48 protein-coding genes, 1 tRNA gene and 2 riboswitches (2 of these 51 only partly in view) are annotated in these 57,111 nt (G+C 66.5%); of the genes, 22 read left to right on the forward strand and 27 right to left on the reverse strand.

Annotated elements, in window-relative coordinates; genetic code table 11:
• Positions 1-745 carry the 3' portion of an EAL domain-containing protein gene (locus tag ACIP90_RS14710; protein WP_400580154.1) on the forward strand. The gene continues 353 nt to the left of window position 1, outside the view, so 745 of the gene's 1,098 nt are visible here — the last part of the coding sequence; its start codon lies off the left edge, out of view; it ends in the stop codon at positions 743-745.
• 41 nt (positions 746-786) lie between these two features.
• Here the strand turns inward: ACIP90_RS14710 and ACIP90_RS14715 are convergent, their stop codons facing one another.
• The 3 genes from ACIP90_RS14715 to ACIP90_RS14725 are packed head-to-tail and all read right to left on the reverse strand — an operon-like array spanning position 787 to position 4,782.
• A complete protein-coding gene (locus tag ACIP90_RS14715) occupies positions 787-1,833 on the reverse strand; it encodes a PLP-dependent cysteine synthase family protein (protein ID WP_400580155.1) in 1,047 nt (348 codons plus the stop codon).
• Complete coding sequence (locus ACIP90_RS14720) at positions 1,830-3,482, reverse strand: aromatic amino acid ammonia-lyase (protein WP_400580156.1); 1,653 nt, start codon at positions 3,480-3,482, stop codon at positions 1,830-1,832. The genes ACIP90_RS14715 and ACIP90_RS14720 overlap by 4 nt, the downstream gene beginning before the upstream one ends.
• A 4-nt stretch (positions 3,483-3,486) precedes the next feature.
• On the reverse strand, positions 3,487-4,782 hold the full coding sequence (locus ACIP90_RS14725) for an NtaA/DmoA family FMN-dependent monooxygenase (RefSeq protein WP_400580157.1): 1,296 nt from the start codon (positions 4,780-4,782) through the stop codon (positions 3,487-3,489).
• 187 nt (positions 4,783-4,969) lie between these two features.
• Positions 4,970-5,083: riboswitch (SAM riboswitch) on the forward strand.
• 13 nt (positions 5,084-5,096) lie between these two features.
• Here ACIP90_RS14725 and ACIP90_RS14730 point away from each other — a divergent pair.
• The 3 genes from ACIP90_RS14730 to ACIP90_RS14740 are packed head-to-tail and all read left to right on the forward strand — an operon-like array spanning position 5,097 to position 7,021.
• Entirely contained in the window at positions 5,097-5,405 is a 309-nt protein-coding gene (locus tag ACIP90_RS14730) for a DUF1737 domain-containing protein (protein WP_400580158.1), read from the forward strand.
• A complete protein-coding gene (locus ACIP90_RS14735; protein WP_400580159.1) occupies positions 5,402-5,812 on the forward strand; it encodes a rhodanese-like domain-containing protein in 411 nt (136 codons plus the stop codon). Before ACIP90_RS14730 ends, ACIP90_RS14735 begins: the two co-directional genes overlap by 4 nt.
• Positions 5,813-7,021: an O-succinylhomoserine sulfhydrylase gene (locus ACIP90_RS14740; protein ID WP_400580160.1), complete on the forward strand. Its 1,209-nt coding sequence runs from the start codon at positions 5,813-5,815 to the stop codon at positions 7,019-7,021.
• Between the two features lie 66 nt (positions 7,022-7,087).
• On the opposite strand, the gene ACIP90_RS14745 is transcribed toward ACIP90_RS14740, so the two are convergent.
• Together ACIP90_RS14745 and ACIP90_RS14750 are read right to left on the reverse strand one after the other, a co-directional pair.
• Positions 7,088-9,295, reverse strand: coding sequence for a PKD domain-containing protein (locus tag ACIP90_RS14745; RefSeq protein ID WP_400580161.1), 2,208 nt, complete (start codon positions 9,293-9,295; stop codon positions 7,088-7,090).
• 189 nt (positions 9,296-9,484) lie between these two features.
• Positions 9,485-9,787, reverse strand: coding sequence for a DUF1905 domain-containing protein (locus ACIP90_RS14750; RefSeq protein ID WP_400580162.1), 303 nt, complete (start codon positions 9,785-9,787; stop codon positions 9,485-9,487).
• A gap of 72 nt (positions 9,788-9,859) precedes the next feature.
• Between ACIP90_RS14750 and ACIP90_RS14755 the strand changes: the two genes are divergently transcribed.
• Complete coding sequence (locus ACIP90_RS14755; RefSeq protein ID WP_400580163.1) at positions 9,860-12,451, forward strand: AMP-binding protein; 2,592 nt, start codon at positions 9,860-9,862, stop codon at positions 12,449-12,451.
• Between the two features lie 32 nt (positions 12,452-12,483).
• Here ACIP90_RS14755 and ACIP90_RS14760 read toward each other — a convergent pair whose 3' ends face one another.
• The 3 genes from ACIP90_RS14760 to ACIP90_RS14770 all read right to left on the reverse strand — a co-directional run bounded on the left by ACIP90_RS14760 (position 12,484) and on the right by ACIP90_RS14770 (position 16,159).
• Complete coding sequence (locus ACIP90_RS14760; RefSeq protein ID WP_400580164.1) at positions 12,484-13,137, reverse strand: aspartate/glutamate racemase family protein; 654 nt, start codon at positions 13,135-13,137, stop codon at positions 12,484-12,486.
• Between the two features lie 135 nt (positions 13,138-13,272).
• Positions 13,273-14,508, reverse strand: coding sequence for a glutamate--cysteine ligase (locus ACIP90_RS14765; protein WP_400580165.1), 1,236 nt, complete (start codon positions 14,506-14,508; stop codon positions 13,273-13,275).
• Between the two features lie 127 nt (positions 14,509-14,635).
• Positions 14,636-16,159, reverse strand: a complete 1,524-nt coding sequence (locus ACIP90_RS14770) for a UDP-N-acetylglucosamine 1-carboxyvinyltransferase (RefSeq protein WP_400580166.1) — start codon at positions 16,157-16,159, stop codon at positions 14,636-14,638.
• 263 nt (positions 16,160-16,422) lie between these two features.
• On the opposite strand from ACIP90_RS14770, the gene ACIP90_RS14775 reads away from it, so the two are divergent.
• The gene (locus ACIP90_RS14775) at positions 16,423-17,418 is read left to right on the forward strand and encodes a hypothetical protein (RefSeq protein WP_400580167.1); all 996 of its coding nucleotides are present in this window, start codon (positions 16,423-16,425) and stop codon (positions 17,416-17,418) included.
• Between the two features lie 37 nt (positions 17,419-17,455).
• Here ACIP90_RS14775 and ACIP90_RS14780 read toward each other — a convergent pair whose 3' ends face one another.
• Genes ACIP90_RS14780 through ACIP90_RS14790 form a run of 3 tightly spaced genes read right to left on the reverse strand, consistent with a single transcriptional unit; the run spans position 17,456 to position 20,540 of the window.
• A complete protein-coding gene (locus ACIP90_RS14780) occupies positions 17,456-18,259 on the reverse strand; it encodes an energy-coupling factor transporter transmembrane component T family protein (protein ID WP_400580168.1) in 804 nt (267 codons plus the stop codon).
• Entirely contained in the window at positions 18,256-19,920 is a 1,665-nt protein-coding gene (locus ACIP90_RS14785; RefSeq protein ID WP_400580169.1) for an ABC transporter ATP-binding protein, read from the reverse strand. The genes ACIP90_RS14780 and ACIP90_RS14785 overlap by 4 nt, the downstream gene beginning before the upstream one ends.
• Positions 19,920-20,540, reverse strand: a complete 621-nt coding sequence (locus ACIP90_RS14790; protein ID WP_400580170.1) for an ECF transporter S component — start codon at positions 20,538-20,540, stop codon at positions 19,920-19,922. The genes ACIP90_RS14785 and ACIP90_RS14790 overlap by 1 nt, the downstream gene beginning before the upstream one ends.
• Before the next feature lie 70 nt (positions 20,541-20,610).
• A riboswitch (TPP riboswitch) is annotated at positions 20,611-20,752 on the reverse strand.
• Positions 20,753-20,890: 138 nt separating this feature from the next.
• Between ACIP90_RS14790 and ACIP90_RS14795 the strand changes: the two genes are divergently transcribed.
• The 4 genes from ACIP90_RS14795 (at position 20,891) to ACIP90_RS14810 (ending at position 23,448) form a co-directional block, all read left to right on the forward strand.
• Complete coding sequence (locus ACIP90_RS14795; protein WP_400580171.1) at positions 20,891-21,442, forward strand: heme-degrading domain-containing protein; 552 nt, start codon at positions 20,891-20,893, stop codon at positions 21,440-21,442.
• A gap of 36 nt (positions 21,443-21,478) precedes the next feature.
• The gene (locus ACIP90_RS14800) at positions 21,479-21,742 is read left to right on the forward strand and encodes a DUF4235 domain-containing protein (RefSeq protein ID WP_400580172.1); all 264 of its coding nucleotides are present in this window, start codon (positions 21,479-21,481) and stop codon (positions 21,740-21,742) included.
• Positions 21,743-21,868: 126 nt separating this feature from the next.
• Positions 21,869-22,033 carry a hypothetical protein gene (locus ACIP90_RS14805; RefSeq protein WP_400580173.1) on the forward strand — a complete coding sequence of 55 codons (165 nt, stop codon included), beginning with the start codon at positions 21,869-21,871 and terminating at the stop codon, positions 22,031-22,033.
• Positions 22,034-22,215: 182 nt separating this feature from the next.
• Entirely contained in the window at positions 22,216-23,448 is a 1,233-nt protein-coding gene (locus ACIP90_RS14810) for a TerC family protein (RefSeq protein ID WP_400580205.1), read from the forward strand.
• Between the two features lie 24 nt (positions 23,449-23,472).
• Here the strand turns inward: ACIP90_RS14810 and ACIP90_RS14815 are convergent, their stop codons facing one another.
• The 9 genes from ACIP90_RS14815 to ACIP90_RS14855 all read right to left on the reverse strand — a co-directional run bounded on the left by ACIP90_RS14815 (position 23,473) and on the right by ACIP90_RS14855 (position 34,523).
• Positions 23,473-24,291: a universal stress protein gene (locus ACIP90_RS14815; protein ID WP_400580174.1), complete on the reverse strand. Its 819-nt coding sequence runs from the start codon at positions 24,289-24,291 to the stop codon at positions 23,473-23,475.
• A gap of 81 nt (positions 24,292-24,372) precedes the next feature.
• On the reverse strand, positions 24,373-27,201 hold the full coding sequence (locus ACIP90_RS14820) for a PEP/pyruvate-binding domain-containing protein (protein WP_400580175.1): 2,829 nt from the start codon (positions 27,199-27,201) through the stop codon (positions 24,373-24,375).
• A 9-nt stretch (positions 27,202-27,210) separates the two neighbouring features.
• Positions 27,211-27,918 carry a DNA alkylation repair protein gene (locus ACIP90_RS14825; protein WP_400580176.1) on the reverse strand — a complete coding sequence of 236 codons (708 nt, stop codon included), beginning with the start codon at positions 27,916-27,918 and terminating at the stop codon, positions 27,211-27,213.
• Positions 27,919-28,034: 116 nt separating this feature from the next.
• Positions 28,035-28,436: a monovalent cation/H(+) antiporter subunit G gene (gene mnhG, locus ACIP90_RS14830; RefSeq protein WP_400580177.1), complete on the reverse strand. Its 402-nt coding sequence runs from the start codon at positions 28,434-28,436 to the stop codon at positions 28,035-28,037.
• Positions 28,426-28,704, reverse strand: coding sequence for a monovalent cation/H+ antiporter complex subunit F (locus ACIP90_RS14835; RefSeq protein WP_205652715.1), 279 nt, complete (start codon positions 28,702-28,704; stop codon positions 28,426-28,428). Before ACIP90_RS14835 ends, mnhG begins: the two co-directional genes overlap by 11 nt.
• Complete coding sequence (locus ACIP90_RS14840; protein ID WP_400580178.1) at positions 28,701-29,246, reverse strand: Na+/H+ antiporter subunit E; 546 nt, start codon at positions 29,244-29,246, stop codon at positions 28,701-28,703. The genes ACIP90_RS14835 and ACIP90_RS14840 overlap by 4 nt, the downstream gene beginning before the upstream one ends.
• On the reverse strand, positions 29,243-30,895 hold the full coding sequence (locus ACIP90_RS14845) for a Na+/H+ antiporter subunit D (protein ID WP_400580179.1): 1,653 nt from the start codon (positions 30,893-30,895) through the stop codon (positions 29,243-29,245). Before ACIP90_RS14845 ends, ACIP90_RS14840 begins: the two co-directional genes overlap by 4 nt.
• Positions 30,892-31,467 (reverse strand): Na(+)/H(+) antiporter subunit C, encoded by a 576-nt coding sequence (locus tag ACIP90_RS14850; RefSeq protein WP_400580180.1) that lies wholly within the window; start codon positions 31,465-31,467, stop codon positions 30,892-30,894. The genes ACIP90_RS14845 and ACIP90_RS14850 overlap by 4 nt, the downstream gene beginning before the upstream one ends.
• Positions 31,464-34,523: a Na+/H+ antiporter subunit A gene (locus tag ACIP90_RS14855; protein WP_400580181.1), complete on the reverse strand. Its 3,060-nt coding sequence runs from the start codon at positions 34,521-34,523 to the stop codon at positions 31,464-31,466. Before ACIP90_RS14855 ends, ACIP90_RS14850 begins: the two co-directional genes overlap by 4 nt.
• 191 nt (positions 34,524-34,714) lie before the next feature.
• Between ACIP90_RS14855 and ACIP90_RS14860 the strand changes: the two genes are divergently transcribed.
• The 3 genes from ACIP90_RS14860 (at position 34,715) to ACIP90_RS14870 (ending at position 37,881) form a co-directional block, all read left to right on the forward strand.
• The gene (locus ACIP90_RS14860) at positions 34,715-36,130 is read left to right on the forward strand and encodes an MFS transporter (RefSeq protein WP_400580182.1); all 1,416 of its coding nucleotides are present in this window, start codon (positions 34,715-34,717) and stop codon (positions 36,128-36,130) included.
• A gap of 78 nt (positions 36,131-36,208) precedes the next feature.
• Positions 36,209-36,691: a cation:proton antiporter regulatory subunit gene (locus tag ACIP90_RS14865; protein WP_205652721.1), complete on the forward strand. Its 483-nt coding sequence runs from the start codon at positions 36,209-36,211 to the stop codon at positions 36,689-36,691.
• Between the two features lie 5 nt (positions 36,692-36,696).
• On the forward strand, positions 36,697-37,881 hold the full coding sequence (locus ACIP90_RS14870; RefSeq protein ID WP_400580183.1) for a cation:proton antiporter: 1,185 nt from the start codon (positions 36,697-36,699) through the stop codon (positions 37,879-37,881).
• A 9-nt stretch (positions 37,882-37,890) separates the two neighbouring features.
• Here the strand turns inward: ACIP90_RS14870 and dcd are convergent, their stop codons facing one another.
• A complete protein-coding gene (gene dcd / locus ACIP90_RS14875; RefSeq protein ID WP_205652723.1) occupies positions 37,891-38,466 on the reverse strand; it encodes a dCTP deaminase in 576 nt (191 codons plus the stop codon).
• Between the two features lie 195 nt (positions 38,467-38,661).
• On the opposite strand from dcd, the gene ACIP90_RS14880 reads away from it, so the two are divergent.
• From ACIP90_RS14880 to ACIP90_RS14890, 3 genes are all read left to right on the forward strand, one after another.
• Positions 38,662-38,735, forward strand: a tRNA-Gly gene (locus ACIP90_RS14880).
• Positions 38,736-38,846: 111 nt separating this feature from the next.
• Positions 38,847-38,993 carry a hypothetical protein gene (locus tag ACIP90_RS14885; protein ID WP_400580184.1) on the forward strand — a complete coding sequence of 49 codons (147 nt, stop codon included), beginning with the start codon at positions 38,847-38,849 and terminating at the stop codon, positions 38,991-38,993.
• A 242-nt stretch (positions 38,994-39,235) separates the two neighbouring features.
• Positions 39,236-39,490 carry a hypothetical protein gene (locus tag ACIP90_RS14890; RefSeq protein ID WP_400580185.1) on the forward strand — a complete coding sequence of 85 codons (255 nt, stop codon included), beginning with the start codon at positions 39,236-39,238 and terminating at the stop codon, positions 39,488-39,490.
• Positions 39,491-39,660: 170 nt separating this feature from the next.
• Here the strand turns inward: ACIP90_RS14890 and ACIP90_RS14895 are convergent, their stop codons facing one another.
• Together ACIP90_RS14895 and ACIP90_RS14900 are read right to left on the reverse strand one after the other, a co-directional pair.
• A complete protein-coding gene (locus ACIP90_RS14895) occupies positions 39,661-43,197 on the reverse strand; it encodes a bifunctional proline dehydrogenase/L-glutamate gamma-semialdehyde dehydrogenase (RefSeq protein ID WP_400580186.1) in 3,537 nt (1,178 codons plus the stop codon).
• Positions 43,198-43,478: 281 nt separating this feature from the next.
• Entirely contained in the window at positions 43,479-44,939 is a 1,461-nt protein-coding gene (locus ACIP90_RS14900) for an amino acid permease (RefSeq protein ID WP_400580187.1), read from the reverse strand.
• Between the two features lie 139 nt (positions 44,940-45,078).
• On the opposite strand from ACIP90_RS14900, the gene ACIP90_RS14905 reads away from it, so the two are divergent.
• The 4 genes from ACIP90_RS14905 (at position 45,079) to ACIP90_RS14920 (ending at position 48,705) form a co-directional block, all read left to right on the forward strand.
• Positions 45,079-46,011: a LysR family transcriptional regulator gene (locus ACIP90_RS14905; protein WP_400580188.1), complete on the forward strand. Its 933-nt coding sequence runs from the start codon at positions 45,079-45,081 to the stop codon at positions 46,009-46,011.
• A gap of 52 nt (positions 46,012-46,063) precedes the next feature.
• Entirely contained in the window at positions 46,064-46,492 is a 429-nt protein-coding gene (panD, locus tag ACIP90_RS14910) for an aspartate 1-decarboxylase (protein WP_400580189.1), read from the forward strand.
• A 121-nt stretch (positions 46,493-46,613) separates the two neighbouring features.
• Complete coding sequence (locus tag ACIP90_RS14915) at positions 46,614-47,540, forward strand: AEC family transporter (RefSeq protein ID WP_400580190.1); 927 nt, start codon at positions 46,614-46,616, stop codon at positions 47,538-47,540.
• A gap of 34 nt (positions 47,541-47,574) precedes the next feature.
• On the forward strand, positions 47,575-48,705 hold the full coding sequence (locus tag ACIP90_RS14920) for an FAD-dependent oxidoreductase (protein ID WP_400580191.1): 1,131 nt from the start codon (positions 47,575-47,577) through the stop codon (positions 48,703-48,705).
• Between the two features lie 58 nt (positions 48,706-48,763).
• Here ACIP90_RS14920 and ACIP90_RS14925 read toward each other — a convergent pair whose 3' ends face one another.
• Together ACIP90_RS14925 and ACIP90_RS14930 are read right to left on the reverse strand one after the other, a co-directional pair.
• Positions 48,764-51,409, reverse strand: a complete 2,646-nt coding sequence (locus tag ACIP90_RS14925; protein ID WP_400580192.1) for a trehalase-like domain-containing protein — start codon at positions 51,407-51,409, stop codon at positions 48,764-48,766.
• 145 nt (positions 51,410-51,554) lie between these two features.
• Positions 51,555-52,544, reverse strand: coding sequence for an LLM class flavin-dependent oxidoreductase (locus ACIP90_RS14930; RefSeq protein ID WP_400580193.1), 990 nt, complete (start codon positions 52,542-52,544; stop codon positions 51,555-51,557).
• A gap of 174 nt (positions 52,545-52,718) precedes the next feature.
• Between ACIP90_RS14930 and ACIP90_RS14935 the strand changes: the two genes are divergently transcribed.
• Both ACIP90_RS14935 and ACIP90_RS14940 read left to right on the forward strand, forming a co-directional pair.
• Positions 52,719-54,410: a helicase HerA-like domain-containing protein gene (locus ACIP90_RS14935; RefSeq protein WP_400580194.1), complete on the forward strand. Its 1,692-nt coding sequence runs from the start codon at positions 52,719-52,721 to the stop codon at positions 54,408-54,410.
• Between the two features lie 127 nt (positions 54,411-54,537).
• Positions 54,538-55,530, forward strand: a complete 993-nt coding sequence (locus ACIP90_RS14940; protein ID WP_400580195.1) for a hypothetical protein — start codon at positions 54,538-54,540, stop codon at positions 55,528-55,530.
• A 70-nt stretch (positions 55,531-55,600) separates the two neighbouring features.
• On the opposite strand, the gene ACIP90_RS14945 is transcribed toward ACIP90_RS14940, so the two are convergent.
• The gene (locus ACIP90_RS14945) at positions 55,601-56,482 is read right to left on the reverse strand and encodes an endonuclease domain-containing protein (RefSeq protein ID WP_400580196.1); all 882 of its coding nucleotides are present in this window, start codon (positions 56,480-56,482) and stop codon (positions 55,601-55,603) included.
• Between the two features lie 179 nt (positions 56,483-56,661).
• Positions 56,662-57,111 carry the final stretch of an NHL domain-containing thioredoxin family protein gene (locus ACIP90_RS14950; RefSeq protein WP_400580197.1) on the reverse strand. Its footprint extends 1,557 nt past the window's final position, so the window shows 450 of its 2,007 coding nt (coding positions 1,558-2,007); the start codon falls outside the window, past its right edge — the gene reads right to left on this strand; the stop codon is at positions 56,662-56,664.

Genomic DNA, 57,111 nt, shown 5'->3' on the forward strand with positions numbered 1-57,111 from the left:
CGAGGCTGTCCTCGGTGACAAGATGCTGATGACAGCCTTCCAGCCGGTCCGGCAGCTTCCGGACGGGCAGGTCATCGGCGTCGAGGCCCTGACGCGCTTCGTGAGCGACGACGGCGCCAGCGCCGACCACTGGTTCAACGAGGCGGAAGCGGTGGGCCTGGGAGCCGACCTCGAAATCGCAGCCCTCCTCCGGGCACTCACGGCGGCACATTCCGTGCCCGAGCCCCTCTTCATCGCCCTGAACCTCACGCCCGCCACCTGCCTGGATGCGCGCATTCACGGATTGCTGGAGCACTCGCAGCTTCCGATGGACCGGATCATCATCGAGCTCACAGGCCAGGTGGCCCCTGACCAGTATCCGACTCTGGGCGCGGCCCTGGCGCCGCTGCGCAGGCGGGGGCTCCGGATTGCAGTCGACGGCGCCGGCGCTGGCTTCACGTCTATGGACCAGATTCTTGAGCTGAGCCCCGATGTCATCAAGCTGGACCGCCGCTTCATCGAGAACATCGACCGTTCCGAAGGACAACGGCTCCGGGGCGCCGCCATGGCGGAGCTCGCACACTACATCGGTGCGGAACTCACGGCGGAAGGTATTGAAACGGTAGCGGAACTGAGCGCGGTGACAGAGCTTGGGCTGACTGCGGCCCAAGGGTACTTGTTGGGCCGGCCGTCCGTGCATCCGCTCGATTGGAACTCCTGGATCCGGTCCGAAAGCGAAACCGCGGCGAGCGGCCCCGCTTTCTGACCGGAAGGCTTCTTCCTGACCGGAGAAGCGCGCCAGCTGACCTAGTCCTCCGCCAGGTCCGCGGCCAGGCGGATGTGGTTGTCCGCCAACCACTCGGGGTTGAAGGCCTTGCTCAGGTAGTTGCGTCCGGTGTCCGGGGCGATGGCCACCACCACGGACCCGCGCGGGGCGGCCCGTGCCACGCGGAGGGCTGCCGCCACCGTCAGCCCCGACGACGGGCCGAGGGACAGCCCCTCCTCGTTGAGCAGCCGATGGGCGGTGGTGTACACCTCGTCGTTCGGGATCCGGAGGAACCGGTCCAGCAAGCCGGGGTCAAAGACCTTCGGCCAGTCCGGTTTGGGCCAGGAGTTGCCCACACCGTCCACCAGAATCTGGCCCGGATGCCCTCCGCTGTACACCGAGCCGTACGGATCGGCGCCGATCACCTCGACGTGCCCGGCTGACTTTTCCTTGAAGTACCGCCCGTTCCCGGTGATCGTCCCGCCGGTGCCGACCCCCGCCACGAAGTGCGTGATCCTCCCCGCCGTCTGCTCCCAGATTTCGGGGGCGGTCCCCTCGTAGTGGGCCATCGGGTTGGCCGGATTGTCGAACTGAAGGGGCCGCCACGCGCCCGGAATTTCCTGCGTGATGCGGGCTGCCACCGCCCTGGCATTCGCAGGGGAATCCGACGGCGCGCTCCAGTCCGTGAACACCACCTGTGCCCCGTACCGCCTCAGCGCCTCCAGCTTTTCGGAGGAAATGGAATCACCGGTCACCACCACCACGGGATGCCCGGTGAGCGCCCCGATCAGCGCCAGCCCGATGCCCGTGTTCCCGGAGGTGCTCTCCACGATCGTGCCGCCGGGCCGCAGCTCCCCGCTGCGTTCCGCCGCGCGCACCATGCTCAGCGCCGTGCGGTCCTTGATGGAGCCGCCGGGGTTTTCCGATTCCAGCTTGACGAATACGGTGCTGCCCAGGCCCTGGCTGAGCGCTTCCAAGGGAACGAGCGGCGTGTGGCCGACGCGGGCCAGGACGGCACCGGCGTCGGCCCCGAGGTCCACCACGGCCGCCGCCTGCCGCGGTTCGGGCCTGCCTGTCACCGTGCTCATGCTTCGCCTCCTGTTTCGTCCATCTCCCCCGGCGGCAGCCGGAGTTCCGCCAGCCCGGGCAGCAGGTCCCGCAGTGCCGCGCGTCCCCGCTCCACCAGAGCTGATGCCAGCAACTGCTCGGACAGGAGCCGGAAAAGACGGTCGACGACGGCGCCGGTCCCCTCGCCGAGCGGCCGCGCCTCCGCCGCGGATTCCCTTCCACCGACCTCCGCGGCCTGCGCTTCCGACAGCAGGTAGGCGGCCGTCAGCGATTCAATGGTGAGCAGCTTTGAGGCGGCCTCCACCGATTGCTGCAGCTGCTGGAGCGCGAGGGGCGCCAGCGTGGAGTGGTCCTCCACGTCGGCGGAGAGCGTCGGTGCCCCCAACGTTGCCGGCGCCGCCAGGAATTTCAGCTCAGCCAACAGGCCTGCTGCCGAATACCAGAGGAGGCCCGGCAGCTCCTCGGAAGCCAGCGGGGTGCCGCTACGGGCTGCCTCCAGGTTCAGCTGCCGGATGAGCCGCTGGGGCGGGTAGAGCTTGGCGATGCGCCGCTCGCTGCTGATGCCCACGTGGGCCAGCCCCAGCCGCAGTGCCTCGAAGGCGAGGGCCAGCTGCATGGGCTGGAAGTTGCCGCCGGATACCATCCGGCCGGTGGCCAGCTCCGTCAGCGGGTTGTCGCCGCGGCCGTTCAGCTCCACTTCCAGGGCGCTGGCCAGGGCAGTGACCTGGGCGCGGAACGCGCCGTGCGTCTGCGGCGCAGCGCGGAAGGACAGGGCGTCCTGCACCGACACCTCGCGCCGCGGGTCCTCCAACCAGCCGCCGCGCACCAGACGCCGGACGTTCGCGGCCGAGATCCGCTGGCCGTCCACCGCCTTGGCCGCCTGCACGGCCGGCGAAAACGGGCTGAGGTTCCCCCCGCCGTCGTACCGTCCGGTGGCCTCCAGCGACAGTGCGAGAGCGGTGTCCGCGAGGTCGGCCAGATGCATCAGCCGGGCCAGCGCCAGGGTGCCTGCGCCGATCGAGTATGAGTTGGCACTGACCAGCGCCAGGGCCTCGCCCGCGGCCAGCACGAGCGGGTCAAGGCCTGCCGCGGCGAGCGCCGCCGCGCCGGGAATGATGCTCCCGTCGGGTGCCAGTGCCTGTCCTTCACCGATGGCGACGGCGGCCACCGCTGCCAGCTGCGTCAGGTCTGAGGAACCGACGGAACCGTCGCGGGGGATGGCGGGAAGCACTCCCCGGTTGAGCAGTTCTGCATAGAACCGGGCTGCTTCAGGGCGGACGCCGGAGCCGCCGCGGGTGAAGCCGATCAGCCTCGCGAGGATCACGGCCCGGATTTCCTCCGGAGCGAGCAGGGCGCCGATGCCGCTGTGGTGGTAGCGGACCACCTGCACCTGATAGTCGAGGATGGATTCTTCCACCACCGCCGTGTCCCGCCCGGAGCCCAGCAGGGTGTTTAGCCCGTAGACCCGGTGGCCGGAGTCGATGGCCGACTGGACCACATCCCTGGAGAGGCCCATCAGCTCCATTGCGTCAGCGCTCAGGACGACTTCGACCGTGGGATCGGAGGCGACCCGCGCCACGTCGGCGGCCATAAGGTGTGCCGTGCCGATCAGGAAGGTGGCACGTTTTGCATCCGGCAGCAGGCTGTCCGGCCCCCGTGTCCCGGCCATGGCACTAGAAGTCCAGCAGGTTCCGGCGGAGGCCGCCGTCGCCGTAGCTTGTCCGCAGCAGTCCGCGGCGCCGTAGCACGGGTGCCAGTTTGTCCAGCACGCCGTGCACGGTGGCCGGGTCCACGAAGCCGGAGAAGAGGAAGCCGTCCCCGCCCACAGCGGCGCCTGTTTCCTCGAGGTGGTCGGCGATTTCCTCCGCCGTGCCGATGATGCTGTCCCCTGCCCCGCCGCTGCGGGCCCGCAGGATCTCGCGCAGCGTCGAGCCCGGCGGGGCAGCCTTGGAGAAGTGTTCCAGCGTGCCTTGGTTGCTGTTGGTGCTCAGTTCCGGCAACGGCTCGTCCAGGTCGAACTGCTTGAAGTCGATGACGGACAGATATGAGATCGAATTAAGCTGGCTGTCCACGTCCCGCTGCGTCAGCTCCCGCCGTGCAGCCCGCAGCTCCTCCGCCTCGGCTTTGGAGCCCACCACAGTGGGCTTGAGGACGAACAGCACCTTGACGTCGTCGGGGTTCCTGCCCGCCTTGGCGGCTTCGGCCCGGATGGAGTCGCGGTAGGCCTTCATGCCGTCGGAGCCGCGGGCCAGCGCAATGGCAACATCCGCGTTGCCTCCCGCGAAGGCCTTGCCGCGCGGCGATGCCCCGGCCTGCACCAGCACCGGCTCCTCCGGCAGGGGAGCCGTGTTCAGCGGGCCGCGGACCCGGAAGAATTCACCCTCGTGGTGGATGGGCCGCACCTTGGTGTGGTCGGCGAAGACGCCGGCCCCGGCGTCCTCCACGATGGCGTCCCGGTCCCAGCTGCGCCAGAGCTTCCGCACCACGTCGACGAATTCCTCCGCCTTCTCATAGCGGAGATCGTGCTCGATTTGCTGGTCCAGCCCGTAGTTCTGGGCGGCGAGGTCGCTGCCGGAGGTCACCACGTTCCAGCCGAGCTGGCCGTTGGAGAAGTGCTGCAGCGTGGCCAGCAGCCGGGCCGCCGTGAACGGCGGATAGAAGGAGGCGCTGACGGTGGGGACGATGCCGAGGTGCTCCGTGGCGGAGAGCAGGTACGGGACAAGGGCCAGCGGATCGTGCTTGGGCGCGAAGGAGGCCTGCGCCAGCGAGACTTCGGCGCTTCCACCATAGGTGTCCGGGACGGTGAGGGAGTCCTCGATGATGAACAGGTCCAGTCCGGCCCGCTCGAACTCGCGCACGGCGTGCTGGTAGAGCCCGGGTTTCTTCCAGTCGTAGCCGATCCCGTAACCGGGTGTACCCCAGCCCTGGACCCCGAACCCGTGGCCCACAAACCACCCAAAGTGCAGCATGGGGCCGACTCTATTGGCATTCGATTCGTTCACTGGTGCCTGGTTTCATCCGGCGTTACGGTGGTTCATCTCCCGTCATTATGCACCCGGTCGTGATCTTTGCAACCGACGCTGCAGGCCTCCAGCGTTACGGAACATGACGACGGCGGCGGTGCGCGCGGGCGTCGTCGGTGTTACTTTTTTGAGGAGTAATGAGAACCGGCGCCAAGCCCTGACTGGCCGGTCGGCAACCCTCCCTTTCGCGGCGGGGTGCCTCAGGTGAATACTCGGCAATCGACCACTCGAGCTGCAAGCGTGAGAGAAGGAGATCCGTCATGACGGACGCGCCCGCCGGTGCCACCCTGCCGGCCCCGCAGGACAAACCTGAGGAAAAACTGGCCTACCGCCTGATCACCGGACCGGACAACCGTGCCTTCTGCGAACGCATTTCGGATGCGCTGGCCGAAGGGTATGTGCTGCACGGCAACCCGGCAGCCGCGTTCAACGGCAGGGACGTGATCGTGGCGCAGGCCGTTGTCCTGCCCCTCGCCGTCGCAACAGCTGATGCCGCCGTGGCCACCGCCGTGGACCGGCTGGACTCGGACGAGAACCTCGACGCCGAAGCCTTCGAGGGGCACGCATGAGCTACGCCGGAGACCTCACCCCGCACGAAGCGTGGACCAAGCTGGAGGAGGGCGCCGTCCTGGTGGACGTCCGCACCGAGGGCGAATGGGCACACATCGGCATCCCCGACACCAAGGCCACCGAGAATGACCCGCTGTTCATCCAGTGGACCTTCCCAGGCGGCATCCCCAACCGGGCCTTCATCGACCAGCTCAAGGAGCAGGCTCCGGAGGACGACGGCACGGAGCTCGTCTTCCTGTGCCGCTCAGGCCAGCGCTCCATTGCTGCCGCCATCGCCGCGACCCAGGCCGGCTTCACCTCTTACAACGTCCTCGAAGGCTTCGAGGGAGAGCCCGACCGGTACGGTGAGCGCACCGTCAACGGCTGGAAAAACCGCGGTCTGCCGACAAACCTGGGAAAGAACTAAGTGACCTTCAATCAAGATGCCGCCGGCTGGAGTCCCGAAACCCAAGCCGTCCGCGGCGGGCTGGACCGCACCAATTTCCAGGAGACCACCGAGCCGATCTTCCTGAACTCCGGCTTCGTCTACGAGTCCGCGGCCGCTGCCGAGCGCGCCTTCACCGGTGAGGACGAACGCTTCGTCTACTCCCGCTACGGCAACCCGTCCGTGGCCACCTTCCAGGAGCGCCTCCGCCTGCTCGAAGGCACGGAAGCATGCTTCGCCGCGGCGTCGGGCATGTCCGCCGTGTTCACCGCCCTGGGCGCCCTGCTGGCGGCCGGGGACCGCGTGGTGGCCGCCCGCTCGCTCTTCGGCTCCTGCTTCGTGATCCTGAACGAAATCCTGCCGCGCTGGGGCGTGGAGACGGTCTTCGTGGACGGGCCGGACCTTGAGCAGTGGCGTACGGCCCTCTCGGTGCCCACCACTGCTGTCTTTTTCGAGTCGCCGTCCAATCCCATGCAGGAGATTGTGGACATCGCCGCCGTCAGTGACCTCGCCCACGCGGCCGGTGCGACCGTCGTCGTCGATAACGTGTTCGCCACTCCCCTGCTGCAGCGGTGCGGCGACCTCGGCGCCGACGTGATCGTCTACTCGGGCACAAAGCACATCGACGGCCAGGGCCGCGTGTTGGGCGGCGCCATCCTGGGCACCAAGGAATTCATCGACGGCCCGGTCAAGCAGCTGATGCGCCACACCGGGCCTAACCTGTCCGCGTTCAACGCCTGGGTGCTTACCAAGGGACTGGAAACCATGGCGCTGCGGGTGAATCACTCATCGGCCACCGCGCTGCGCCTCGCCGAATGGCTTCAGGACCAGCCGGCCATCAGCTGGGTCAAGTACCCGCTGCTGAAGTCCCACCCGCAGTACGAGCTTGCCGCCAAGCAGATGAAGGCCGGCGGCACCGTGCTCACACTGGAACTCGCGACGACGGCTGGCCAGTCGGCCAAGGAGGCCGCCTTTGCGTTGCTGGACGCCCTGAAGATCATCGACATCTCCAACAACCTCGGGGACGCCAAGACCCTCATCACCCACCCTGCCACCACCACGCATCGGGCCATGGGGCCGGAAGGCCGCGCAGCCATCGGGCTCAGCGACGGCGTGGTGCGGCTGTCCGTGGGCCTGGAGGATCCCGAGGACCTGATCGGCGACCTGGAGCAGGCGCTCAAGCAGATCTGAGGTCTTGGGGTTGGAAGGACTGCCGGTTGGGCTGTCCCGGTCCGGTCCCATGGTCCGGTCCCGTGGTCAGGCTGCCGGCCTCAGGGCAGTCCGCCACGCTCCGGCCGCCTTGGCCGCGCTGAACGTCCAGGTCGCGGTGCCGCTGGCGCCCGCCGTAGCCTGCGCCCGGTCCGCCTGCTCGGCGATCTGGCCGTTGGCGGCCTCCCACCGCTCCGTCCACCCAGTGGGCGCAGTCGCACCCGGCGTTGCAGTGTCGAAGCCGACGCCGCCAATCAACCGGGCACCGTTCCTGGAGGTCGTGACGCTGGGGACCGTGATGCTCGTGGCGGTGTACGTCGCGTTGACCGCCGTGGCCACCGCGCTGTCCAGGGGCGTTGTATTGCTGACGCCGTCGTAGGCTGTAATGCCGCCGCCCCACTTCACGGCCTTGCTCACCGTCCAGGTGTAGGTTGCCGGATCCGCCGACCCCACGACGCGGTAGTAGGCGAACACTCGTGCGCCGGATGTGGTGGTGCTGTTGATGCCCAGCCCGTTTACGATGGCGGTCCAGCCGGCCGGCACGGCCACCGTGGGGTTCAGGTCGGTGGTAAACGAGGCGACCAGGACATCCCCGGCCGTTCGGCCTTCCGGCGCGGCCAGGGCGACCGTGCTGGTTGCCGTTGTGGCGTTGGCCGTGGTTGAGCTGCGGACGGAGATCCCCGGGCTGGTACCGCCGGACGGGTTGACCGTGATCGTCCTGGTGGTCGACGACGAGCCTGCCGCGTTCGTGGCCGTCAGCCGTGCCGTATAGGTGCCGGATGCACTGTAGGTGTGTGACGGGTTCCGCGTGGTTGAGGTACTGCCGTCACCGAAATTCCAGGCCCAAGACGTCGGCAACCCCACGGACGTATCGGTGAAGCTCACTGTCAGGGGAACCGTGCCCGAGGTCGGCGTGGCGGTGAAGGATGCTGTCGGGGCAGCCGGATCCGGATTCCCGGAGCCGAGGCTGCGGTCGGAGAACCAGTAGCGCTTGGTGACGTTGTTGCTGGCCATCACGACGATCCCGGTGGCGGCGTTCACGCTCTGCTTGGTGCTGGTCACGTCGTTCATGTTGGCAGACGCTCCATCTTCGATGACCGGCGTGCCCCGGCCGGCCCCGAAGATGGGGTTGTCCATCGATGCGGTTTTTTCGTAGATGCTGCCGGCGACGCCGGAGAACGGGCAGCCGCTGACCGAGGTGGAGGGTGCGGTGTGAAAGGCGCGGATCAGGTTGTTGGCGGTGTCGAGCATGATCTGCGGACGGGAGACGCAGTCCCCGGTCCTGGCGATGGTCGTCTGGCTGAAGGATCCTGTGGCGGGCTTGAACACAACCAGCACCAGCTGGGCCAGGTTCGGATCGTTCGAACCGTCGTTGAGGCTGGTTTTCACTGCCGCATAGACGCGGCCGGAAGGGTCAGCCTGCAGCGCCTTGATGTTCAGGTGGTCATCGACCTTCTTGTTGCCTTTGATGGCTTCCTTCACCTGCCATGATGACGCCGCCCTCGCGCTTTCGCCGTCGTCGTGGGTGGCCCACCATGCGGTTCCAGTCGCCTGGTCGGTCCACATGATCCCGATTTCATCACCGTCGAACGCGACGATGGCGGACAGGTCATCGGGCGTCGGCCTTGGATCCGCCGCCCCGGGAACCACGAACGGCGCCCCCCAGCTCGTCCCGCCGGGGGCGGAGTTGTTGACATAAACCGTGCTGGTTGTGCCGGAGACCTGGGTCCAGCTGGCCCAGACTGCACCCGTGGAATCCTTGGCGATGGTAAGCGACTCACTGCTGTTGTTCGAGATGGTGGTGGGAAACCCGGTGCTGCGCGTGTAGGTCCCGTTGGAGTAGCTGTACCTGTAAAGGCGGGCCGGCTGTCCGGCGGCTGAGGCACCTGCGGTCACCACGTTGGAGGCGATGTACAGGTGCGTGCCGTCCCACAAGGTGTCCGAGGATGTGCTGGCCCGGCTGTCGCTGCGCACTCCGGTGTCCACCCACGTATCTGTCCCCCGGTCCAGCCTGTAGATGCTCCAACCGCTGCCGGTCTTCCACATGTTTGCCCACCAGGAACCGTCGTTCCACCACAGTTTGCTCTGCGGTTTGTCCGCCGTCGGCGGGTTGAGTACGCCGGAGTAGGCGATGCTCGGCGTGCCCACGCTGGCCGCCTGGGCCCCGCTGGCGCCGACCACGAGGCCGCCCGCGGCGATGATGCAGGCGACGATGGGCAAGGCGAGCAGTTGGCTAAGCCAGCGGGATTTTTTCATCTTTTGGCGCCGTTTCTCTGGTGGGTGAATTGCCCCATCGTGCGCCGGTGCCGTCTTGAAAAACCTTGGAAAACCTTGGAGCGGGCCGGCGTGCCGGCCATAAGCCCATCCGGTTTGGGGGTTGTTTCCGCTCCCGAGCCGGTGCAGGCGTGGTCACGCGTATCCCGCAGGCGGCGTCACGCGGCCTCGTCAGGCATCCTCGACAGTGAGTCGGACCTCCACCTCGTCCCCGGCGCTGATGCGTGCCGCGGTTCGCACGGCCTTCTTCACGGGGAGCAGGTAGGACCCGGTCTGCGTGTCGGGGAAGAGGGAGGTCTGCCACGTCTGGCCACCGACGTCGGCGGTCACCCTGACCGAGCCGAACCCCCTGCGGAGCAGGGCCGTCGCCTCACGGATCTCCTCCGCCACGTCCACGGGCAGCGTGACGAAGTGCCAGCCCGCTTCCCCGGGGTAGAGCCATACTTCAGAGCGAAACGTGTACGACGTGGTCACGGTCCGAGTATGGCACTTGTCACAACAGTAATTGGATTTAATTAGGTAAGGCTCAGCTAATAAGATCACCGAATGACCACTCAGCTTGATTTCGCGCGGGTGTCCTTTGCCGCGGAACTGGCAAACTTTGGAGACAACCCCGCCATCCTCTCCGCCCATGGAACCCTGACATACCGGGAGCTGGCGGAACGCGTCGCCGCAATGGCCCGCCGACTCGGGCCAAGCCGCCGGCTGGTGGCCCTGTCGGCCGCTAACGACCTTGACTCGCTCGTGGCCTACCTGGCCGCCCTCGTGGCCGGCCACCCTCTTATCCTTCTGCCTGAAGACAAGCCCGCATCCCTCGAGTCGCTCGTGGCGGCCTACGATCCCGACGTCGTCCTGCGGCCCGGCGACGGAGGCACTGTCATGGAGGAGCGCCGGCCGGGCACGCGGCACGAGCTGCACTCCGATCTCGCCCTGCTGCTCAGCACGTCGGGCTCCACCGGCTCACCCAAGCTCGTGCGGCTCTCCCACCAGAACTTGCAAGCCAACGCCGAGTCCATCGCCGAATATCTCCGCATAGGCTCCGGGGACCGGGCGATGACCACACTTCCGATGTCGTACTGCTACGGGCTGTCGGTGATCAACAGCCATCTGCTCCGGGGCGCCGGGCTCGTCCTCACCGACTTGTCAGTGGTTGACCCCTGCTTTTGGGATCTGTTCCGCCGCCGGGGCGCAACCTCCTTCGCGGCGGTTCCGTACACGTTTGAACTCCTGGAACGGGTCGGTTTCGCCGACATGGCGCTGCCTGGCCTGCGCTACGTCACGCAGGCCGGCGGCCGCCTCGCCCCAGACAAGGTGCGCAGCTACGCCGAAGTAGGACGCCGGAACGGCTGGGACCTGTTCGTCATGTACGGCCAGACGGAGGCTACGGCCCGGATGGCGTACCTGCCGCCGGAACTGGCAGCCACCGTCCCCGGCGCGATAGGCATCCCGGTGCCCGGCGGTGATTTCCGGATCGACCCTGTCCCCGGGCTGGCGGACGGCGAGCTGGTGTACACCGGACCAAACGTCATGCTGGGCTACGCAGAAAGCCCCGGTGACCTGGCGGCGGGCCGGACCGTCAGTGAACTGCGGACCGGGGACCTGGCTCGGAAGCACCCCGCCGGAGTGTACGAGGTGGTGGGCAGGCGCAGCAGGTTCGTGAAGATCGTGGGGCTGCGCGTGGATCTGGGCCAGGTCGAGAGAATCCTGGCCGACCTCGGAGTCCAGGCCGCCAGCGCAGGAACGGACGAAGGACTCGTGGTCGCCGTCGAAGGCGACCACGACACCCGGTTACTGGGCAAAGTACTCGCGCAGGGGCTGGGGCTGCCGCGGACAGCGCTGGACGTGCACGCCGTCGAACACCTCCCCCGGCTGGGTACCGGCAAGCTGGACTATCCCGCGGTCCTGGCCCTCCGGAAGATAGAGGTGCCGGACCCGACGTCGGCGGCGGCAATAAACGACCCGGGCAACGTCAGGACGATCTTCGCCGAGACGCTGGAATGTTCCGAGATCGGCGACGACGACACGTTCGTAAGCCTCGGCGGAGATTCGCTTTCCTACGTGGCGGCGTCCGTGAGGCTCGAGCAGGCGCTGGGCCACCTTCCCGCGGACTGGCATGTCACGCCGGTCCACGATCTGGAGCCCCGTCCGCCCAGCGCTGCGGGCCGTGCGGCGGGACGGAACATCCGGCGGTTCTTCGCGCCGCTCGAAACCGGCATCGTCCTCAGGGCCGTCGCGATTGTGTGCATCGTCGGCACGCACGTCGGCCTCTTCAGCTGGCAAGGCATGGCGCACGTGCTTATGGCGGTGGCGGGCTATAACTTTGCCCGGTTTCAGGTTTCCGGCGACCGCCTGCCCCGTTTGCGGAGGCAGCTCACCAGCCTTGCCAGGGTGGTGGTTCCGAGCATGGCCTTCATCGCGGTCGCCTACCTCGTCACAGACCGCTACAGCCTCGCCAACATTCTGCTGCTCAACGCCGTCATCGGCCCGGAGGCAGTGACCACCCAGTGGCATTTCTGGTTCATCGAGATACTGGTGTACATCCTGGTGGCGATGACAGCCCTGCTGGCCATTCCCTGGGCAAGCCGGGCCGAACGGAGGTTTCCGCTGCTCTTCCCCCTGGCGCTGACCGGCGCCGGACTGCTCACGCGCTTTGAGCTTGTCGATCCCGGTATTCCGAACACTGCGCCTGCGCTGTGGCTCTTCGGCCTGGGCTGGGCCATCGCGCGGACCCGGAACCTGGGCCAGCGGTGCGCGGTGTCTGCCCTTGCAGTCCTGACCGTCCCCGGTTTCTTCGAGAATGCGACCCGCGAGGGGACGCTACTCGCCGGCATTTTGCTCCTGGTCTGGCTGCGGAGCATCCCGGTGCCAAGGGGCCTGCGCCGGCTGACCGTCGTGCTGGCCAGCGCCTCACTCTACGCATATCTGGTCCACTGGCTAGTCTATCCGCCGCTTGCCCCGGTCAGTCCGGCCTTGTCTGTTGCTGCCTCGCTGGCCGCCGGCGTGGCGTATTGGGCGCTGTCCGTACGGATGATGGCCATGCTGAGCCGCTGGCGGATCGCCCGCCGGGGCTCCTCCGCCGGAGCCGGCGCCGAGGTCCGGGCTCCGGCCGCAAAGCCAGCCGCAAAGCCAGCCGCATAGGCGGGCCATCCAGCAGGCCGCTCAGCCGTGCCTCAGGCCGCGTGCAGTTCCCGTGCCGCCACGGCTGAGATGAGCATGGAGCCAGCTGCCATGACGGGGTCCACCACCGGTATGCCCAGCCTGCGCCGCAGCACATCTGCCATGCCGATGCTGGTCAGCCCGGTGCTTGCCTCGACGATGACATCCGCCCCTGCATCAACCAGCATGTGGGCCGCGGAAAGAGAATCAAAAATGCCTGTCGGCATCAGGAACCCCTCGGGCGTCTCCACACTCTCAGGACCGTCGATCAGCAGCATGCGGTCGCCGAGGGCCGCGGAAATCGGACCCGGCACCGACTGCCTGAGCCCCAGCACGCCCACCCGCCCACCGAACGAGAGTGCGGCCGCAGCGGCCGCGGACCCTGCCCCGATCACGGGGATGCCCACCACGGAGCGCACTTCGGCCAAGCCGGGATCCGCAGCGCAGCTGACGATAAGGGCGTCAACGTCGCCGGCCATCTCGAGGGCCAAATCCACAACCTTCGGGACCGCCGCCCGCAGGGACTCCTCGTTGAAGACACCGGACGGCTGGCCCTGGATGCAACGCGACGTCACATCGAAGCCGAAGGATTCCTGCAGCAGCTTTCCATGTGAATTGAGCAGACGCCGGTCTGACGTCGTCAAAGCCCGGATGACACCTACACGCATGATTCGCGCCTCCCCCCAATGGTTCCTGCAGTTCCAGCGTAGCCAACCGATATTTCCTGCGGTTTACGGAAAAATGACCATCGGAAACACCGGCGGCCCGCCGCCCGGGCGGCGGGACCATGACGGAGGGGAGGATCAGGGCTGGCGGACGCGGAGCAGCTCGGGCGCGGGTTCGGTGCGGGGAGCGGAGTTGCCAGATGTTCCCCGGGTGGTGGCACGCACGGCGTGGGCAACGACGGCACCCAGACCGCCGTCGTCGGGCGCTGCTTTTGCAAGCACCGTCTGCCGCACGCTGCGCTGCTCCTCAGCCCCGGTGCCGCGTTCAAGGATGGTAGCGATGCCGTTTCGCACGAACTCGAGTTCTCCCTGCTCGGCCAGTACAGGTTCAAGGTAGTCCACCAGGGAGGCCACGACGTCCGCGGCCGGCGCCGGGCGGAAGCTGCCAAAGTCCAGCAGGTCGCCGCGGACGCCGAAATTGCTCGCCTGCCAGGACGCCATCCGCAACAGCACTGTGGGGACAGGCGCGGGCTCGACGCCTTCGCGCCACTCCCGCCCCGCCGATTCCACGAGTGCCCGGACCAGCACAGCGATGAGCGCGGCATCCTCTGCGTGGAGGCAGACGTCGGCAACCCTGACCTCCACCGTGGGATGGTTGCGGGACAGCCGGGCGTCGAAATACATCATGCCTTCGTCCAGCATGACGCCGGTCTCCAGCAGCCGGATCACCACCCGGCGGTAGGCAGGAAGGCTGCCGAAAATGCCCGACGGCCCGGCCGTCGGCCACCGGTTCCAGGCTTGGGTCCGGTAGCTCGCAAAACCGGTTTCCAGCCCGTTCCAGAAGGGCGAGTTGGCGCTGAGCGCCGTCAGCACCGCCATTTTGTCCCGGATCCGGTCCAGGATTCCCACGCCTTCCTCTTGGGATTCGATATAGGTGTGGACGTGGAATCCGCAGGTCAGCTGCTCCTGGGCGGTCAGGCCGAACCGTTCGAGCATGCGGGCGTACCGCGGATCCGGTGTGGTGTGGCTGGCAAGGGCGAGCGGCGACGTAGCCAGCGCGGCGACTCGGGCGCCCTGTTTGCGGGCTGCCTCATCCGCCATGGCCCGGCCGGCCCGGATCTGGCGGAGGAGTTCCACGTGGTCCAGGCACGGGCGCGTCTGGGTCTCGATCTGCTCAAGCTTGAGCTCAAAGCTCAGGCCCATCCCGCTGTCGTCGAACTCGGTTTCCCCGTGCTGCTCAAATAGACGCGGCTTGTCCGGAGCATCATCGGCGGCCAGCTTCCGGCCAGCCAGCAGCGCATCGGCGAGTGCCAGTGGCTCCCCGGTCTTCGGATCCACAATCAGCAGCTCTTCCTCGACCCCAAACGTCCGCATGCGTACATTGTCCGTCAGACCGGCGAAAACGTCCCGGACATGACGAAGCGCGAACTGGCAGGTGATGCCCTCAAATTCCTCGTTTGAGGGCGTTAACTGCCAGTTCGCGCTGTGTTGGCCCTGGGTTTCAGTCCTGGAAGTACTCGATGCTGGCGCCGATGGTATTAAGGCGCTCGGCCAGGTCCTCATAGCCGCGCTCGATGACGTAGATGTTGCGCAGCTCGGATACACCCCGGGCCGCGAGCATGGCCAGCAGGATGCAGGCGGCCGGGCGCAGGGCCGGCGGGCAGCCCACCTCCGCGGCGCGCCACCGGGTGGGGCCGTTCACGTAGATCCGGTGCGGATCCAGCAGCTGCACGCGTGCCCCGAGCTTGTTCAGCTCGGTGAGGTAGATGGCCCGGTTCTCGTAGACCCAGTCGTGGATCATGGTCTGGCCCTCGGCGTTGGCTGCGATAACCGCGAAAAACGGCAGGTTGTCGATGTTCAAGCCGGGGAACGGCATCGGATGGATCTTGTCCTCCGGCGCGCGCAGCTCCGAGGGCTTGGTGGTCACGTCCACCAGCCGCGTGCGCCCGTTGCGGGCCATGTACTCGCCGGACACCTCCAGTTGCTGGCCCATCTGCTCCAGCGTGGCCAGCTCGATCTCCATGAATTCGATGGGCACGCGGCGGATGGTCACCTCAGAGTCGGTGACGATGCCGGCGGTGATGAGGCTCATTGCCTCGATCGGGTCCTCTGAAGGGAAGTATTCGATGTCGACGTCGATGGACGGCAGTCCGGTGATCTTCAGGGTAGTGGTGCCTACGCCGTCGATCGTCACACCCAGCCGCTGCAAGTAGAAGCAGAGGTCCTGCACCATGTAGTTGGGGCTCGCGTTGCGGATGACCGTGGTGCCGCAGCGGTGGGCCGCCGCCATGATGGCGTTTTCGGTGACGGTGTCGCCGCGTTCGGTCAGAACGAAGGAGCGGTCGAGGCCGTCGGAGGCAGGTGCCTGCACCGTGTAGAAGCCCGCGGTGGCCTCCACCGAGAGTCCGAACTGGCGCAGCGCCTGCATGTGCGGCTCCACGGTCCGGGTGCCCAGGTCGCAGCCGCCCGCATAAGGCAGCCGGTATTCATCGGCCTCGTCCAGCAGCGGGCCCAGCAGCATGATTACGCTGCGTGTGCGGCGCGCGGCCTCGACGTCCATGGACTCCAGGTCCAGGTCTGCGGGCCGGCGGAGGCGGAGATCGTTGTCGTTGAGCCAGGTGCACTCGACGCCGATGCTGGTGAGCACCTCCACGATCCTGTTGACTTCCTCGATGCGGGCCAGGCGGCGTAGCGTGGTGGTGCCACGGTTGATTAGGCTGGCGCAAAGAAGCGCGACGCCGGCATTCTTGCTGGTATTCACGTCAACGGAGCCGGAGAGTGTCCGGCCGCCTTCCACGCGGAGGTGGGTCATCTGGGATTTGCCGAGCTGGACGATGCTCTGGCCGAATATCGCCTCCAGGCGCTGGATCATTTTGAGGCTCAGATTCTGCTTGCCCTGCTCCATTCTGGCCACCGCACTTTGGCTGGTTCCGAGTTCGGCCGCGAGCTGTTCCTGGGTCCAGCCTTTCTGCCCGCGGGCGTCGCGGAGCATCATGCCAACCTGTTCAGCAGTCTCTTGAGTCATACCTAAAAATATCACAAATGAGGTATTTCGGCGAAGAAGGGACGGCTTTCGGGCAGTAAAGGCCGCACCATACCCGGCTCATGCGATAAATTTCAGCCCTCGCGCTCAGTGGCGGCGGTGCCGGTCCTCCGGCCAGCCCGGTTGTTGGCGCCCGCCCTGCCCAACACTCTGCCCGGCTCGCGCGAGGGCCTTGACCGGGAAACGACGCGGGAGCAAGCTAGCAGCTAGCGGTTGCGGCCAAAAGTGAGGAATGGGAGGCCGCCGTGTCCATTTTCAGTTCCGGGGTGCTCGGCAATAAGCGCCCGACCAGGCAAAAGGCCACCGCCCTGCTGTCCTTCGTGGTTGCGACCGCAGTGGGATTCGTTCCCGGCCCCCGCCTGGATGACGGCTCGCCGCCGGCCCCCCAGTCCTCCGTGACCCGGCCGTCCCCTTCCTCCACCGGGCCGTCCCCAATTGCCGGCCCGTCTCCTGCGGCGACTCCCGGCCCCACCTCCTCAGTGTCGGCTCCACCCCCTGCCCCGACCACGCAGGCGAAGCCGAGTGCCCCTCCGGGCGGCAGCACAACGCTGCTGGGCAACGACGTGTCCTGGCCGCAATGCAACACGGCGCTCCCTGAAATCACCGCCTTCGCCATCGTCGGCGTCAACAACGGGCTGGCCAACACCACCAATCCCTGCCTGCACGAGCAACTGGAGTGGGCTGAGACCGCGCTGGGGGGGACTGCCCAGCCTTCGGTCGCCCTGTACGTCAACACCGCCAACCCCGGCCACGCTGGATCCTGGTGGCCGAACAGCAACGACTACGGCGGCAAGAGCGTGACCAACCCCCATGGCACATGCACTGGAGCGGAAGACGCCGCCTGCGCCTACATGTACGGCTATGCCAAGGCATTCGACGACGCGTATCTCCGCACCGTCGCGGACCCGGAGGACTACCTGTGGTGGCTCGACGTGGAGACCGAAAACACGTGGTCCGGCGACAAGAACGCCAACAGAGCAGTTCTCGAAGGCATGACGGACTTCTTCCACAGCATCGGCGCGGACGTGGGCATCTACTCCGCCAGCCTGCAGTGGTGGCAGATCGTCGGCGCCGTCAGCGAAGGCAGCAGCCTCTACAGCCTGCCCAGCTGGCTGGCCGGTGCCCACACCGCGGAGGGAGCCAAGATCAACTGCTCCCTTCCCCCGCTGACCTCCGGCGGTCAAGTCACGCTCACCCAGTTCGTCTCGAAGGGCTTCGACTACAACCACTCCTGCATCTAGGAACGCCACAAAACGGCGAGGAGCGGGGACAGAAGCCCTACGGCCCCTCCAGCCACACCATGTTCCACGTGCCGGCCCATACCGCGGCCACCACGGCGCCGGCCGCGATTGCCATTCCCCCGAGCAGCACCCAGATGTCCAGGCGGCTGTAGGTTGATTCGCGGGCCCAGGTCCTGTCAGCGCCGCCGAAGCCGCGCGCTTCCATAGTGACGGCGAGACGGGTCGCGCGGCGGATGGCCTGGACCAGCAGCCCGAAACTTTGTCCCAGGGTGGCGTGCAGCCGCTGCCACGGGGTGCCGCGGGATCCCACGCCGCGGGCTCGCCGGGCCATTCCGATGGTCTGCCACTCCTCCGCCATCAGTCCCACGAGCCGCATGGCAGCCAGCGTCCCCAGGACGAAGCGGTGCGGCAGGCGGGCCTTCTGCGCCAGCGCATCGGCGAGGTCGGTGGGGTCGGTACAGCTCATGAGCAGCACCGCCGGCAGCGCAATCGCCAGGCCTCGGAGCAGGAAACCCAGCCCCAACTCGAGGGAGCCTTCGCTCATGGACCAGATGCCGACGTCGAGCAGTATCCTTCCGCTGTCCGGCGCGAGGATTGAGGTGCTCCAGCCGCCGACGGCGGCCGCGACGATCAGTGGCCAGCCGCGCTGCCAGAGCAGCGTGAAGGTCAGCCCTGCCAGCGGGAACAACAGCAGTTCGCAGGCCAGCGCGACGGAGGCGGACATCCAGTCGATGGACAGCGCGAGCACCAGGGTGATGAGGAAAACGGCAACGAGTTTGGCCAGCGGGTTGGCGCGCGTCAGCAGGGCGCGGTTCCCGGCGATCGTCAGGGGGGCCCTCATGATGTCGCCGCCTTCGGTGTCCCGACGCCGGGCACACGGAGTTCCGGTGCGCCCAGTTTGAGCTCGGTGCCGCCCAGCACCTGGGTGAATTCCTGGTCGTGCGTCACGGAGACTACGGCGGTTCCGGCATCGAGCAGTTCGGAGAGGAAGGAGGCGAGTTCCGCCCAGGTGTTGGCGTCCTGGCCGAACGTCGGCTCGTCGAGGACCAGGACCTGCGGATGGGCCGCCAGGACGGTGGCCACCGAGAGCCGCCGCTTCTCCCCGCCCGAGAGCGTGTACGGGTTGGCGTCCACAAGACCCGTCAGGCGCAGCCTTTCGAGCAGTTCGTCCACCCGCTCTTCCCCGTGGCCCATGTGCCGCGGGCCAAACTGCAGCTCGTCCAAGACCCTGCCGGTGACGAACTGGTGCTCGGGTTCCTGGAAGACCGTGCCGATCCTGGCGATCAGCTGCTCGGCCCGCCATCTGTAGGGATCGATCCCCGTTCCTCGGCTCAGCTCCACGGTGGCCGACACCTTGCCCTCGACGGGAGGGATCAGGCCGGCGAGCGTCAGCGCGAATGTGGATTTACCGGCGCCATTGGCCCCCGTAATGGTCAAGGCTTCACCGGCGCGGACCTGCGCCGTGATGTCCCGCTGGATGGGCAGCGGAGGAACGGACTTGAAGCCGGGTCTCCGCGGACGCTCCCGGGAGACGCCCACGCCCTCGGCCGCCAGGAGCAGTTGGCCGGGCACGCGGCCCAGTTGGCCGGGCACCAGGTCAGACTGTCCGGAAACGGGTTCCGGCTGGCCCTCGCCGCCCGGGAAGCCGCCGTGCAACCGGCGCCGGGTGGACGGAACGTACCCCGGCACCCAGACCCCGGCGGCGATCAGCATCTCGCGGGCCTGCACCAGGACCTGGTCGGGGGCGCCGTCGATCAGCACGGCAGGTTGCGTGGCGGATCCCGGCTGCAGCACGATGATCCGGTCCACGAGGTCTTTCCACACCGCGACCCTGTGCTCCACCACCACCAGCGTCGCGCCGGTCTTGTCGAGGCAGCGGCCCACTGCGTCGCGGACTTCCAGGACGCCTGCCGGATCCAGGTTGGCGGTGGGTTCGTCCAGCAGGATGAGCCCGGGGCGCATCGCCAGGATGCCCGCCAGCGCGAGGCGCTGCTTCTGTCCCCCGGACAGGGCCGACGTCGGGTGGTCCAGCGGAAGGTGCGCGAGCCCGACGTCGTCCAGGGCCTCGTGCACGCGGCTCCAGATCGCGTCGCGGGGCACGGAGAGGTTTTCGGCGCCGAAGGCGACGTCGTCGCCGAGGCGGGAGAGGACCACCTGCGTTTCGGGGTCCTGCTGCATGAGCCCGGCGCGGCCTCGCTGGGCGCGCGGCGGTTCGCCGTCGATCAGGAGGCTGCCGCTTTCGTCCGCGTCGTCGCTGCCGGAGGGACCGCCGTCGTCCGCTGTGCTGCTGCCCGCCGTGGTGTCACCGAGCACGCCGGCGAGGGCGTGGAGCAGGGTGGACTTGCCGGCGCCTGAAGGCCCCAGGAGCAGCACCCGCTCCCCCGGGCGGATGTCCAGGTCAAGGGCGTTGACCGCGGGTTTCGTGCGGCCGGCGTGGCGCCAGCCCCAGCCGCGGGCGGTGACCGCGGCGGGGCGGACACCGCCGTCGTGGTGTCCGGGCATCAGTTGAAGACGGGCTCCGTGGCTGCCTTGCGGGACGCGAACGAGCTCAGCACGCCGGTCTTGGCGAGGCCGCGCGTAGCGATCCAGGACAGCGCACCGGCGATGATGGCGCCCGAGATGGCGGTGAAGATGACGTAGGCCAGCTTGTCTCCGGCCGCGTAGGCGATGTTCCAGCCCCACGGAGCGAAGGAATCGTTCAGGCCGCAGAACAGCCCCGCACCCGCGCCGGCCAGCAGCGAAACGGGCAGGTTGAACTTCTTGTACCGGAACGCTGCGAAGACGAGTTCCGCACCGAGGCCCTGCAGGAGGCCGGAAATCAGCACCGTGGTGCCGTACTGGGATCCCATGATTAGTTCACCGGTGGCGGCCACGGTTTCGCAGAACAGTGCCGCGCCGGGCTTGCGGATGATGAGCATGCCGAGCACCGCCGGGATCATCCAGCCGCCGGCGTAGAGGCCGGTGAGCGGCGGATAGACCGCGTTGATGGGAGCGGAGATGAGGTTGGCGCCCTGGGACCACGCCCAGAAAATCACGCCGCCGGCGACGGCGATCAGTGCCGCCACAACGATGTCGGCCACGCGCCAGTTGTAACCGGTCTTCTTGATTGCTGCAGTTGTCATGATGGTCCTCCTGAGGATCAGGAGGGGAAAGCGCTCCCCGGCTGCGGGCGGTGGGTTGCCTGCTGCCGGACACTCTGAGAACTCGACTCCCTTGCGCCGGTACTAGCCGGATCAGGTTCGAGGGTCTGCGGCTGTCCGCACTCTCAGCGCCCTTCCGCGGTTCCCTGGCAATGCCAGTGAGGTCCGACGGCGGCGCTCCCCTGTCGTAATAAATCTGCCCTTATGGGCTGATCCAGTTTACACCGGGACCGCCTTGACAGCCCGGCGCTTCAGTCACATTCCGGGAAGTACGGCGGCGTCCGCCAGAGGAGGGGAGGAGAGCCGTCATCGTACCGGAGTACATTGGGGCCATGACGCATGACGATTCCGGCAGCCGCGCCGTGCCCGCCTTCGACCCTGACTCTCCGGATGAGCAGCCGGCAGGCGCCTTGGAAGCCCTGATTGAGCGGATTGAGGGGGAAGTAGCCGAGCTGCAGTTGCCCAGGTTCAGCAAGGATGACGCCCTGACACTCGGCCTCCAGTTGGTGGAAATGGGCAAGCAAAGCAATCTCCCGATAGCCATCGACATCACAAAGGGGGACCAGGTCCTCTTCCACGTGGCGCTCGAGGGGGCCACGCCGGACAACGAGGGCTGGGTGCGGGCCAAGCAGCGGACGGCGGCCCGCTACGAGGAGCCGTCTTTGCTGGTGGGCCTGCGCGGCCGGCTTGGCGGAGGCCGGATCGAGGACAATGCGTGGTTCGACCAGTCAACCTACGCTGCCCACGGCGGGGCCTTCCCCGTGTACGTGCGCGGGGTGGGAGCTGTAGCAGTCGTCACCGTTTCCGGGCTGCCACAGATGGAGGACCACGACCTCGTGGTCCAGGCGCTGCGGGAAATCCACGGCTCCATACGGCTAGGCTAGGGAAAGACCAGTATTCATGACGCAGGGAGTCCCGGAATGAGTTTCTTCATCAAGTTGCTTGGCACTGGCATCAGCCTGCTTGCAGGGTACGCCGGCACCAAGGCCGTGGATACCATTTGGGAAAAGGTCACCGGGCGGAAGCCCCCCAAGGGCGACAAGGACGACGTCCCCACGACGCTGCGCACAGCCCTGACGTTCGCCCTCATTTCCGCGTCCGTGAGCGCGGTAATCCAGGTGCTGGCAAACCGCGGCACGCAGCGGGCCATCACCCGCTTCGCCAAGACCCAGGACATCGTCTAGCCCACACTGCGTTTGCTTCGCAAATTCTTGCCCAGTCTTGCCCGAACTCTGCATCCAACCGATGCAAACCTTGATCGTGGCCGCGCATCGTTGACTCAACAGACAACGAAAACCTCGACTGCGAAAGTGATGATGATCAAAGTGGCGACGAAGGCAGAAAAAGCGAACTACCGCTACAGCGACTTCTACTGCTTCATGTCGCTTGCTGACTTCACCACCTACATCTCACGTGATGATGGCGACGGAGATGGTTGCTTTTCAATCAGCGGCAGCAGCGAGCTTGCTCTCTAGGAAAGCTCGCTGCGGCCGCCGGCCCTGGTCCGTCAACTGTTCCTCTGTGGAACCAGGTCCAGCGGAGGGTACGCCGGGAGCGGCAATAGGGAGTAGCCTGACCGCAAGGCGGGAAGCGGTGCAGCTCCCGTACGCGCTGCATCGTCCTGCCGTGCCTTCATCGGCTACCGGGAGCAGGAATGATGGACGTTCCTCCACTGATATGGGTGCTGACCGTCGCGGGCATCGTTGCGCTGCTGGCCTTTGACTTCTTTGTCCACGTCCGCCGTGCCCACATTCCCACCCTGCAGGAAGCGGTCATCTGGTCATCCGTCTATGTGGGGATCGCACTCTGCTTCGGGTCCGGAATTTTCGCTTTCGGAGGGGCATCCCCCGGCGCAGAATATTTCGCCGGCTACCTGACCGAGAAGGCTTTGTCAGTGGACAACCTGTTTGTCTTCCTGGTGATCATGAACAGCTTTGGCGTGCCGCGCGAAGACCAGCAAAAAGTGCTGCTGTTCGGAATAGCGTTCGCCTTGGCCGCACGCACTGTCTTCATTCTTCTGGGGGCCGCGCTCATTAACACCTTCGCGTGGGTCTTTTACCTTTTCGCACTGATTCTGCTGATTACCGCAGGCAACATGCTTAGACCCGACCGCTCGGAGGAAAAGTCCGCCGACAACATCATGATCCGGATGACCCAACGGCTGTTTCACACCGCGGACTACTACGACCGCGACAAGCTGCTCACGTTGCAGGACGGCAAACAGACACTGACGCCGATGCTGCTCGTGATGGTGGCCATCGCCGGGACCGACATTCTCTTCGCGCTGGACTCGATCCCGGCCATTTTTGGCCTGACCGAGGACGTCTTCATCGTGTTCACGGCAAACGCGTTCGCGCTCCTGGGCCTTCGCCAGCTGTACTTCCTGATCGACGGCCTCCTGAACCGCCTCATTTTCCTCTCCTACGGCCTGGCGCTGATCCTGGGGTTCATCGGCGTGAAACTTTTGCTCCATGCCCTCCACGAAAACAACGTGCCGTTCATCAATGACGGCGACCCAGTACCGGTAGTCGAGTTCGATACAGCGCTCTCGCTCACAGTGATTATTGCCGTGCTGGGCCTCACAGTTCTCGCATCGCTGATCAGTCCCCGGGGGAAGGCTCAAGCGGTCGTGTCCGCTGCCCGCCGCGATGTCATCAACTACCTCGACCCTGATTACACGAATGATCTCGGGGAACGGAGCCGGATCTTCGCGAAGCTGGTCGCGGAAGAACAACAGATACGCAGGTTCGGCCCCAAACACCGGCGGCAGGCAAAAGACGAGAAGGAACTGATGGACCTGATAGCCCGGGCCCACCGACAACATGATGGGAAGGAGGGCCGCTCCGACGGTTCCGACGAGCGCGGCAGTTCCGACAAGGGCGGCGGTTGAGCCTTGGAGCCCTTGCTGCCTTTGCTACCTTGCGATCATGACGTTGCAATGTGCGTGGGTCAGAACGGTGGCCAGGGTTCCGGGATGGCCTTCACGCTTGGGCGCCCCCAACACCAGCAGTTCCGCATCAGTCCCCGCGTCGACCAGCGCAGCGGCCACGGAATGGCCGGAGAGAAGTTCCTCCGAAACGGCCAGGCCGGGATCGAGCCCCTGCACGTGGAGCATGGCATTACGCAGAACATCCCTGCCGTGAAACTGCGAGGGGGCATGGCGTCCCCAAGCCGGCATCGGCGGATCCACGTGAACGATCCGCAGCTTCGTCTGCAAGGTCTGTGCCACACTGACTGCCCGCTCCAGGACCTTGCTGCTCCTCAGATGCCCGTCCACGCAGGCGATCACCGGTTTTCCTTCCGCACGCTCGGCGCGGACCACCACTACAGGGCCGGGACACATGCCGGCCAGGCCGACGGACACCGAGCCCACAAGTTTTCCAAGGAAGCCGCCCAGCCCGCGGTTCCCGACCACCAGCAGGTCCGCAGCCGGGGATTCCTTGCGCAGGACATCCGCGGGCAGGCCGGCAACCATCCGCGGTTCTATGTGCAGATCGGGCGAGATGCCGCGGGCAAGCTCCACGCCTTCGGAAAGAATGGCCTCGGCTGCGTGCCGTAACCCGCTGTCGGCAACTCCCTTCACCGGCCCCACGTCGTGGGTGAACATGGGCCAAATCCACGCGTGTATGATCCGCAGGACGGCCTGCGATGCCATCGCGTACTCCGCGGCCCACCGCAGGGCCAGCTTGGACTGGTCCGAGCCGTCATAGCCAACTGCCACTGTCTTGCCCATTGTTACCGGCCCCCTGACTACCCCCGCCAGCTCACCCGGACCCGCAGAATGCCTCGGTCCCAATCGCTGGTCCTACTGAATTTAACGCCCCGATGCCCCCGGATCTTCCCGGCGTGAGGGCGTCGGCAGGTCCAGATTCTGTGGAAGCGGGATGGCAGGCCCGACCGTTCCTGCCGCCCCGTCCACTGTCACGGCATCGCCGGTGCGGAGGCGGGTGGTGGCGTCCGGGACGCCCACCACGGCGGGAATGCCGTACTCGCGGGCAACGACTGGCCCGTGCGAGATCACTCCGCCCATCTCCATGACCAGGGCTCCGGCTGTCAGGAAGAGCGGCGTCCAGCCCGGATCCGTGGAGGGCGCCACCAGGATTTCCCCGGGTTCCAGATGCGCGCCGACGGGGTCCAGGATGACACGCACTGTGCCGGTGGCGGTGCCGGCTGAGGCGGGCGTGCCTGCCAGGATTCCCTCTGCTCGGGGCCCCGCAGTCGGCGCGAAGGCAGCTTCGACGTCTGTCCCGTCGGAGAGGAGTAACCGGGGAATGTGCCGGCGGCGCAGTTCCAGATCGTAGTGCCGCCGGCGGCCGCCCACGATGCCGGACAGATCTGCACCCCGCAGCCCCACACGAAGTTCGTCGAAGGTGAGGAAGAAAACGTCCTCGGGGGCCGCAATTCGCCCCGCCCCCGCAAGGTCCTTGCCCACCTCGGCGAGTTGCCGGTGCATCTCACCCAGGACCACCACGACGTTGAACTTCGGCAGCTCCCGCAGACCAGCCAGCTGCCTGGTCCGGTGGAGGCAGAAACCCACCAGCCGGCCCCGCACCTTCCCCTTTGCCTGTGCTTTTTCGACCATGCCTCGGATGGCGGACTCGGCCTGTTCGGCAGCGCGGGCGAACTGCCGGTCCGGCGCCTGTTCCGGATCCTCCACCCGAAGGTAGTTGGCGATCACGCCGAGAATGTGGTCCGGATGCTCCGACCACCGCGGCATGCCAAGGTCGATCTCTGCCACCGCCCGGTGACCGTACTTTTCCAGGAACGCGCCAACACCGGTCTGTGCCAGCGCGGGAAGGGCGCCCCCACCGTAATCCCGGGCCAGATCCTCCGGGCCCTTTCCGAGGAAGGCCGTCCGGGAATCGGGATCCCGGCCGAGCGACGCGGCCAGGTGCCACAGTTCCAAGTCCATTTCGGTGGTCACATTGTGCGGCAGCCCGCGAAGGACGGATTCCAGCTCCCTGGGCTCTACGATGCCGCGAAGCAGCCGGCGGGCGGCGGCCAGCAGCAGGTAGCCGACGGCGGGGGCGGGCAGGGTGGCGTCGATCAGTTCCTCGACAGTCCCGCGCATGATGCCTTCGACATGATCGAGCCGCTTTTCGCTCGTCACTGCATCTTGGTTTTTTGCCAGGTCGGTCCGGAGCCGCGTGCTGTAGGCATGTGCCCGGCGCAGCTCTGCTTCCGGCCGCACCACCGCCCGGACCATTGAGCGCAGCAACTTGGCCATCACGGCCAGGTTCTGCACCCCGCGGGCATTTCGCTTCGGTTGGTCCTGTGCCCCTGAATTGCGGTTTCCCTTGGGTTCCTCCTTCCGGACGGCGAAGCGGGGATCCTCCATCAGGGCCGCGAGCAGGGAAGCGGATCTCCCGTCAGCCATGGGAAGCATCTTCAGCAGGAAGCGCTTGCCGCCTTTGCTGTGGAAGGCGGGGGTCAGGTCCACGTAGAGCCTCAGACCGGGGGTGGCGTACTGCCGCCACGGCCCCCTGTCGCCCCGCATCAGATTCAGTGCTGTGAGCCCCATGGGCGTGATGGGCCGGATCAGGCCCTGCAGGAGACTGGCGCACAGATAGACGCGGGGGTCCTCTTCGGCCAGTGCTTCCCCGTCCACGAAGTCCTCGGATCCAAGGTCAAATCCGGTGGAGGGAAGGCCTGCCGGCAGCGGCACGGGCCGCGGATACAGCGTGGTGATGGGCCGTGACTGGGTCAGCCAGGCCATCCCGCCGCGGTCAATGGCCCACTCGACATCCTGGGGCGCACCCAGGAGTCGCTGGGCGGCCGCCCCGAGCGAGGTGAGTTCGCGGAGCTGCTTGGCGTTCAGAACCGGCCGGTGCACGCCGCCGTCGTGCTGGATGCCGTCCGGGCGGATACTGTCCACCAGCCGACCCGTGGCCGTCTGGATCACGAAATGGTCGGGATTGACCGCACCGGAGACCACGTCCTGTCCGGCTCCCTGGTGGGCGTCGATCACCGTTTCGCCGCGGGTTCCGGTCACAGGATTCGCGGTGAACAGGACGCCCGCCGTCGCGGCCTCGACAAAATCCTGAACGACGACGGCGAGTCTCACGTCGCGGTGGCTGATCCCGTTGGCTGCCCGGTACACCACAGCGCGGTCGGTCCAGAGCGAAGCCCAACAGCGGCGGATCGCTTCCAGTACCCCGTCGGCCCCGGTGACGTCCACGAAAGTGTCATACTGTCCGGCGAAGCTGGTGAACGGCAGGTCCTCGGCTGTGGCGGAGGAGCGCACGGCAACGGCCGGTTCGCCGCCTGCCCCCTGCTTCCGCCCCGCCATGCCCACAGCGGCGTAAGCGGTACGCACGGCGGCCTCCACCTCCGGCGGCACGGGCGCTGCGTTCACGAGTTCCCTGGCCTCCCGGGCAAGTTTGTACAGATGCTCGGCTTCCCCGGGGCCGAGGTCCGCAAGACGGGCCGCGAGGACCTCCAGTTCCGCGGGCACAGCAGAGCGGTATGCGGAGGTGGTCAGGCAGAATCCGGAGGGCACCGGAAGCCCGGCGGCAGCCATCCTGCCGAGATTCAGCGCCTTCCCGCCCACGAGAGCGGGCGCCTGCAACCCGAGATCGGCCAACTCCACCACGAGCCTGTCCTGGGAATCGTGGTGTGCGGAATCCTGGCTTGCGTGGCCCATGGCGCGCTCCTATGAAGTGTCCGCCAGCTCACCGGTGCCATGCTGCCGATTCACCATCTCGGTGATCCAGATGGGCGCGAACGGAGAGGTGCAGCCCGGGGGTGTCGGGTAATCCTTCAGCACCTCCAGTCGCTCACCGATGTCCATTGCGCGGGCACGGTGCCCGGCGTGCTCAATCCCGATCTGGGCCAAGCAGTGGTTCATCGCCCACTGCAAGCGATCCGGGGCGTCCCTCATCTCCGCCTCGATGACGTCGAGCAGCCCCGGGAGGTCGAGCCCCTCGGGCTTCTTCGCCACGCGTTCGGTGGTCAGCGCCCATCCGGCGCTCGCGACTACCGGATCCGGATCGGCGAACCAGGCCAGGCGCAGCTCTTCGGAGTGCGGGTTCTTCTTCACGACGTAGTTCACAAGCCAGTCCTGCACCTTGGGAGTGCCCGCCTGGCGCAACATGGCGTCCAGCTCACCGCGCTCGAACGCCTTCGGACGGCAGATCAGAATGGCCAACAATCGCGCTGCGGCGTCGCCGGTCTCCCACAGCTCGCGTGCAAGCTCCTGCTGGGTCTTCAGCCGCTTGGCCAACGCGCGCAACCTGCTGAGGTTCACGCCGTGGTCGTCCCCGTGCCTGGCGTTCACCTCGCGGATCCTCGGGTCCTCGAGCTCCGCCAGTTCGGCGATCACCTCAAGAACCGTCGCCCCGGTCACCGTGGTCTGGGCCACCTCAGCCTCCTGTCCGTCGCATGTGGGACCAGCCTACGACGGCGGGCCGTGCTACGGCCGCATAATGTGCCGCGGCCTTGCGCAACCCGGCCTGCACAACCAGTCAGCGCAATCACTCAGCGGCCGCCGTCGGAATCCTGTTCCCTGGCCGCCTCGGCGGCCTTCAGCACCACGGCCTCAAGTTCATCCGTGCTCAGCAGCTCCTTGTGGAGGTGCTTGGTTCGGTAGCCGGCCCGGCCCACCATGTGTGCGGACACCGGCACGGTAAGCAGCTGGAAGATCCAGGCGACCAGCAGTACCGGCCACACCCACCACGTGCGCAGCTGCAGTCCCACGGCGGCCAGCAGCAGGAACAGGCCAAGCACCTGCGGCTTGGTGGCGGCGTGCATGCGGCTCATCAGGTCAGGGAACCGCAGCAGGCCAATCGCAGCGGCCAGGGACAGGAACGCCCCCACGATCATGAAGACGGCGGACACCACATCGATGACGGTATCCACGGCGCTGGCATCAGGATTCATTGAGCTGCTCCCGCCGGTCGGCGACGAAACGCGCCACGGTCACCGAACCGATAAACCCGATGACCGACACGGCAACGAGCAGCATCAGGTTGTTCAGGTGCCGGTTAACCGCCATGTCGATGCACAGCGCCGCACCCAGGATGGCAAGCAGCACGTCGGCCGCCAGCACCCGGTCCAGCAGGGACGGGCCACGGGCGATGCGCACGATCGCGCCCGCGGCGGCGAGCGACAGCACCACAGCGGTGACGGTCAGGACGAGTTCCATCACCTGCCGGCCTCCAGGTTCAGTGCTTCAAGTTCCTCTTTGGTCCCCATAACGCGGATCAGCCCCGCTTCCGTGTCCCGCACTTCCTTACGGAGCTTCCGCACATCCTCGGCGCTCCGGACGTTCAGTCCGTGGATGTAGAGCGTGGAGGTTGACCTGTCCACCTCCACCACGAGCGATCCCGGGATCAGGGAGATCACGTGGCCTGTGGCGGTCACCATCAGGTCCGAGTGGCTCCGGAGCGGAACGGCGACGACGGCATTGGTCACCTTGGGACCCTGCGCCACCGCCAGATAGAAGACCTGGAAGCTCGCGGCCACCACCCTGCCAAGGAACGCCACGGCGAACGGAATGGCGCGGAGGACGCTGAAGCGTCCGCTCAGCTCCACCGGCGGCAGGTAGAACAGGCGGGCCACCGCGACGGCGAGCATGGCACCGAACAGCAGGTTGCCCGGGCTGAAATCTTGCCACAAGGCGCCCCAGACGATGACGAGCCAGACGAGCAGGGGCAGTTCCTGCCGAAGGGAGATCCGCCGCCGGCTCATTTCCCGCCGCCGCTCAGGCTGCTGCCGTTCAGGGTGCTGCCGTGGGGGGCCGTGCCGCCGTTGAGCGCAAGGTTCGGCACCGGCGCCTGCTGACCCAGCACCGCCTGGATATACGCGGACCTGTCCAGCATGGCGTCGGCGGACTGGCCGGCCATCTGGAACAGCGGGCCGGCGAAAATTGTGAGCGCCACGCCAAGCACCACCAGTCCCAGGGTGGAGCCCACCATGGTGCGGGGCAGAAGGATCAGGCCGCGTTTGCCCGTCCGCAGGCCCACAGGCGAATCCTTGGCGTCGGCAAGCAGCACTGGATCGGGATGTTCGGCGTCCTCGGGCTTCCGCCAGAACGCACGGTTCCACACGCGTGCGACGGCCAGCAGCGTCAGGAGGCTCGTCACGACCCCGCCGATGACCAGCGTGTACGCCAGGGGCGTCCCGAGCTGGATGCCTGCCTGCATGAGGCCGAGCTTGCCAAGGAAACCGGAGAACGGCGGGATGCCTGCGAGGTTCATGGCGGGGACGAAGAACAGCAGCGCCAGAATCGGGGACAGCTTCGCGAGCCCGGCGAGGCGGTCAACCGACGAGCTTCCGCCGCGGCGCTCGATCAGCCCCGTCACGAGGAAGAGGCTGGTCTGGATGGTGATGTGGTGTGCCACGTAGAACACGGCGGCGGCCAGGCCGGCCACGGAGGACATTGCCAGCCCGAACACCATGTAACCGATGTGGCTGACGAGGGTGAAGGACAGGAGACGCTTGATGTCGCTCTGCGCAATGGCGCCGAGGATCCCCACTACCATGGTCAGCAACGCGGCGATCATCAGTGGAGTGTTAAGGGAGTCGCCCGGGAACAGCAAAGTTTCTGTCCGCACCATCGCATACACGCCAACTTTGGTCAGCAGGCCTGCGAACACGGCCGTCACGGGGGCCGGCGCGGTCGGGTAGGAGTCAGGCAGCCAGAACGACAACGGGAACACGGCTGCCTTGATGCCGAAGGCCACCAGCAGCATGACGTGCAGGAGCGTCCTGGTTCCCTGGTCCAGCTCGGCCAGCTTAATGGCGAGGTCCGCCATGTTGATGGTGCCTGTGGCCCCGTAGATCATGGCAATGGCAATGAGGAACAGCACGGAGGACACCACCGAGACCACCACGTAGGTGACGCCGGCACGGATACGCGGGCCGGTTCCGCCCAGGGTCATCAGCACGTAGCTGGCCGTCAGCAGGATCTCGAACCCGACATAGAGATTGAACAGATCGCCCGACAGGAACGCGTTGGAGACGCCGGCCACGAGGATCAGGTACGTGGGGTGGAAGATCGATAGGGGCGCGTCCTCGTCGCCGTCGGCCATGCCCTGCCCGGTGGCGTATACGAGGACGGCGAGGCTCACCGCGGACGACACCACCAGCATCAGGGACGAGAACTGATCCACCACCAGGACGATTCCCCACGGCGGCAGCCATCCGCCGATGTTCACCGCCTCCGTTCCCCCGTTCCAGACCGAGGCCAGCAGCAGGCACTCGAGCAGCAGGGTGAGCGACAGCAACGCGATGCTCACCGCCCGCTGCGCACGCGAATGCCGGATCAGCACGAACGTCAGCGCCGCACCCAGGATGGGAAGAACGACGGCGAGCGGGGCCAGGCTTGTCAGGCTCACTTTCCGTCTCCTTCCGGGTGGTTGTTGATGGTGGCGGAGCCCGGCTTCTCTTCGTGCGCGGCGGCCTCCCCGGAGATAGCGCGGCCGCCCGCCGGGATGGTTGCGGAATCCGGTATGGGAGAGTCCGACACTCCCCCGCCGTCGGCGCCGAGCATCGTGAGCGGGAACTCCGACGTTTCCACAGGGATGACGGCGTCGTCCTCGGCGTCGAAGCTGGGGGTCGCCGCCACGCGGCGGTCCTCGACGTCGTCCTGGATCTCATCCTGGCGTGCCAGCACCCAGGTCCGGTAAATGATGCCCAGCATAAAGGCGGTGACGGCGAAGGAGATCACGATGGACGTCAGGATCAGCGCCTGGGGCAGGGGGTCGTTGTAGGCGCCGGGTTCCGTGTCCTTGCTGAAGAACGGGGCCACGCCGGCATACCCGCCGGTGGCCAGGATCAGCAGGTTGGTGGCGTTGGCCAGGAGCATCAGCCCGAGGAGAACGCGTGTGAGGCTGCGTTCGAGAATGAGGTAGATGCCGCACGCATAGAGGGCACCCATGACGGTCAGCAGGGTGAGGTTGACGCTCATGCCTCTCCCCTCCCGGTGTCCGCGGGGACGGAAGCGGACTCCCACTCGGTGGCGGGGTGGAGCGCTTCCGCCCGTTCGCGCCGCATGGCCGCGGGTTCTTCCTCGAAGTGTTCGTCGATCTCGGCCCCCAGGCTGCGCAGCACATCCAGCACCAGCCCGACCACCACGATGTACACGCCGGTGTCGAAGATGGTGGACGTGACAAATTTGATGTCCCCAAAGACCGGCAGCCACAACTCGATGATGGCGCTCTGGAACACCTGGCCGCCCAGCAGGAGCGGGGCGACGCCGGACGCCGCGGCCGTTGCGAGTCCGAGGCCCAGCAGCGTTCCGGCACTGATGGGCGTGGCCTCACGAAGCTCGTAGCGGCCGCCGGCCAGATACCGCAGCGTGAGGGCCAGGCCGGCCATGAGCCCTCCCGCGAATCCGCCGCCGGGCAGGTTATGCCCGGCCAGCAGCAAGTAGAGGGAGAAAATGATCATCGAGTGGAACATAAGCCGCGTGACCACTTCGAAAATGATGGAACGCCGCTCCGGAGCCAGCGTCCGGCCAGCCACCAGCCATGCGTCCCGCGTGGAGGCGGCGAACTTGCGGGTCAGCGCCAGGGCGGCGCCGTCACGCGAGAATTTGTCCACCCCGCGGCGCCGGCCCACGGTGCCCTCCTCCACTGTGGACGACGCACGGATGCCGTCGCCGCGGCCGCGGAGGAAAATCAGACTGGCCACGCCTGTCGCTGCAAGGGCGAGCACCGAGATCTCGCCGAACGTGTCCCAGGCACGGATGTCCACGAGCGTAACGTTGACGATATTCAGCCCCCCGCCGCCCTCATACGCCAGCTTGGGAAATTCCAGTGAAACGGGTGTAGCCACCCGTGCGCCCATGGCGTGGATCGCCGCGAAGACCATGGTGGCTCCGAACGCCAGCCCGATGATCACGCGGACCACCCGGTACTTGCCGCCGGTGCGGTCCCGGAGTTCGGCCGGCAGGCTCCGCATGGCCAGCACGAACGCAACCAGGATGATGGTTTCCACCAGCATCTGGGTGAGGGCGAGATCCGGCGCCCCCTGCAGGGCGAACATCAGGGCAATGCCGTAGCCGGTCACCGACACCATGAGCACGGCCAGGAAGCGCTTGTTGGCGCGGACGGCTGCCAGCGCCCCGATCACGATGCCTGCGCCCGCCACGATCTGCAGCGGTGAATTCGGATCGATGAAATACAGCCCCTCCGGCAGCGGTTTGCGCGCGAAGACCAGTGCAGCCAGGGGAAGCACGAAGGCCGCGGTCAGGATTACGGCCAGGTAGAAGTACAGCGAACCGCGCTGCGTGCGGCCCGTCAGCCAAACGGCGACGTCGTCGAGGGCACCGATGGTCAGCCGGTAGCCGCGGTCGGCGTCGATCCAGTCCGGGACCAGGCCCTGGGCGCGCCCCACCGCCCCGCGGGCGAAGAACATGGCCAGCCCGAGGGCAAAGGTGACGGCGGTCAGGCCTAGCGCCGGGGTCAGCCCGTGCCACAGCGCAAGGTGGCCGGCGGCACCTGCCTCGGCGCCGGCGTCGGCGGCTGCTGCCGTGAACAGGGCGGCGTACGGCTGGATCCACCCATCAACGGGCGCCGGCCACAGGCCGTAGACGATGGTGAGGACGCTCAGGACCGCAGGGGCTGCGAGGAAGGACGGCTCGATGGGCTTAAACGGGGTGCGGTCCACACCTGGTTTCACCGCGAAGGCGCCCCAGAAAAACCGGGCGCTATAGGCGAAGGTCAGCACCGATCCGAGCACCACGCCGGCCAGGACCACCGCGCCCCACAGCCCGTGGCCCGGCTCGCCCGCAAAGTGGACGAATGCTTCCAGCACCGACTCCTTGGCCACGAATCCGCCGAGCAGCGGGACCCCGGCCATGGAAGCGGCACCCACGCCGGCCACAATGGCGAGTGCGCGGGAGGACTGGAAGACGCCCGACAGCTTGCCGATGTCGCGGGTGCCGGCCTGGTGGTCGATGATTCCCACCACGAGGAAAAGTGTTGCCTTGAACAGGCCGTGGGCCAGCAGCATGGCGAGGCCCGCGAGCGCAGCGTCAGGCCTGCCCAGGCCCACCACCATGGTGAGGAAGCCGAGCTGGCTCACTGTGCCGTACGCGAGGATGAGCTTGATGTCGGTCTGCCGCAGGGCGCGGTAGCCACCGACCAGCATGGTGGCGAGGCCCAGACCCAGGACCAGCGGCAGCCAATACTCCGTGTCCGTGAATCCTGGTGCCAGGCGCGCCACGATGTACACGCCGGCCTTCACCATCGCCGCGGCGTGCAGATACGCACTTACGGGGGTGGGTGCCGCCATGGCGCCGGGGAGCCAGAAGTGGAACGGGACCAGCGCGGATTTGGTCACCGCACCGATGAGAATCAGGACGACGGCGGCGCCCACGGCTCCCGCTGCCTGCCCGGCGACCAGGTCCGGCGACTGCTCCAGGATGGCCGAGATCCGGTACGTCCCGGCGGCCGATCCCAGCATGATCAGGCCAACGAGCATCGCCAGTCCGCCGGCCGTGGTGACCATGAGCGCCTGCAGGGCCGAGCGCCGCGCCGCAAGGCGGGTGCGGGCATAGCCAATCAGGAGGTAGGACAGGACGGTGGTGAGTTCCCAGAAGATGAACAGCAGGAGCAGGTCATCCGCCATGACGAGGCCGAACATCGCACCGGCGAACGCGAGAAGCTGGGCGCCGAAGCCGCCCAGATACTGGTCCTTGTTCTTAAAATAACGGGCGCAGTACAGCAGCACCAGGGCGCCCACACCGAGCACCAGCAGGGACATGACCCACGCAAGGGCGTCCAGGCGGAAGGCGAATTCGATGCCAAGGTCCGGGATCCAGGGGGTGATCTCGCTGGCGTGGCCTCCGCTGCCGTGCAGGCCCGCGGTCGCATAGACGGCGCCGTGCTGCAACAGCAGCCAGACGAAAGAGCCGGCGGGCACTGCTGCCAGTGCGTAAAAGGAACTCCGGCCGAATTTCCTGAAAATGAGGGGCGCCACAGCAGCAACCGCAAAGTGCACGGCAAGGACTGTGATCACTGTTATCTCCGCAAAGTCAGGAATTCGATTATCAAAGTTGGAGCAGGCGGTCAATCGTTGGGTTCGGTCCGGAAAGTTTATCAAGGGGGCACTGACACTTTTTCCCTCCGGGGCGCCAATGGCGTAAGATTCCGCGGTTCTTCAGGGGTAGTTCCGTTCCCTGTTCGCCGCGGGCGGATAGCATCGGCGTTATGAACTCCGCCGCCGCTCCCGAGGCAATGCAGCCGTCGTCCGATCTTGAAGCCGGCACCATGGTCCCCAACAAGGGCCGCGTCCTCGCATGGGCGGCGTGGGACTGGGGGTCCGCGGCGTTCAACGCCGTCATGACCACGTTCGTTTTCACGGTCTATCTGACGTCCAAAGCGTTCGGCGGCGAAGACCAGGCCTCGGCCGTGCTCGGCGGAGCGCTGGCCATCGCTGGGGCGGTGATTGCGCTGCTGGCGCCGGTTACCGGCCAGCGCTCCGACACCGGCGGACGGCGGAAGCTGTGGCTGGGAGTCAATACGGCGCTCGTCGCGGTGCTGACCGCGCTGTGTTTTTTCGTGTTTCCCCGCCCTGAGTTCCTGCTGCTTGGGGTTTCGCTGATTGCGCTGGCCAACATCTTCTTCGAGTTCGCCGGCGTCAATTACAACGCCATGCTGGCGCAGGTTTCCACGCCCGGGAACATCGGCAGGGTCAGCGGTTTCGGCTGGGGCATGGGATATCTCGGCGGAATCGTGGCCCTGCTAATCGTCCTCCAGCTCTTCGTCCAGCCCAGCTTCGAGTGGTTCGGCGCCTCTACACAGGACAGCCTCAACATCCGGCTCGTGGCTGTGTTCTCCGCCCTGTGGTTCTTCATCTTCGCGCTGCCGGTGATGTTCGCAGTGCCGGAGCTGCCCAGACCGAAACGGACAACTGAACGCGGAACTAAAAACAGCATCGTTGCGTCCTACGGGCTGCTGGTCCGCCGGATCAAGGCGATCTACCGGACCAGCCCGCACACCATCTTCTTCCTGCTGGCCAGCGCCATCTTCCGGGACGGGCTCGCCGCAGTGTTCACGTTCGGCGGGATCATCGCGGCCGGCACCTTCGGCTTCGAACTGTCGCAGGTGATCTTCTTCGCCATCTTCGGCAACATCGTGGCGGCCGTGGGGGCGATTATCGGCGGATTCCTCGACGACAGGGTGGGCCCCAAGGCCGTGATCCTCGGGTCCCTGGTGGGGCTGCTGGTCGCCGGGACCTTGATCCTGGTGCTGGGCAACGGCAATTACGTCTTCTTCGGTACAGCCTGGGCAGGGAGCACCACGTTCTGGGTGTTCGGGCTGTTCCTCTGCCTTTTCGTGGGGCCGGCCCAGGCGTCCTCCCGCGCTTACCTGGCCCGGCTGGCTCCGCACGGCGAATCCGGCGAGCTCTTCGGCCTCTATGCAACCACCGGCCGGGCCGTCAGCTTCCTGGCCCCCACGCTGTTTACGCTCTGCATCGCCGTGGCCACCCCCCTTGTGGCGGAAGGGGAAGCGCAGCGCTGGGGCATTTTGGGCATCATGGTGGTGCTTCTCGCAGGGCTGCTGGTCCTCCTCCCCGTTAAACCGCCGGGCGAAGCCAGGATCGCCGTCGTCCCGACCACGTAGCTCGAACGGACACTTAAGCCCCCGTTTTCGCCGCGCCGACGACGCCCAAACTGTCCGCTGGCGGATTAGGCTGATGGTATGAACGTGGAAGAGACGGACCTCCCCGGCCTCGGCAGGCGCAAGGACTTCATGACGGCCTCCGGGCGGCGGATCGGAGTGGTGGAGCTGCGCGAGGGTCAGACGGAACTGTTCGTCTCCACGTGGGACGACCCCGACACCTGCCAGGCCTCCATTCCACTGACCGGCGATGAAGCCGCCACCCTCGGCAATTTGCTCGGCGGCCAGCATTTGGCCATGAAGCTGACGGAGGCACACAAAGAGGTGCCGGGCATCGTCACGAGGCAGTTCTCGATCACTGCGGACTCGCCGTTCCAAAACCAGCCCATGGGCAAGGCGTGCATCCGCACCCGGTGCGGCGTCTCGATTGTGGCGATCATGCGTGAAGGTGAGGTGGTCCCCTCGCCGGGGCCCGACGTCGTCCTTCACACTGGCGACCTCCTGGTCGCAGTCGGCACGCAGGAAGGCCTTGATACAGCAGCCGATATTCTGCGCAACGGCTGACCCCGATGGACGAGCTGGCACTGACCCTCATCGAGCTGGGGGCCGTCGTGTTCTGCTTAGGCCTGCTGGCCCGGCTCGCCGGGCGAATCGGCATGTCCCCCATCCCGTTGTACCTGGTGGGAGGCCTGTTCTTCGGCGCCGGCGGCCTGATGAAGCTCGAAGGCATCCAAAGTTTCGCGCATCTCTCCGGCGAGATCGGTGTGATCCTGCTGCTGTTGATGCTCGGGCTGGAATATTCCGCATCGGAACTGGTCCAGGGCATGCGCCGCTCCTGGAAGGGCGGCGTATTGGACCTTGTCCTGAATTTCCTGCCCGGGGCAGCTCTCGCCGTGATGCTGGGATGGGGCGCCGTAGGCGCCATGGTGATGGGCGGCGTCACCTATATCTCCTCCTCCGGCATTGCGGCCAAGGTCATCACCGACCTTGGCCGCATCGGCAACAGGGAAACGCCTGTGGTTCTCTCCATCCTCGTTTTCGAGGACCTGGCGATGGCCATGTACCTGCCCATCCTGACGGCGACACTCGCAGGGATCAGCTTCCTCGAAGGCATGCTGACCGTTGGCATTTCACTGGCCGTGGTCACAGTGGTGCTGGCGGTGGCACTGAGGCACGGCCATCGCGTCTCCCAGGCAGTGCACAGCGAAAATTCCGAGGTCTTCCTCCTCAACCTGCTCGGCGCAGCACTCCTCGTCGCAGGTTTGGCGTCGGCGCTGCAGGTGTCGGCCGCCGTTGGTGCCTTCCTGCTCGGCATTGCCATTTCCGGGGCCACGGCAGACAGCGCAACGCGGATCCTTGAGCCATTGCGCGACCTGTTCGCCGCCATCTTCTTCGTGGCCTTCGGCCTGAACACGGACCCTGCCTCCATACCCCCGGTGCTGGGCTGGGCGCTCGTCCTGGCGGTCATCACCGCCGCCACGAAGATGATCACCGGGGTGTGGGCGGCTTGGCGGGCAGGCATTGCCCGGCGCGGCCGCTTCCGCGCAGGGGCTGCCCTCGTTGCGCGCGGCGAATTCTCGATCGTCATCGCCGGGCTGGCCGTGGCCTCAGGAGCAGTCTCCGCCGAACTGGCCGCGTTCGCTACGGCCTATGTCCTGATAATGGCGATCCTTGGCCCGCTCGCTGCCCGCTATGTGGAGCCTGTGCTCGCGAAATTCTCCCGCCCGGCAACCCCCGAAGCGGTGCGGGCCTGACAGAAGCCGCTAAATGTCCGTGCGGTGAAAGTTCAGGTGGCTGCGGCTGGCGGTAGGCCCGCGCTGGCCCTGGTAGCGGTTGCCGTACTCGCCGGAACCGTAGGGGTACTCGGCGGCGGAGGTCAGCCGGAAGAAGCAGAGCTGGCCGATTTTCATGCCGGGCCATAGCTTGATGGGCAGCGTGGCCATGTTGGACAGCTCCAGCGTCACGTGGCCGGAGAATCCGGGGTCGATGAAGCCCGCGGTGGAGTGCGTCAGCAGGCCGAGCCGGCCCAGGGAGGACTTGCCTTCAAGGCGGGCCGCGATATCGTCCGGGAGGCTGACAGTCTCATAGGTGGAGCCCAGAACGAACTCTCCCGGGTGCAGGATGAACGGCTCGCCCTCCTCCACTTCCACGAGGCGGGTCAGTTCGGGCTGCTCCTCGGCGGGGTCTATGTGCGCGTACTTGTGGTTGTCGAACAACCGGAAAAAACGGTCGATCCGGACATCAACCGAGGAGGGCTGCACCATCGCGGAGTCGTACGGGTCCAGGACGATCCGTTCGGAATCAATTTCGGCACGAATGTCGCGGTCAGAGATCAGCACACCTCCCAAAATAGCATCAACCCGCCGCCGGGAGCCCCTCGGCTGCGGCCGGAGGACCTGTGAGCCGGGATTCATGCGCAGCTGGGATTCACGCATAGCCCGCGGCGGCCCGGAACGGGGACACGCACAGCCGGTGGGCGTACTGGCCCCTTCAACTGCGCTAAGCTAGTTTTGCCCCGGCGCGATCCGGTGCACGCGGCTGTAGCTCAATGGTAGAGCGCTAGCTTCCCAAGCTCGATACGCGGGTTCGATTCCCGTCAGCCGCTCCATTAGCCATGATTCGCCCCGGCCCGTCTCCACCCCCGCCGCAAGACCGCATTAGGTCACTACCTGTATGGTCAGAAGTCTGGAACCTCTTCGGTTCCGCTACAGGAGCAAACATGGCTGACAAGTCCCCCCGTCAAGCAGCATCCAAGAAATCCAGCAAATCCATCAAGGAAAAGCGCGCCGATAAGAGGGCCGCCGCAGCGCCGGCCAGCTCACTGGACAAGGCCACCGCGAAGCCGATGCCGGCAAAGAAGAAGTAACGCGTTCGCGGACCGTCTCCCATTGGGGGTCGCCGAGGTCATCGACGCGTTGACCAGGCCGGCATGGCACCCTGAAGAGGCAGGGTTTGTACCCTGCCTGCACCGGGATACGGGCAAAAACCATTGATAACCGTTCGCAGCTCCCTTATGCTGTGACTGTTGGAGGTCATGCAGCGGCTGATGACAGTCATTCGATACGAATATCCTGCAACGAGGCAGGCAATATTCGGGATAGGCACGCCGTGACCACAGCCGCAAATCGCCATTTCCCCCACCACTCCATGACAGTGGACACCGAGTACGTCGCCAAGCCGAACTGCGACAAATGCGGAACAGACGAATTCATCTACCTTGAGTCTTTCGTTCCGCCCAGATACCGCCAGGACGGCACCGTCAGGACGCTGGGCGAAGCAGCCTACACCTGCACAAGGTGCGAGGAATTTTCCGCCCACAGCGTCCCCTCGTCCTGGGCACCGCCGGGCTGGTACCTGGGCTAGGCCCCGGGCTTAACTGGAGAAACCAGCAGGTCTCACCACCACGCAGGGTCTCATCACCAACATCGCAGAACTGGCGGGCACCGATGGTGCCCGCCAGTTCTTTTGTGCCCGCCAGTTCCTTGTGGCATGGCCGTGCCTGCCGCGGACCCAGGCCCGCGGCAGGCATATTGCTAGATCAGCGAATCCGACAGGTGGCTAGGCGTGCCGAACCGGTGCGCCGTGATGCTGACGGCCTGCTCGTGCAGGAAGGGCAGCAGCTCAACGCGGCCGGCTTCCGTCACCGCGTGCGGGTAGACGGCCACATCCGGACGGCCGCCGATTGCCTCGGCCAACTCAGCAGCGGACCCGCCGATCAGGCGGATGCGCGCACCCGACAGTTTGCCGGCGGAGGCAAGCCGGCCGGCGGAAGCCAGCCACGCGGCGTCGTCCTCCACCGTCACCGGGATGTCCAGTCCGGTCAGCACCGAGCGGAGCTGCGCCGGAAGGGCGACGGCGGTGGAGACCGTCAGCTGCGAACCGGCCAGGACGCCGGCGGCTACCGTGCGGACGAGCGCGCGGAGGGGCTCGCCGTCGGACAGACGGACGGTGACCGGAAGGTTGCGGTACCGGAAGATGTTGCGCTCAGCGCTCAGGGCGGAGACATCCTTCGCTGTACCAAATTCGTCAGCCCAGGCGAGGGCGTCGGAGCCGAGTGCACGCTCCAGCGCCTCGATTTCTGCCGCGTCGAGCTCGCCCTGCACCGCGTTGACGAGACGGCCAACACCGGGGTGGGTGATGCGCGCAGCGGCACCCTGCGAGCTTTCCCTGCTGGTCCACTCGCCGAGGCCGACAAGGTAGTTGGGTCCGCCGGCCTTGGTGCCGGCGCCGACGGCCGACTTCTTCCAGCCGCCGAAGGGCTGGCGCTGCACGATGGCCCCGGTGATTCCGCGGTTCACGTAGAGGTTGCCGGCCTGGATGGTGTCGAGCCACAGGCCGAGCTCTTCGGCGTCGAGGGAGTGCAGGCCCGCAGTGAGGCCGTAGTCCACTTCGTTCTGGATGGCGATGGCGTCTTCCAGGGTTTCGGCTGTCATGACGCCCAGCACCGGGCCGAAGAATTCGGTCAGGTGGAAGTAGGACCCGCGCTTGACGCCGTAGCGGACGCCCGGGCTCCACAGCCGGCCGGTGTTGTCCAGCTTGCGGGGTTCCACGGCCCAGTTCTCGCCGTCGCCCAGGGTGGTGAGGGCGTTCAGGAGCTTTCCGTTGGCGGGCTCGATGATGGGGCCCATCTGGCTCGTGGGGTCTTCCGGGTAGCCGACCTTCAGGGAAGTAACGGCATCGATCAGCTGGTTGCGGAAGCGCTTGGACTTGGCAACCGAGCCCACCAGGATCACCAGTGAGGCTGCGGAGCACTTCTGTCCGGCGTGGCCGAAGGCCGAGTAGGCAACATCCTTTGCCGCGAGGTCGAGGTCCGCGCTCGGGGTGACGATGATGGCGTTCTTGCCGCTGGTCTCTGCCAGCAGGGGCAGGTCCTTGCGGAAGGACCGGAACAGTTCTGCGGTTTCGTAGCCCCCGGTGAGGATCACGCGGTCCACGGCAGGGTGGGAGATCAGCTGCCGGCCGAGCTCACGCTCGCCCAGCTGCACCATGGTCAGCACGTCGCGGGGAATTCCGGCCTCCCACAGCGCCTCGATCATGACGGCGCCGCTGCGGCGGGCCTGCTTGGCAGGCTTGACCACGACGGCGGATCCGGCGGCAAGTGCCGCAAGGACCGAACCGGCCGGAATGGCTACTGGGAAGTTCCATGGCGGAGTCACCAAGGTGAGCTTCGCCGGGACGAAGGTGGCGCCGTCGACGTCGTCCAGCTTGCGGGCTGATTCAGCGTAGTAGTGCGCGAAGTCAACGGCCTCGCTGACTTCCGGGTCGCCCTGGTCGAGGGTCTTGCCCGTTTCACTGGCCATAACCTCCAGCAGGTCGGCACGGTGGGCTTCAAGGACGTCGCCGGCGCGGTGCAGGATCTCTGCGCGTTCGGCGCCGGTCAGCGCACCCCAGGCCTTGCCCTTGTCGACGGCGGTCGCGATGACCGTGTTGAGGGTGTCCGCATCCGTGATGGTCGCGGCCTCGACGGCAGCGTTGCCCAGCGTCGAGGACGGCACGCGGTCCAGGATGGCCCGGCCCCAGTCGCGGTTGGCGGGAAGGGCAGGATCGGTGTCCGGCGTGTTCTCGAAGTGGTCGTGCGGCATGGGCACGGCCGGGAGGTTACGGTTCTGCTGGCGGCTGGGCGGCGGCACCTCGTCATCGAGCTTTTCCAGGGAGGAGAGGAAGCGCTGCTTCTCGCGCTCGAACAGCGCTTCGTTTTCGCTGAGCTCGAATACTGCGGACATGAAGTTTTCCTGGCTGGCGCCCTCTTCGAGGCGGCGGATCAGGTAGGCGATGGCGACGTCGAACTCGGCCGGGTGAACCACCGGTGTGTAGAGCAGCAGGGAACCGACGTCCTTCTTCACGGCTTCGGCCTGGCCCTGGGCCATGCCGAGCAGCATTTCGAATTCAACGCCGGATTCAACGCCGCGCTGCTTGGCGAGCAGCCACGCGAAGGCGATGTCGAAGAGGTTGTGGCCTGCCACGCCGATCCGGATGTTCCGGATGCGGTCCGGGTGCAGGGAGTAGTTGATGACGCGCTTGTAGTTGGTGTCCGATTCCTGTTTGCTGCCGCAGGTGGCCAGCGGCCAGTCATGGAGCGAGGATTCGACCTGTTCCATGGGCAGGTTGGCGCCCTTGACCACGCGGACCTTGATGGCGGCGCCGCCCTCGGCGCGGCGGGCGGCCGCCCAGTCCTGGAGGCGGATCATGGCGGACAGTGCGTCCGGGAGGTAGGCCTGCAGCACGATGCCGGCCTCGAGGTTCTTGAACTCGGGCTTGTCCAGGATCCTGGTGAAGACCGCGATGGTCATGTCCAGGTCCTTGTATTCCTCCATGTCCAGGTTGATGAACTTGGCCTTCTGCCCGGCGCCGGCGAAGGAGGCGGCGCGGGCGAACAGCGGGGTGAGCCGCTCGACGACGTGCTCCACGGCTTCGTCGAAGGCCCAGGCGGAGTGCGGGGCAACGGTGGAGGAGACCTTGATGGACACGTAGTCGACGTCCGGGCGCGCCAGCAGGGTGTGGGTGCCCTCGAGCCGGCGGGATGCCTCGTTTTCGCCCAGGACTGCCTCACCGAGGAGGTTGACGTTCAGCTTGATGCCGTCCTTGCGGATTTTCGCGATGGCGGGTCCCAGCTTGGCGTCCGTGGCGTCGACAATCAGGTGGCCCACCATTTCACGCAGGACGCGGCGGGCGATCGGGATGACGACGTTCGGGAGGACCGGCGCCATGGTGCCGCCGAGGCGGACGGCGCTGCGCATGTGCCAGGGCAGGAAGGCAGGAACCTTTGGTGCCAGCGCCGCAAGGTTCCGGGCGGCGACCTTGAGGTCCTCGGGACGGACCACGCCGTCCACGAAGCCAACCGTGAAGTCCAGGCCGTTCGGGTCCTTGAGGACACCGGCGAGCTGTTCCGCTGAAGCGTCCGAGGGGATCTTGGCGGCTTCGGTCAGCCACCGGCGCACCAGCGCGATGGCTGCATCGGACAGGGCCGCCGCTTCGGCGACGGGGGTACCCGCCGGGCGGGTAGCGACGGCGCCGGTCTCGGCGGCGTCCTTGCCTGCAGAAACACGGTGATCCGTTGCGATGTGGGTCATGGCTAGTTCTCGTTCTTTCCGTGGGTGGTGAGCTCTTATTCATCAGTATGGGCTTCAACTCACGTAAGATAAAGCGATCTTTCCTGAGCGATACAGGTTAGAAAAGCCGATCATTTATGACAGCCGCCCCGCGCCTCAAATTCCCCTGCAACCGGGACGCTCCCTCACCTTTCGCGCCAAGCAACGAACCCTTCCTCACCACGGTGAGGAAGGGTTCGCAGGCCGCTCCAAGAGTGAGGGAGCGCTGCGGCATTGGCCGCAGTAAATAAGTGAGCGCTGAACTACACGGGTGTGTGCATCTCCACGGCTTCCTCGTGCCTGGGGCTGTTCGGGTTCATCAGGGAGTGCCTGCGGCCGTAGCCGAAGTAGATGACCAGGCCAATGACAAGCCAGACGCCGAAGCGCATCCACGTTTCCCAGTGAAGCTGGAACATGAGGAAGGCCGAGGCCAGGACGCCGAAGGCCGGGACCAGGGGCATCAGCGGCAGGCGGAACTCGCGCGGCGCGTCGGGCTTCTTGTAGCGGAACACAATGACCGCAAAGCAGACCACGACGAAGGCGGCAAGAATACCGATGTTGGTGAGGTCCGCCACGGCTTTGATGGGAAAGACGCCGGCCAGCAGTGCAGACGCGACACCGGCGATCCAGGTTACGCGCTGGGGCGTGCCGTGGCTGTCTGTCTTGGAGAACCAGCCCGGCAGCAGGCCGTCGCGGCTCATGGAGAACCACACTCGGGTCACACCCAGGAGGAAGGTCAGCATCACCGTGAGGATGGACAGCACGGCAAAGACCGAAATGATGGTCGCAATAACCGGCAGGCCGACTCCCGTGAATGCCGACGCGAAGCCGGCGGCAGGATCGATGTCCTGGTAGTTCTGCATTCCCGTGAGGACCAGCGTGGCCGCGACGTACAGGAGCATGGCGATGACCAGAGACAGGATGATGGCCTTGGGCATGTGCTTTTTGCCGTCGGTAGCCTCTTCCGCGGCCGTACTCATGGCGTCGTAGCCGAACACGGCAAAGAACACCGTGGCGGCGCCGGCAAAGACCGGACCAATGCCGCTGGGCATGAACGGGTTGAAGTTCTCTGCATTGATGTAGAAGACGCCCAGTCCGATGATGAAGAGGATGAGGATCACCTTGATGGCCACGGCCACGAGCTCAAACCGGCCAAATGCCTTGGTTCCGCGCGACAGGATCCAAGTGACCAACAGGCAGACCAGGATGGCGGGGATGTTGACGATGCCGCCCTTGCCTTCATCCGGCGTGGAGGTCATCCAGACCGGCATCTGGATGCCGATGCCGGACAGGAACGCATCGAAGTAGCCGGAGATGCCAATGGCCACCACCGCCACGATGGCAATGTATTCCAGCAGCAGGTCCCAGCCGATGAACCAGCCGATCACTTCGCCGAGGGCAACGTAGCCGTAGGTGTACGCGGAGCCGGCGCGGGGGATCATGCCGGCAAACTCGGCGTAGGAAAGGGCCGCGGCGGCTGAGGCCAGGCCGGCGATCAGGAAGGAAAACAGAACCGCGGGGCCGACGCCCGGCGTGCCCTCACTGCCATGGGCCACGAGCCCCGCCAGCGAAAAGATGCCGACGCCGATAATGCCACCGACTCCGATGGCCGTGAGCTGCCACAGTCCGAGGGACTTGAAGAGGCCGCTGTGCTTGTTCTCGATTTCGATGTCATCTATGGGCTTTCGCCTAAGGATGGACTGGGTGGGGTCTTTGGTTGTCATACGGGGACTCCTGCGTAGGGTGCGGCCCCATCATCCGCCCTGTGATGGGGGTAACAGTGATCAGTATGCAAGGAACGTTGCATTAGATAAAGTGACTAATACTAATCAATATTCATTAGATCTTACGAAGGAACAGTCTATGCTCGATGTTCGCCGCCTGAGGCTGCTCCGCGAGCTGAAGATCCGGGGCACCCTCGCAGAGGTGGCCGCAGCCCTGCAGTACAGTCCGTCATCAGTCTCGCAGCAACTGGCCCTTCTTGAGAAGGAAGCGGGTGTGGAACTGTTGAGGAAAACCGGACGGAAAGTGCAGCTCACGCCCCAGGCGGAGGTTCTCGTGGCCCATACCGCCCAACTGCTCGAGACGCTGGAGCAGGCGGAAGCCGACCTCGCGGCCTCCCTCACCACTGTCTCGGGGACCGTCCGGATCGCGGTCTTCCAGTCGGCGGCGCTGGCCCTCATGCCGGACACCCTGACGCTCATGGCCGGAACATACCCCGAGGTCAGGATCGAAATGACCCAGCGGGAACCCGAAACGGCGCTCCACGAGACCTGGGCCAGGGACTTCGACATTGTCATCGCCGAGCAGTACCCGGGCCATGCCGCTCCGCGTTATCCGGAGCTGGACCGGATCAGACTGACCACCGATGCCATCCGGCTGGCCGTTCCGCCCGAGTCAGGGGAACGGCCACCAATCACGTCCCTTGCGGATACGGCGGAGTTGGCCTGGGTCATGGAGCCCCGCGGCGCGGCTTCCCGCCACTGGGCTGAACAGGCGTGCAGGAGTGCCGGGTTCGAACCCGACGTGCGTTTCGAAACCGCTGACCTGCAGGCCCAAATCCGGCTGATCGAGTCGGGCAATGCCGTGGGCCTCATGCCGGATCTTGTGTGGACCGGACGCGGCACCACTGCCGAGCTGATTGAACTGCCCGAGAAACCGCGCAGGACAGTATTCACCTCCGTGCGACGCTCCAGCGCCCAGCGCCCGGCCATTCTCGCGGCCCGGGAGATCCTGGCAACTACTGCCGCCTCCATCGCGGCCTCGAAAGACCACGAGATGGAGGGCCCGGCATAGTGTTCCCTGGCTCACAGCCAAAGGTTGACCCCGGCGTTAGACTGTTCAGGTTATGAATCGCACAATGTTTAAGTCCAAAATCCACCGCGCCACCGTCACGCACGCAGACCTGCACTACGTGGGTTCCGTCACCGTGGACCTGGACCTGCTGGACGCTGCCGACATTCTTCCCGGCGAGCTCGTCGCCATTGTGGACGTCACCAACGGCGCCCGGCTCGAGACCTACACCATCGCCGGGGAACGCGGTTCAGGCGTGATCGGCATCAACGGCCCGGCCGCGCACCTGGTTCACGAGAACGACGTCGTCATCCTGATCACGTACGCCGAGATGACCACCGAGGAAGCGCGGGCCTACGATCCCAAGGTGGTCCACGTCGACAAGAACAACAAGATCATCCAGCTGGGCAACGACCCCGCCGAAGGCCTCACCCCCGGCCTCCTGCGCCCGCCGTTTGCGCTGAACAACGCCTCCCTCAGCTGAGGCTGCGGGCTTGCCCGAATAACGAGATCCTGCCACAAGCCAATCCTTCGCAGAATAAATCTGATTAGGCTGGGACCGTGGACGCCTCCCCCAGTACATCCGAGCCTGCAGCGACAGCCGAATGCTAGGCGTACTTGCGGGCTTTTTCGTCGTCTGGTCCATCATCCTGGTGGGAATGTTCGTTGGCCGGCGGGGCATCCTGGGCGATAACGCCCGCCAGGTCCTCAGCGGCCTGACCTTTTTCGTGGCCAGCCCGGCGCTGCTCTTCGAGACCCTGAGCAAGGCCCGGCTCCAGGAAGTTTTTGCCGCCCCGCTGTTGGTTGCCGCTGTGGGAGCACTGGCCACCGCCGCCATTTTCTTCGTCATCGTCAGGTTCCTGCTCAAGCGCAGCACGTCCGAATCCCTGGTGTCGTCGATGAGCGCGTCGCTGGCCAACTCCGCAAACCTGGGCATTCCCATCGCCGTATACGTCCTGGGCGACGCCAGCTATGTGGCTCCCCTGCTGATCTTCCAGCTCGCGTTCTTTACTCCGCTGCTCCTCATGGCGCTGGATTCGACCACCAGCGCGCACCGCACCACCCCGCTGCGGTTCGTCCTGATGATCCTGAAGAACCCAATGATCGTGGGTTCTGCGCTTGGCCTCGTGGTTGCTGGAACCGGCTGGCAGGTCCCGCCCTTGATCCTGCAGCCCATTCATCTGATCGGCGGCGCCGCCATTCCCGCCATGCTGATGGCCTTCGGCATGAGCCTGAACGGTTCCCGGCCGCTGCAGGCAGCCACAGCGCGCAGGGTGGATGCCCTTGTTGCGAGCGCGTTCAAGCTCATCGTCCACCCGGGTATCGCCTACCTCTTCGCACGCTTCGCTCTCGGCATGGAAGGCCACGCACTCTTCGCGGCCGTGGTCACGTCCGCCTTGCCGACGGCCCAGAACGTTTTTGTGGCAGCCAGCCGGTACCGGACCGGCCTCACTGTCGCCAAGGACACGGTGCTGATCACCACCGTCGTGGCGGTGCCGGCCATGATCGGCGTGGCGGTGCTGCTGACATGACCCTGACCGACACCGGCCCGACTTGGGAGGAATCGTGAACACTAGCCTGGACACTGTGGTCATTGGCGGCGGAGCCATGGGATCCGCAGCGGCGTGGGCGTTGGCGCGCCGCGGCCGGGACGTGACCCTGCTGGAGCAGTTTGGGCTGGGGCACAGCATCGGCGCATCGCACGGCGCCACCCGGAACCTCAGCCTTGCCTATTCCGAGCCGGACTACGTTGCCATGCTGGCGGAAACGCTCCGCCTCTGGCGCGTGCTCGAGGAGGAAAGCGGCGAGCAGCTGCTGGCGCGCACCGGCGTCGTAAACCACGGCCCTGACCCGGCGCTCGGCGCGATGCATGCCGCGCTGAACCATGCCGGCCTGCGGGCCGAGTTCCTGCCGACGGCGGAGGCCGGCGAGCGCTGGCGCGGGATTCGTTTCGACCAGCAGGTGCTGTTCATGCCGGACGGCGGACAGCTCAATCCCGAACTGGCGCTGCCGGCCCTCCAGCGGCTGGCGGTCCTGCACGGCGCCGAGGTGCGGCACCATGTAAAGGTGGTGGACCTGCAGGTTCTCGACGACGGCGTCCGCGTCACCGTGGACGACGGCGGCGCCACCGAGGTGCTCACCGCGCGCCAGGCGGTGGTCACCGCCGGCGGCTGGACCTCGAAACTGCTTGGCAGCATGCCGGGAACGCCGCGGCTGACTGTCACGCAGGAGCAGCCCGCGCATTTCGGCATAGCGGACGACGGCGCAGCCTGGCCCGGGTTCAACCATTTCCCGGGGACCGGCCCGGACTACGCGGACTGGTACTCCCCCGTGTACGGGATGCACACCCCTGGCGAGGGAATCAAGGCCGGCTGGCACGGAGTGGGGCCGGTGGTGGATCCGGACCGCCGATCGTTCCAGCCCGAACCGGCGCAGCGGGCCGCGCTGCAACGCTACGCGAGGCAGTGGCTGCCAGGCGTGGATACCGACTCCATGACGGACATCAGCTGCACCTACACCACCGCCGCGGACCACAACTTCATCCTTGACCGGCTCGGTCCCGTGGTGATCGGTGCGGGATTTGCCGGCCACGGCTTCAAATTCACGCCGGTGGTCGGCAGGATGCTGGCAGACCTCGCCACCGGCGCCGGCCCCGCTCCCGCAATCTTCTCAGCGTCGCGGCCAGGCCTCAGCTAGCGAGAACCAGCCGGCCGGAACGGCATATCCCGGCCTGGCTGTACTGCCCATGGACGGCTTAGCCCCGCTGGTGCCGGTCCAGGAGGCGGGCGCAGCGGATGAACCCGAGGTGCGAATAGGCCTGCGGGTGGTTGCCCAGGTGCGTTTCCGTGCCGGGGTCGTATTCCTCCGGCAGCAGCCCCGTGGGCCCGAACAGGTTCACCAGCTGATCGAACAGGTCCCACGCCTCGGAAATGCGGTCCACTGCCACATACGCCTCGATGAGCCAGGTGGTGCAGATGTGGAAGCCGCCCTCCAGGCCCGGCAGGCCGTCGTCGTACCTGTAGCGGAAAACGGTGGGGCCCACGCGAAGCTCGCGTTCCACGGCCGTCACGGTGTCCAGGAACCGCTGGTCGCCGACGTCCAGGAGGCCCGACAGTCCGATGTGCAGGACCGCGGCATCTAGGTCCGGGCTGTCATAGGCCACAGTGTAGGAGGCGGCGGCATCGTCCCACCCCTCGCGGAGCACCTCATCCCGGATGGTGGCCGCGGTGCCGGCCCAGCTGGGTTCGGGCTCCCGGCCGTGGCGGGCGGCTGTGCGCAGGGCCCGGTCCAGCGTCACCCAGCACATTACCTTCGTGTAGACGTGATGCCGCGGGGCCCGCCGGGCCTCCCAGATCCCGTGGTCCGGCTCGTGCCACCGGGCCAGCACCGCATGGGCCATCTGCACCATCAGGTCCCAGTGCGGGTCCGCCAGTGAACCCCGGGCCTCGCTCAGCCCGTGGATCAGCTCCGCGATGGGCCCGAACACGTCCAGCTGAACCTGGTGGTCCGCGGCATTGCCGATCCGGACGGGCCGCGATCCCGCATAGCCCGGCAGGCTTTCAATAATCGCTTCCGTCGACAGCGGTGCGCCGGTGACCGAGTAGAGCGGGTGCAGCCATTCCGGCCCGGGAGCATTGGCCAGGATCCTGCCCAGCCAGCGGAGGAAGCCGTCGGCCTCCTCCGTCGAGCCCAGGTCCACGAGTGCGTTCACCGTCATGGAGCCGTCCCGCAGCCAGCAGTAGCGGTAGTCCCAGTTGCGGGTTCCGCCGATCCCTTCCGGAAGCGACGTGGTGGGCGCCGCGAGCACGGCACCGGTGGGCTCATGGACGAGGGCCCGCAGCACGAGGGCTGAACGGCGTACCAATGACGGTTTGACGGACGGCAGGGTAAGATCCTGCACCCAGCGGCGGGAATGGTGCGCGACGGCGGAGCGGCGGGCGGCTTCGTCCGTCGCCGCTTCGTCCGTCCCCTCCGGGGGGCGTTGGGCCTCGGTGTCGCCACAGCGAAGGTTGAGGATCACCGGACCCTGCCGCAGGTTGACCTCGGCCGTGGCCGTGGCGTGCCGGCCGTCCGAGGTGATGGAGAAGCTGACCCCGGGGGCCAGCAGGATGATGGGATCGGACGTGCCGGCGACGTGCAACTCACTACCGCGCGCCTCCATGCTGAACGGGGCGTTGGCATAGTCCGGCCGGGGTGCGAAGACGATCCGGGCGGCTCCCGTTCCGGACAGCACCCGGACCAAACTCGTGATCCCCTCGGGGGCGGGTTCAAGGTAGTCGGTCACAGTCACGTCCGCCCAGCGGGTCTCCACGATCATCGTGCTGTCCACGTAGCGCTGGCCCAGCACCTGCGAGGCCTTGACCGGTTCCACCGAGAAGTGGCCCGCGGCGTCACCGCCCAGGAGGTGGGCAAACAGCGAGCCCGAGTCCGGCAGGGGGTGGCTCATCCAGCAGATCTTGGCGTCGGGCGTGAGCAGTGCCGTTGACGAGCCGTTGCCAATCATGGAGTGGCGCTCCAGGCCCACCGCGTCTTCACCGAACAGCCAGGCACGCCGCAGCTCAAAGAGGATCGCCAGGACCCGTGCAAACGATTCCGGATCCCGCAGCCGGTGCTTGGCCTGGCTCGGAAGCTCTCCAACCCACAGCCCCATGTCGGGCCCGCGGAGCGTGGCCATCGCGAATTCATCGCTCACCGCGTCACCGGCGTACAGCGCCGCGCTCACGCCGAGCCTGGACCGCAGGTGTTCAAGCGCGTCTGCTTTGGAGGGCTCCACCACCGACAGGTCCAGCACCGAACCATCCACGATGAAGAAGAGGCCCAGGGCCTTGGCCACTTCCTCGGCCTTCTGCGCCGCCTCGGCTACGATTTCGGGGGCGGCCGGCCGGGTGTGCACCGAGACCGCCACCGGCTTCCGTTCGATGCTGATGCCCTTGTACGCGCCAATGGATTCGAGGAGGGCCTGGTTGGCCTGCTGCAGGACAGATTCGGTGGCCAGGGACAGGCCGTGGGCGAACCCCATGTCGAACTCCGCACCGTGGGATCCGACGAGGTGCACTTCCGCGGGAAGCCGTGACACCGCTGCCAGGTCCCGCAGCGACCGGCCCGAAATGACGGCCGCATGCGTGTTGGGCAGGGCGGCCAAAGCGCGGAGCGCAATCGCCGCACCGCCCAGGGGCAGGGTCTCGGTGGAGATGCCCTCCGCCGCGCAGAGCGTTCCGCCGTAGTTGCAGGCCACCAGCAGCCCCGGGGTGCGTGCCAGGATCTTCAGTTCGCCGAGCAGCTGGGGCGTCAACCCGTCGTCGGCGGCATCCGACTGGACGAACGCCCTCAGCAGGCCCAGCGGCAGGGATTTGGTCAACAGTGCGGAATCGGCCACCGTTTGATTGAGCGGAGTTGGCATGCTCGGAATTCCTTAGGATCATCCCCAAATGGACGTTGATCCTCTCAGTGTCAGACGCGGCCGTTTCCCCTGAATATCCCGGTCATTGCGATCGTGTAACTTCGGCGGCGCCTTCTGCTGTGGCCGCCAACAGCAACCGTCTTGCCTAGGCGCGGACCAGGCCCGCAGCCTCGGCCAGCAGTTCCACCGAGCGCAGCCGCGCGGACGTGCCCGTCGCCTGGTGAGCGACGATGAGTTCGTCGGCGTCGGCGTGCCTGGCGAAGCCGTCCAGGTACTCCAGCACGACGTCCGGTGTTCCGACGGCCGAATATTTCATCATCTGTGCGACGTGCTGGCCCTGGGGAGAATCCAGGATCATGTCCGCTTCGTCATCGGTAAACTCCCTCCCGCCGCCGAAGAACAGCGAGACGCGGGCGCGCAGGGTGGCCCGAAGCATCTCCTGGGCTTCGGGCGTCGAGTCGGCGGCGATGACGTTGGCACCGGCGATGACATGCGGTGCCTCCAGCTGCTCGGAAGGCCTGAATTCGCGGCGGTAGACGGCCACCGCGTCCTGGAGCGCGTTCGGCGCAAAATGCGAGGCGAAGGCGTAGGGCAGCCCCAGCTGGGCGGCGAGCCGGGCACCGAACAGGGACGATCCAAGGATGTACAGGGGCACGTTGGTTCCCTTGCCCGGCGTCGCCTCCACGCCCTGGATGCGTGTGGGACCGGTCAGGTAGCCCTGCAGCTCCAGCACGTCCTGCGGGAAGGTCTCGGCCGAAGAGGCATCGCGGCGCAGTGCCCGCATGGTGTTTTGGTCGCTGCCCGGTGCACGGCCGAGTCCCAGGTCGATGCGCCCCGGGTGCAGCGTTTCCAGGGTTCCGAACTGCTCGGCGATGGTGAGCGGCGAATGGTTGGGCAACATCACGCCGCCCGCTCCCAGCCGGATGCTTTCGGTATGGGCAGCCACATGGGCGATCAGGACGCTCGTGGCCGAGGACGCAATTGAGGACATGTTGTGGTGCTCCGCGTACCAGACCCGCCGGTAACCAAGCTCCTCCGCGCTTTGGGCCATGGCCACGCTCCCGGCGAAGCTCTCCGCCGCCGTCTGGCCCTTGCCGATGGTCGCAAGGTCAAGGATGGATAGGGGAACAGTCACAGGGGAGCCGGCCTTTCGTTGCGGATCACGGGCGGCCGGCTGGGGTGGTTGCGCGGCACACTTTCGACAACGACGGCGGCGTGAGGGTTATTTCTGACAGGCCAGGTGATGCTGTCCACAGTTTTGTAGGCCGCCACTGGTCGCCGGGTCTTGGTGCGCCACTAAGCTAGCCGCATGGCCAACAAATCAACAGCAGACAAAGTCGCCACGATCCAAAAGGGCTATGCGCTTGAGGGCGCCACCATCGAACTGGGGGCCGCCATCGTCGACGGCGAAGTCCACAAAGACGCGCCGGTCCGGTTGCCCCTGGCCATGATGAACCGGCACGGGCTGGTGGCCGGCGCCACCGGCACGGGCAAGACAGTCACGCTGCACATGATGGCCGAGCAGCTCTCCGCCGCGGGGGTGCCCGTTTTCCTGGCCGACATCAAGGGCGACCTGTCCGGCCTTGCCACGGCCGCCACGGGGAGCGAAAAGCTCGCGGCGCGGACCGAGAGCATTGGGCAGCAGTGGGCGGGCAAGGCGTTCCCGGTCGAGTTCCTGGCCCTTGGCGGCGACGGCAGCGGCGTTCCGGTCCGCGCCACCATCACGTCCTTCGGACCCCTGCTGCTGTCGCGCATCATGGAGCTCAACGACACCCAGGAGTCCAGCCTCCAGCTGGTCTTCCACTTCGCTGACAAGAACAACCTCGAGCTGATCGACCTGAAGGACCTCCGGGCCGTCATCCAGCACCTCACCTCCGACGAGGGCAAGGACGCCCTGCAGGAACTCGGCGGCCTGTCGAAGGCTACGGCCGGCGTCATCCTCCGGGAGCTCGTGGCGTTGGAGGCACAGGGGATGGAGCGCTTCTTTGGCGAGCCGGAGTTCGACACCGCCGAGCTCCTCCGCACTGCCCCCGACGGCCGCGGGGTCATTACCTGCCTCGAACTTCCCACTCTGCAGACCAAGCCCATGGTGTTCTCCACATTTCTGATGTGGCTGCTGGCGGACCTGTTCGAAGACCTGCCCGAGGCGGGTGATCTCGACAAACCGAAGCTGGTGTTCTTCCTCGACGAGGCCCACCTGCTGTTCAATGACGCCTCCAAGGCCTTCCTCCAGGCGATCACCACCACGGTTCGGCTGATCCGGTCCAAGGGTGTGGGTATCTTCTTCGTGACGCAGACGCCGAAGGACGTTCCTGCCGATGTGCTCGGCCAATTGGCCAACCGCGTTCAGCACGCGCTCCGGGCCTTCACACCGGAGGATGCCAAAGCACTCAAGGCCACGGTCTCGACCTTCCCTGTCAGTGACTACGACCTTGAGGAGACCCTAACGTCCGCTGGCATCGGCGAGGCAGTTGTCACGGTGATGAATGAGAAGGGCGCGCCTACGCCCGTTGCGCTCACCCGCCTGCGGGCCCCAGAGTCAGTCATGGGTCCCAGCACAAGCGAGCTGGTCAAAAGCACGGTGGCAGGCTCGGCGCTGCTGGCCAAGTACGGAACAGCCGTGGACAGCGTGTCAGCGTACGAAAAACTGTCCGGCCAGGCCGCTGCTTCGACGGGGCCTGCTGCACCGGGCCAGCCTCCGACTCCGGCCAGCGAGGTGTTCATCCCCGGCAGCATAAATCCGGACACCGTGGACGCAGAGGCCCGCCGCATCGAGGAGGAAATCCTTGGACGACCCAGCAGCCGGCCCGCCCCGGAACCCGACCGTGCGCCCGCGCCACGCTCCGCGCAGCCGGCCGGCGGGATGATGGAGGACATCAGCGGGGCACTCGGCGGAGCCCTTGGCAGCGGTTTGAAAAGCATGGTCCGGTCGATGGGAACCCAGCTGGGCCGCGAACTGTTACGCGGCGTTTTCGGCACCTCGTCCCGGCGCCGCCGCTAATGCCAAGGGGCGTCGCCACCGTCGGTGACGCCCCGCCGTCGGACGCTCTCCTTTCCTGTGTACGTCATGCCCGGAACCTGCAACTCCTGAGTTCGCATAACTAGCAGGTAACGTAAGGGGCGTGCAGATGAGTCAAGCGTTGGTGAAAATGGCGGCCGGGTGGCTGCTGGGCCTCATGCTTGCCGTGGCCGGAGCCATTGTTTCGGTCAATCTCGTGAACAGCTCCGTAGCCGGCCCGCAGCAGCCCGTCCGGGAGTATCTGGACGCCCTCCAGAAGGGTGAGGGCGAGCGGGCACTGGGCCTCCTCCGCGCCTCGGTGCCGGATGCAGACCCGGCCATGCTCGACGGCACAGCGCTGCAGACCTCCGCGTCACGCATCGCGAATGTCAAGATCGGCGATGCGGTAGCCCGCGGCGGCAAGCGTGTAATGGTGCCCATGGAGTACACGATCGACGGCAGCCGCCTGCGCACTGAATTCCTGCTGGAAAGCACCGGGACGGAGTGGCTCTTCTTCAACAAGTGGGCGTTCGTTCCTGCCGCCCTGCCCACGATCGACGTCACTGTGGTGAACTCGAACGAAGCCACGCTTAACGGGGTGCCGGTGAACACGCCCGGCGGCCGCGGCAGCTTTGCCGTTTTCTACCCGGGCGAGTTCGAGGCCTCCCTGAACGGGGAGTTCTTCTCGGCGAAGCCCACCCGGGCCACCGTCGCTGCCCGGGACGTGCCCGCCGCGCCGCTGAATCTCCTGACGCAGGCGACGGACGACCTGAACCAGGCCGTGGCGTCCAGGGTCAAGGAATTCCTGGACAGCTGTGCCGCAGACGCCATCAAACAGCAGCGACTGCAGCCCGATTGCCCGTTCTACCACGCCACCGCCAACAGGGTGGTGGACGGAACCATCAAGTGGAGCATCACCGAGTACCCGAAGATCAGCATCGAGCCGTTCGAGGGCAAGTGGGTGGTTGCGCCCCTGGACGGCAAGGCCAGGATCACCGCCCAGCAGGTCGACCTCTTCACAGGCGGCGTCTCGCCTCTGGACGTGGAGCACGATTTCAGCTTCACGACGCGCCTGGACATCGACGGCGACACCATCAAGGTCACGCCGCTCCTCAGCTTCTAGGCCGCGTTTCCAGGACTGCTGTCCACCACGGCCGCCCAACTGGCCCAGCTTTGAGGCACCTGTCACGCCGTCATGGCCGAACCAGCTGCCTGGAAGCGGCAAAACCGGGCCGGTCCGGCTGCGGCCAGCGGAGCGACCCCCGGGCCAAGACCTCCCGCACCTGGGACAGCATGACATCCGGCGCGTGCACCACGTCGTCATAGAAGAAGCGCAGTACGGGAAAGCCTCGGACTGCCGCCGAATTGTCCCGTCTGCGGTCCTTCTTAAACTGCCGCGGTTCCAGGTGGAAGGCGATGCCGTCCAGCTCGACAATCAAAAATCCCTCGAGGAGAAAGTCCACGCGGCCAATTCCGTCCAGCCAGACCTGGGTTTCGGTGGCGATCCCGGCCTCTCGGAACAGTACGCGGGCCAGGCTCTCAAGCAGCGAATCCGCGCCCTGTTCCACCTTGGCCACGACCTCGCGGGCCTTCCCGCAGCGGTTTCCGGCCAAGTGACGCCGGAAGAAGGCAGGATCAATGTCTCCGCGGTTGTACGCGCATTCCACCATGACCAGCGATTCCAGGGGCGGCAGGCAAAGGAGGGCATGGAGCAGCACGTCGGGCAGGTCAGCTAACGTTCCATGGTGCTGGCGCTGGGTCAGCCCGAGGCGGTGGCTGACGCACCGGACCGCATTCCTCCCGTTGCTGTGCCAGTAATGGGGCTGGGCAGCCGGGCGCAGTTGCCAGAGCCCGAATCGAGGGGCCGCAGACACGCACGTGAGAAGGCCACGGGAGCGGCCCGCCGCTACCAGTTCCGGGTCGGCGCCGCTGACAGCCAGAAGCCCCCGTTCGACACGCACCACGTCACCGCACCGGATGGCGGCCCGTATGCCTGATTCTGTGGCGCCCCTGGACAGCACGTCCCGCGTCAGGAGAACGCCGCCGGCTGAGTTGATGATGTCCGAGGGGTCCATGGACCCACAATGTCCGTTCCCGGGACGGTCAGGCAGGCCGGAACCGGGCTATGTGGAAAACCTGAAGGCATCTGCAGCTGTCGCACTGGCCCACTATTGAACCCGGCAGGAACAGGACCGGCCCGGTCCTCAGCCCCTGAGGGCCGAAAACCGGGCCGGTTCAGCACAAGGCGGCCGGATCAGTCCATGCCGCGGAGGTCCAGCACGAGTTCTGCGTCGCCGTCGGCCTGCAGCACCACCGGGATGCCCCAGTCCTGCTGGTACAGGTGGCATGCGGCATGGTCCGGGATCTCGCCGTCCTCAGTCTCGGGCCCGTCGCAGGCCGCGGCGCGCGCCGTAATGTGCAGCACGCCCTCGGGTACGTCGGAGGCCAGCTCCAGGGTGCGGAGCAGTCCCACGGACGTGCCGCCGCCCGCCACGAGCAGCTCCGGAGGGGTTGACGAGATCTTCAGCTGGGTGGGGTCGCCCCAGCGGTCATCGAGCTTCTGGCCGGTGGGCGCCTCGAAGCGGACTGTCAGGTCCAGCAGGCCCGGAGCGACGGGGCTCTTGGGCCGGTGGGTCTGGACCGCGCCCTCGTCCACCTGCTGGGCTTCCTTGGGGATGGGCACGTAGACCAGCTGGTGCTTGTT

It is taken from the genome of Arthrobacter sp. NPDC093139, assembly GCF_044754165.1.
Taxonomy (GTDB): Bacteria; Actinomycetota; Actinomycetes; order Actinomycetales; family Micrococcaceae; genus Arthrobacter.

What these genes read in the sequence shown, in the direction of transcription:
- ACIP90_RS14865 (WP_205652721.1), top strand. Translation starts at nt 36,209, where the DNA reads ATGAACGTGGAAGAGACGGACCTCCCCGGCCTCGGCAGGCGCAAGGAC.
- ACIP90_RS14935 (WP_400580194.1), top strand. Translation starts at nt 52,719, where the DNA reads ATGGCCAACAAATCAACAGCAGACAAAGTCGCCACGATCCAAAAGGGC.
- ACIP90_RS14720 (WP_400580156.1), bottom strand. Translation starts at nt 3,482, where the DNA reads ATGGCCGGGACACGGGGGCCGGACAGCCTGCTGCCGGATGCAAAACGT.
- ACIP90_RS14860 (WP_400580182.1), top strand. Translation starts at nt 34,715, where the DNA reads ATGAACTCCGCCGCCGCTCCCGAGGCAATGCAGCCGTCGTCCGATCTT.
- ACIP90_RS14820 (WP_400580175.1), bottom strand. Translation starts at nt 27,201, where the DNA reads ATGGGCCACGCAAGCCAGGATTCCGCACACCACGATTCCCAGGACAGG.
- ACIP90_RS14760 (WP_400580164.1), bottom strand. Translation starts at nt 13,137, where the DNA reads ATGCGTGTAGGTGTCATCCGGGCTTTGACGACGTCAGACCGGCGTCTG.
- ACIP90_RS14925 (WP_400580192.1), bottom strand. Translation starts at nt 51,409, where the DNA reads ATGCCAACTCCGCTCAATCAAACGGTGGCCGATTCCGCACTGTTGACC.
- ACIP90_RS14770 (WP_400580166.1), bottom strand. Translation starts at nt 16,159, where the DNA reads ATGACTCAAGAGACTGCTGAACAGGTTGGCATGATGCTCCGCGACGCC.
- ACIP90_RS14810 (WP_400580205.1), top strand. Translation starts at nt 22,216, where the DNA reads ATGGACGTTCCTCCACTGATATGGGTGCTGACCGTCGCGGGCATCGTT.
- ACIP90_RS14945 (WP_400580196.1), bottom strand. Translation starts at nt 56,482, where the DNA reads ATGGACCCCTCGGACATCATCAACTCAGCCGGCGGCGTTCTCCTGACG.
- ACIP90_RS14730 (WP_400580158.1), top strand. Translation starts at nt 5,097, where the DNA reads ATGACGGACGCGCCCGCCGGTGCCACCCTGCCGGCCCCGCAGGACAAA.
- ACIP90_RS14795 (WP_400580171.1), top strand. Translation starts at nt 20,891, where the DNA reads ATGACGCATGACGATTCCGGCAGCCGCGCCGTGCCCGCCTTCGACCCT.
- ACIP90_RS14785 (WP_400580169.1), bottom strand. Translation starts at nt 19,920, where the DNA reads ATGCCCGGACACCACGACGGCGGTGTCCGCCCCGCCGCGGTCACCGCC.
- ACIP90_RS14790 (WP_400580170.1), bottom strand. Translation starts at nt 20,540, where the DNA reads ATGACAACTGCAGCAATCAAGAAGACCGGTTACAACTGGCGCGTGGCC.
- ACIP90_RS14725 (WP_400580157.1), bottom strand. Translation starts at nt 4,782, where the DNA reads ATGCTGCACTTTGGGTGGTTTGTGGGCCACGGGTTCGGGGTCCAGGGC.
- mnhG (WP_400580177.1), bottom strand. Translation starts at nt 28,436, where the DNA reads ATGAATCCTGATGCCAGCGCCGTGGATACCGTCATCGATGTGGTGTCC.
- ACIP90_RS14755 (WP_400580163.1), top strand. Translation starts at nt 9,860, where the DNA reads ATGACCACTCAGCTTGATTTCGCGCGGGTGTCCTTTGCCGCGGAACTG.
- ACIP90_RS14840 (WP_400580178.1), bottom strand. Translation starts at nt 29,246, where the DNA reads ATGAGCCGGCGGCGGATCTCCCTTCGGCAGGAACTGCCCCTGCTCGTC.
- ACIP90_RS14905 (WP_400580188.1), top strand. Translation starts at nt 45,079, where the DNA reads ATGCTCGATGTTCGCCGCCTGAGGCTGCTCCGCGAGCTGAAGATCCGG.
- ACIP90_RS14815 (WP_400580174.1), bottom strand. Translation starts at nt 24,291, where the DNA reads ATGGGCAAGACAGTGGCAGTTGGCTATGACGGCTCGGACCAGTCCAAG.
- ACIP90_RS14800 (WP_400580172.1), top strand. Translation starts at nt 21,479, where the DNA reads ATGAGTTTCTTCATCAAGTTGCTTGGCACTGGCATCAGCCTGCTTGCA.
- ACIP90_RS14850 (WP_400580180.1), bottom strand. Translation starts at nt 31,467, where the DNA reads ATGAGCGTCAACCTCACCCTGCTGACCGTCATGGGTGCCCTCTATGCG.
- ACIP90_RS14885 (WP_400580184.1), top strand. Translation starts at nt 38,847, where the DNA reads ATGGCTGACAAGTCCCCCCGTCAAGCAGCATCCAAGAAATCCAGCAAA.
- ACIP90_RS14940 (WP_400580195.1), top strand. Translation starts at nt 54,538, where the DNA reads ATGAGTCAAGCGTTGGTGAAAATGGCGGCCGGGTGGCTGCTGGGCCTC.
- ACIP90_RS14915 (WP_400580190.1), top strand. Translation starts at nt 46,614, where the DNA reads ATGCTAGGCGTACTTGCGGGCTTTTTCGTCGTCTGGTCCATCATCCTG.
- ACIP90_RS14765 (WP_400580165.1), bottom strand. Translation starts at nt 14,508, where the DNA reads ATGCGGACGTTTGGGGTCGAGGAAGAGCTGCTGATTGTGGATCCGAAG.
- ACIP90_RS14900 (WP_400580187.1), bottom strand. Translation starts at nt 44,939, where the DNA reads ATGACAACCAAAGACCCCACCCAGTCCATCCTTAGGCGAAAGCCCATA.
- ACIP90_RS14715 (WP_400580155.1), bottom strand. Translation starts at nt 1,833, where the DNA reads ATGAGCACGGTGACAGGCAGGCCCGAACCGCGGCAGGCGGCGGCCGTG.
- ACIP90_RS14780 (WP_400580168.1), bottom strand. Translation starts at nt 18,259, where the DNA reads ATGAGGGCCCCCCTGACGATCGCCGGGAACCGCGCCCTGCTGACGCGC.
- ACIP90_RS14735 (WP_400580159.1), top strand. Translation starts at nt 5,402, where the DNA reads ATGAGCTACGCCGGAGACCTCACCCCGCACGAAGCGTGGACCAAGCTG.
- ACIP90_RS14870 (WP_400580183.1), top strand. Translation starts at nt 36,697, where the DNA reads ATGGACGAGCTGGCACTGACCCTCATCGAGCTGGGGGCCGTCGTGTTC.
- ACIP90_RS14895 (WP_400580186.1), bottom strand. Translation starts at nt 43,197, where the DNA reads ATGACCCACATCGCAACGGATCACCGTGTTTCTGCAGGCAAGGACGCC.
- ACIP90_RS14745 (WP_400580161.1), bottom strand. Translation starts at nt 9,295, where the DNA reads ATGAAAAAATCCCGCTGGCTTAGCCAACTGCTCGCCTTGCCCATCGTC.
- panD (WP_400580189.1), top strand. Translation starts at nt 46,064, where the DNA reads ATGAATCGCACAATGTTTAAGTCCAAAATCCACCGCGCCACCGTCACG.